Origin of the sequence: Streptomyces apricus, assembly GCF_008369065.1 — a bacterium.
GTDB classification, from domain to species: Bacteria; Actinomycetota; Actinomycetes; order Streptomycetales; family Streptomycetaceae; genus Streptomyces; species Streptomyces apricus.
In genome coordinates this window covers 1-46,282 of record NZ_VDFC01000017.1, presented here as the reverse complement: position 1 = coordinate 46,282, position 46,282 = coordinate 1, and the positions used below count along the sequence as shown (strand labels likewise).

Sequence of the window (46,282 nt, the reverse complement as noted above, 5' to 3'; positions counted from 1 at the left end):
CGGAGGCGTGGGCGGGGGCGTGGACACCGGCGCAGATTATCGGGCGGCGGCCGGACGGCCACGGGGGGACGTCCGCCGCGGGCGCGCATAAAGTGCGCACATGGGGCATTGGTGGACACGGAACATCATCGAGCCGGGGAAGCTGCCGCTGCTGCTGGCGCTGGCCTCCTTCGTCCTGACCTTCGTGATCACCCGGATCGTGGTCCGGCTCATCCGGGTGGGCAAGGGCCCGTTCGGCAACGTCAAGGCGGGCGGTCTGCACATCCACCACGTCGTGCCCGGGGTCGTCCTGACCGTGATCGGCGGGTTCGGCGCGGTGGGCAGCGACCGGCACGGCTTCGGCTCGGCCGTGTTCGCCGTGGTGTTCGGGGCCGGTGCGGGCCTGGTCCTCGACGAGTTCGCGCTGATCGTGCACCTCGACGACGTCTACTGGAGCGAGGAGGGCCGCAAGAGCGTGGAGGTCGTGGTGGTCACGGCGGCGCTGGTCGGCCTGATGATCGGCGGCTTCCTGCCCTTCGGCGTCAACGACCTCACGCAGAGCGAGCTGCGGAACCGGGCGGGCGTCACGCTGAGCATCGGCCTGAACTTCCTGCTCGTCCTGATGGCCCTCGGCAAGGGCAAGGCCCGGATGGCGGTCTTCGGGGTGATCGTCCCGCTGGTCGCCCTCGTCGGCGCGGTCCGCCTCGCCCGCCCCGTGTCACCCTGGGCCCGGCGCTTCTACCGCCGGCGGCCGCGCGCCCGGGCCAGGGCGCGGCTGCGGGCCTACCACCACGACCTCCGCTGGGCCGGACCCCGCCGCCGCTTCCAGGACCTGATCGGCGGCAGGCCCGACCCGGAGCCCGCCCGCGTCCTGCCGGGGCGTCCCTGACCGGTTCGCCGGCCGCGGGTCCAGGCGCCTGCGGTGCGGCCACCGCGGCAGGCCCGGCGCCTCCAGGAAGCCCTCCGCGCGGGCCGCGGCGAGGCCGATGCGCGGCAGGTCGGCGCTCTTCTCGAAGAGCAGGAACCGCGGCTCCCACACGGGCCGGTACTTGGCGTTGGCGCGGTACAGCGACTCGATCTGCCACCAGCGCGAGAAGAAGCTCAGCAGCGAGCGCCACAGCCGCAGCACCGGCCCGGCGCCGAGGCGCGCGCCGCGTTCGAAGACGGAACGGAACATGGCGAAGTTCAGCGAGACCTGTGTGACGCCGAGACCGGGGGCGCGCCGCAGCAGCTCGATCACCATGAACTCCATGAGCCCGTTCTCCGCGTCCCGGTCCCGGCGTATCAGGTCGAGGGAGAGCCCGTGCGGCCCCCAGGGCACGAAGGACAGCACGGCCCGCAACTGTCCGGTGGCCGGGCGCGGCGGGGACGACGGGATCGGGGGCGGAGGACGTCTCACGGTCCGGTGCTGCCCGCGGGGGCGGGCCCGTGGGTGTGACGGTTGGCCGGGACGGGCAGGCCGAGGTTGCCGCGCAGGGTGTCGGCCGCGTACTCGGTGCGGAACAGTCCGCGCTTCTGCAGGATCGGCACGACGCCGTCGACGAAGAGCTCCAGGTCGTCGTCGGTGCGGAAGGCGAGGTTGATGCCGTCGAAGGTGCCGGCGTCGAACCACTTCTCGATGGTGTCGGCGACGGTGTCCGGCGCCCCGACGAACGGCGAGCGGCGGAACTCGCTCACCGACTCGGCCACCTGACGCAGGGTCAGGTTCTCCGCCCTGGCCCGCTCGATCAGCTTGGACGCGCCGGTGCGGCCGCCCTTCTCGGCGAGGTGCGCCACGTCCGGGAAGGGGGCGTCGAGGTCGTGCCCGCTGAAGTCGTACGCGCCGAAGGAGCGGCCGAGGAGCGCGAGGTTGCGGTCGAAGTCGTTGTCCTCGTCGAAGATCTCCCGCTCGCGGCGCCGGGCCGCCTCGTCGGTGGCGGCGACGACCGGGCCGCCGTGGATGAAGATCTTGATGTGCTCGGGGTCGCGTCCGTAGGAGGCGGTGCGCCTCTTGATGTCGGCGTAGTACTCCTGCGCCTGCTCAAGGGAGCCGCCCGGCGCGTAGATGCCCTCGGCGACCTGCGCGGCGAGGTCGCGGCCCTCCTCGGAGACACCGGCCTGGAAGATCACCGGCTGGCCCTGCGGCGAGCGGGAGAGGTTGAGCGGCCCGGCGACCTTGAAGTGCTCGCCCTCGTGGTTGAGTTCGTGCAGCTTGGCCGGGTCGAGGAAGACACCGCGCGCCACGTCGGCCGGGAACGCGTCGTCCTCGTAGGAGTCCCACAGGCCGCGGGCGACCTGGACGAACTCCAGCGCCCGGCCGTAGCGGGTGGCGTAGTCGAGGTGCTCGTCGAGCCCGAAGTTCCTGGAGGTCCCGGTGTCGAAACTGGTCACCACGTTCCAGCCGGCCCGGCCGCCGCTGATGTGGTCGAGGGAGGCGAAGCGGCGGGCGAGGTTGAACGGCGAGTTGTACGTCGAGCTCGCCGTGCCGACCAGGCCGATGTGCCGGGTGTGGGTGGCGACCGCCGACAGCAGGGTCAGGGGTTCGAGGCGGTTGAGGTAGTGCGAGGGGTAGGTGGCGTTGATGAACTGGCTGTCGACGACGAACAGGGCGTCGAACAGGGCGTGTTCGGCCGCCTGGGCCTGCTTGATGTAGTAGCCGATGTCGATGCTGGCGTTCTTCGCGACGCGCGGGTCCTTCCAGAGCCCGTGCTGGCCGGGGCCGCCGACGCCGTAGGGGTGCAGCGCGAGGTGGATCGTGCGGGACATGGGATTCCTCTCGGAGGTGCGGTGACGGTCCGCAGGGACGGGGACGGGGGCGGGTGTAGACGTGCCGGGGGGCGGTGACGACGTCGCGGGCGGCGCCGGTCTCGACGAGTTCGCCCTGGTGGAGCACCGCGATGCGGTCGGCGACCCCGACGACGGACCCCAGGTCGTGCGAGATGAAGACGAGGGCCGTGCCCGCGGCGCGCAGGTCCTTGAGGATCTGCAGGATCTGGACGCGGTTGGCGGAGTCGAGGGCGCTCACCGGCTCGTCGAGGATGATCAGCCGCGGTTCGGTGACCAGGGCCCGGGCCACCGCGACGCGCTGGCGCTGGCCGCCGGAGAGCTCGCCCGGGAGGCGGTCGAGCAGGTCCTCGGAGAGCCGTACGCGCCCGAGGAACGCACGGGCCCGGCCGGTCGCCTCCGATCGCGGGACGCCTTGGACGAGCAGCGGCTCGGTCAGGGACTCCTCGACGGTCAGGTCCGGGTCGAGGCTGCGCAGCGGGTCCTGGAAGACGTACTGGACGACGCCACGGCGGCGCAGCCGGCGCCACTGGCGGCCGGTGTACCCGCCGACGTCCTCGCCGCCGATGACGATGCGGCCGGCCGTGGGCCGCACCAGGCCGAGGACGGTGCGGGCGAAGGTGGACTTGCCGGAGCCCGTCTCGCCGATGATGCCGACGGTTTCGCCGGGCGCGACGCTCAGCGAGACGCCGTGCAGCGCGCGGCGGCGCCGCCGGCGCGGTCCGTGGTGCACGTCGAGGCCGGTGACCTCCAGGACGGGGTCCTCGTCCGGGCGGGCGGCGGCCGGTCCGTCCGGGGCGGCCGGCGTGTGTGCGGTGCTCATGACGTCTCCCGCGGCGTGAGGAACTTCTCCAGGCCGTAGCTCTCGTGCTCGGCGATGAGCAACTTGGTGTAAGGGTGGCGCGGGTGGTGGAGCACCTCGCCGGTCGTGCCCTGTTCCACCACCTCGCCCTCGCGCATGACGAGGACCTCGTCGCACAACTGGGCGACGACCGCGAGGTCGTGGGAGACGACCACCAGGGCCAGCCCGGCGTGTTCGCGCAGTTCGGCGAGGAGGTCGAGGATCTCGGCCTGGACCGTGACGTCGAGCGCGGTCGTCGCCTCGTCGGCGATGAGGATCTGTGGGTCGGCGGCGATCGCGGCCGCGATCAGGACGCGCTGGAGCATGCCGCCGGACAGCTCGTGGGTGTACTGGCTGTAGACCAGTTCAGGGTCGCGCAGCTGGACGGCCCGGAGCAACTCCATTGCCCGCCCGCGTGATTGACGGCGTTTCAGGCCCTTCTTGACCCGGACGACCTCGGCGATCTGCGCGCCCACCCGGATCGAGGGGTTGAGGTAGGACGACGGGTCCTGGAAGACCGCGCTGATCGTGGCTCCGCGCAGCTCCGTCCACCGCTGGGGGGTGAGGGTCGCGATGTCGGTGCCGCCGATCTCGATCGAGCCGGCCGAGACCTCGAAGTGCGGGGGCAGGATGCCCAGGGTGGCGCGGCAGGTGAGGGTCTTGCCGCTGCCGGACTCGCCGACGATGCCGACCGTCCTGCCGGGGGTGAGGTCGAAGCTCACCCCGTGGACGATCTCGCGGTCGGTGACCCGGTCGCTGATGCGCACGTCGCGCACGGCGAGGACCGGGGCCGCCGTCGCGGCCGGCGCGGAGCGCTCCGCAGCACCCGCGGCACCCGCGGTACCCGCGGCACTCGGGCCGGCGCCGGGGGCGGCGTCCTCCGACAGTTCCGACAGCTCGGACAGGGGCGCCATCACGCACCTCCGGTGGTTGCGGGTTCGGGCCCGGACCCGGTCGTGTCCGGGCGGTCGGCGCGCGCCCTGCGCTGGTTGACGAAGGCGCGCCCCGCCTCGCCGGAGACGTCGCGGATCGCGTCGGCGAGCAGGTTGGCGGCCCAGACGGTGACCATGATCAGCAGGGCGGGGGCCAGCGGCGCCCACGGCTGGTAGCTGAGGTAGCCGAGGTCGGAGGCGAGCAGGCCGCCCCAGGTGGGCGCGGGCGGCTGCACGCCGATGCCCAGGAAGGTGAGGCTGGAGACGATGATGAAGCCGACGCCGATGGTCTGGGCGAGGGCGACGGCGATCGGCGGCAGCACCTTGACCCACACGTGGCGGCGTACGATCCAGCCGACGGAGGCGCCCGCGATGATCGCGGCCTCCACGTACGGGGAGCGGGCGACGGCCAGGGTGGCGGCGCGGGCCACCCGGTAGAAGAGCGGTGAGACCAGGGCGCCCGTGACGAGCATGGCCTGGGTGATGCCGTTGCCCAGGAGGGCGATGACGGCGACCGCGAAGAGCAGGAACGGCAGGGCGACCAGGGTGTCGGCCAGCCGCAGGGTGATCCATTCGAAGGTCCGGCCGAGGTAGACCGACAGGATGCCCGGGACCACGCCGACCACCAGGGCCGTCAGGGCCACTTCGAGCGAGCCGAGCACGCTGACGCGGGAGCCGTCCAGGAGCCGGCTGAAGGTGTCGCGGCCGAGGTGGTCGGTGCCCAGCCAGTGCGAGCCCGAGACGGCGGCGAGGGTGTTGTCGCTGGTCGCCAGGGGGTCCTGCGGGGCGAGCAGCGGGCCGAGGACCGCGAGCAGGGCGATCACGGCGAGGACGGTCACGGCGATCCGGCCGGACGTCAGGGTGAGGACGCGGCGCACCATGGTCATACCCCCCGCTGGGATGCCGGCGTGACACGTGCCAGCACCAGGTTGACGATCAGGTTGAAGAGGACGACCAGCACGATCGACACCACCAGGACGCCCTGCACGGCCGGTACGTCGCCGGCCTGGGCCGAGTCGTTGGCGAAGCGGCCGAAGCCCTGCAGGCCGAAGATCCACTCGGTGACGACGGAGGCGCCGACCAGCGCGGGGAACTTGAGCCCCAGGGTGGCCAGGGCCGGTCCGATGCCGTTGCGCAGCACGTGGCCGAGGAAGATCCGGCGGGGGCTCAGTCCCCGGACGACCGCGCCCGTCACGTAGTTCTCCCGGTAGGCCGCGACAAGGCTGCCGCGGAGCTGGCGGGCGACGTCCGCCACGACGTCGAAGCTGAGCGCGAGCGCCGGGAGCGTGATGTGCGCGAGCCACGGGCCCAAGCCCTGCTCCACCGGGACGTACCCGGCGGAGGGGAACACGCCCAGTCCCACGGCGAGGACGGCGACCAGCACGATGCCGACGACGAACGCCGGCATCACCGAGATCAGGGTGACGAAGCCCGTGACGGACCGGTCGATCCAGGTGGTGCGCTTCAGGGCGGCGACCGTGCCGAGGGCGAACCCCAGGACGACGCCGATGACCAGGGCGAGCGTCGCGACGGACAGGCTCACCCCCAGGCCCAGGCCGATGAGCGTGGAGATGTCGGCGCCGTTGGTCCAGCTGGTGCCGAGCTGTCCGTGCAGGACGCCGGTGAACCAGTCCCAGTACTGGGCCAGGAAGGGCCGGTCGAGACCCCACTGGGCCTCGACCCGTGCGATCGCCTCGGGTGTCGCCTCCTCCCCCAGCTGGATCCGTGCCGGGCTGAGGCCGCTCATGGACCGCAGCGCGAAGGTCACGAACGTGGCGAGCAGGAAGACCGGCACGAAGATCACGACCGACCGGGCCAGGGTCGCCAGGAGGCGGCCGAGCGTGTGCCGCACCCTGGTCGCGGCGACGGCGCGACGGCGGGCGGGCGGGGCCTGTTCCGCGGTCGTCGTCATGGGGTGCCCCTCTCTGTGACGGGCTTGTGGTGCATGGGCGGTGGACGGGGTCAGCGGGAGCCGGAGATGGTCACTCCGGTCCAGTCGATGTGGGCCGGGTTCTTCGGCAGGTCGGAGATCGCCTTGCTCTTGGCGATGAGGTTCGGCTGGGAGTAGGTGAAGACGAGCGCCTTGCTCTCCAGCCCCGCCCGGGTGGCGGCCTGCAGGGTCTTCGCGTAGTCCGGCGACTCCAGCGGCGTCCTGCGCACCTCGGCGACGGCGGCCTCGAAGCCGTCGGGCTCGTACGGCGTGCTGAGGTTCAGCGGACCGTCGGGGCCGAAGTGGGCGGTGAGGGTCTGTACGGCGGAGTCACGGCCGGTGGTCGCGTACAGCGAGAAGGTCAGGTCCTTGGCGAAGAAGGGGGTGGCCCAGTTCTTGTCGATCTTGATGGTGACCTTGATGCCGACCTTCGCCAGCTGCGACTGGACGATCTCCGCCTGGGGGTCCTCCGCCGGGATGACCAGGTCCAGCTTGATGTCACCCGCCTTGTGCCCCGCCTCGGCGAGGAGCTTCTTCGACTTCGCCGGGTCGTAGGGGTAGGCGTTCTCGGACTCCGGGTCGTAGGCCACGTATCCCTTGGGGAACGGCTGGTCGGTCACCTCGCCGTAGCCGAAGGTCAGTTTGTCGACGAACTCCTGGCGGTTGACCGCGTGCCGTACGGCGTCGACGACCCGGTCGTCGTCGAACGGCGCCTTGTTGACGTTGAGGCTGAGGTTGGAGGCGTTGAAGCCCGGCTGCACGAAGACGTCGAGGCCGGCCTTCTTGGCGGCGGACGCCTGACTCGGGTCCAGGTCGGCGAAGTTGTAGACGCCGGTCTGCAGGCCGGAGACGACGGTGGAGGCGTCGGGGGCGGAGGTCAGCTCGACGTTGTCGATGTGGATGTTCTTCGCGTCCCAGTAGTCCGGGTTCTTCTTCAGCACCGCCTTGGTGCCCGGGACCAGCTGGGTGACGACGAACGGGCCCGCGCCGACCGGGTTCTGGTCCAGCTTCTCCGGGTTCCGCGCCGCCTTGGGGCTGGCCACCTGCAGGACGCGCTGGCCGAGCAACTGCGGTATCTGGTAGTCGACCTGGCTCAGGTGCAGGACGACGTCCAGGCCGTCGGCGTCCACCGACTCGATGGAGGTCAGGTCGCCGAAGAGCGCGGAGTTCTTCTGCTTCTGCGCCCGCTCGACGGCCGCCTTGACCGCGGCGCCGTCGACCGGCTCGCCGTCGCTGAACGTGAGGCCGGGGCGCAGGTGGAAGGTGATCTCGTCGCCCCGATCGTTGTACTCCCAGCTCTTCGCCAGGTCGGGGACGGCCTTGCCGGTCTCGTCGGTGCGCGTCAACGAGGCATAGGTGAGGGCGAGTTCACGGAACTGCGCGCCGCTGCCGCCGACGACCGGGTCCCAGTGGGTCGGGAAGTACGAGGAGGTCCACTTCAGGGTGGAGCCGCCGCTCGCGGCGGCGGTGTCCCCGCCGCAGGCGCTCAGGACGGGGGTGAGCACGGCCGCGAGGGCGCCGGCCAGGGCGGTGGCCCGCAGGCGGCGCGCCCGTCGGGACGCACGGGGGCCGGGCCCGGGGCTGCGGGTGATGAGGTGAGCGGGCATCTCGTTCTTCCTGAGGCGGGCCCCGGCCGTGGCCGGGGCGGAAGGAGCGGGGCGAGGMGTCCGGCTTCGCCCGTACGGGAACGGCGGTCCGCTCCCTGCACGGGCAGCACGGACACCCCGGCGGGAGCACCGGCGCGCGCTCGGGGCGCGCGGCACTCGGGACAGGAGTACGCGGAACTGCCGAACCACAGGGATGCGGGGCCGCGGGAGTCGGCGGGCTCGCGGGAACGGTCCGGGGGACGAGGAGGGCGTGCGACAGGACGTCGGACACGGGAAGGAGGGCGAGGGCGCAGGAGCCGGCGCGGCGCGGTCGGGCACCGGGGGGCCGGTGCCGGGAATCGCTGCCGGGTGCCGGGAATCGGCGCTTGGTACCGGAATCGGTGCCGGGGCAGCGGTCAGGCGGCTGCGGGCCGGGAACGGCGGAGGGTCAGCGACAGAGTGCGCTGCTGGTGCGCCGCAGGTCCACGTAGCGGCACACCACACCGGGGTGCGTCGTGAGCATGGTGTCATCCTGGGGGCTGCCGCAACCGGCTGTCAATGGACACCAATTGGTGTCTCATTGGTCGGGACGGGAAGGGACCGCAGCTCACAGGCGTGTCGCGCGCGGACGGGCCCGGGTGACCGCCCGGGGGACCGGCACACGGACGGACACGAGTGACCGCCCCGGGACCCGGCGCACGGGCGGTCGTCCGGCGGAGGGTCAACGGGTGGCCGGGTGCGTGCGCGCCTCGTCCGGGTGCAGCCACAGCGGGCCGCCGGCGGTGTCCAGCCGGACCGCGGACGGGGGCGGCCACGGGCCCGGCGCGAGCACCTGCCGCTCCGGGTCGGTCAAGCTGCGGTGGCGCTCCAGCGCGTCCGCCGGGGAGAGCCGCCCGGAGACCTTCGACAGCCCGGGGCCCAGGGCCTCGACGGCGGCGGCGTACTCCTCGAAGGGGCGCCACCCGGGGACGACGCGGTACTCCGCCGGGGTCCGGACGAGCAGGGTGGGCAGCGCGTACCGGTGGCCGCCCCCGTCGGTCTCCTTGGCCGCGCCGGGATGCGGCGAGCCGTCCCACCGCGCCAGCACCTCGGGCACCGGGCGGCGCGCCTCCAGCCGGTCGGCGCGCACCTGTTCCAGCACCGGCCCGGACGCGGCGTCGGCGGCGAGGCGCCGCAGGTCGAGCCCCGGCACGCCCCGTACCGCGGACAGCGCCGCCCCGGTGGTGTCTGCGGGCTCGCCGAGCACGAAGACACTCTCCCGCAGCCGCCGCAGCACCCGCTCGGCCACCGCCTCGCCCTGCGCGACGGCTGCCTCGGCGACGAGCGAGGCGGGCCAGGAGTCGGCCGGCATCCGGCTGAGCCGCGCGGGGCGGGGGGCCAGGGTGTGCGCGCCGACCTCCTCGACGTACCGCGCGTACCAGGCGGTCTCCGCCGCGGGGTCGGGCGGCGCGTCGTCCTCGTCGTCGAAGAGGATCGCGTACACCCGCCGCCAGCGGACCCGGCCGGCCAGCGCCGCCCGCAACGCGCGGAAGACCGGCTCCGATCCCCAGGCCCAGGGGCACAACGGATCGGTGTACTCGACCACTTCGACCGCTTGGGCCGCTTCGACGGCTTCGACCGCTTCGGCCACGGACGCCGGCTCCGGCGCTCCCGTCACGCGGCGCCCCTGCGGGTCAGCCCCTGCTCAACTCCCTTGCCCAGCAGGGAGGTCAGGGTCACCCCGCCCAGGACCGCCGCCGCACCGGCCTCGACCTCCCGCCACACGTCGGGCAACCCGGCCGCGGGCCCCGGGTAGTCGAGGCCGGCCAGGGACTCGCCCCGCAGGGTGATGAGTTCGCCGTCGACGGCGCGGGTCACGTCGAGCAGGGTGATCTCCCCGGCGGGTCTGCCGAGCCAGTAACCGCCCTCGCACCCGCGCTGGCTGCGCACCAGCCCCGCTCTGCGCAACTCGCCCACCACGGACTTCAGGAAGCGGAACGGAATCTCCTGCGAGGAGGCCATGGCTTCACAGGTGAGCGGACGGGAAGGTTCGCGGGCGAGTTCCAGCAGCGCCCTCATGGCGTAGTCCGCCTTCGCGGAAATATGCATGCGCACATCATGCCGCAGGAGCGGCTCCGCGCGCGGCTCCCCGGCCCGCTGTTTCCTACATTGCGGGAACATTGCCGCAGGTGAAAGCCAATGGACACCTCTTGACATCCTTTTCGGGCCGGATCTAGCGTCGCCGCCATGAGCGAGCTGCTGACGACCCCCGGTGAAGGGTTCCACCCGCACCTCCACGACGCCCCGGACCCCCCGGCCGCACCCCTGCGCGGCCGTCTGCACCACATCCGCGCCGACGCCCTGGACGGGGACACCGCGCAGAGCGGCGGGATGCGCAGGTTCGCGGCCGTCAGCGGACGGACCGTCGGCTCCGAGAAGCTGTGGATGGGCCAGACCCATGTGGCTCCCTCGACCGCCTCCTCCGACCACCACCACGGCGAGTCCGAGACCGCCATCTACGTGGTGAGCGGGCACCCCGAGTTCGTCTTCGTCGACGCTCCGGGCGAGGACGGCCGGGTCCAGGAGGTGCGGCTGCGCACGGCGCCCGGCGACTACGTCTTCGTCCCGCCGTTCGTGCCGCACCGCGAGGAGAACCCGGACCCGGACGACGAGGCCGTGGTCGTCATCGCGCGCAGCACGCAGGAGGCGATCGTGGTCAACCTGCCCCAGTTGTACGCGCTGTCGCCGGACGAGGCCTGACGGCCGGACCGTACCGGCGTCCGTCCCACGAGCCCACGAGCCCGCGGGTCCGCAGCTCTCAGCCGTCGGTCCTCGGTCCTCAGGCCCGTGACGGATCGTGCGGCCGACCAAGCCGGCCAGGGCCGCCAGGGCGGTCGGTAGGCCGGTCGGCCGGCTCCCGCTGCCGGGCGCCCGCGGCGATCAGCAGGGCGACCGTCTCCGGGTACGGCCCGGTCATCGCCCAGTCGAGCGGGGAACGGCCCGTTCCGTGGTCCTCGCGCAGCTCCGGGTCGGCCCCGTGCGCGAGCAGCGCGCCCACCGTCTCGGTGTGGCCCCAGCAGGCGGCCGCGCACAGGGGCGTGCCCTCGGTGCCGCGTCCGCTCTCGGCGTCGGGCGGGGCCCCGGCCGCCAGCAGGCACCGGACCGTGTCGACGGCGCCGTGCACGGACGCGGCGTACAGGGGCGTGGTGCCGTCGGAGTCGGCCGCCCCGGGGTGGGCCCCCGACCGCAGCAGGGCCTCGACCCGCGCGCGGTCCCCGAGGGCCGCCGCGTCGACGAGCCTCCTCGAAAGCTTCTTCCGGCGCCGCTCGTTCATCGGGTCCCGGCCCGTCCGGTGGGTGAACACGGTTGCGGGAGTGGGGAGTTCGAGGTCACGGGACGGTTCTCCTGGACGTGCGGCCACCGGCGCGGCCGGCCGGGAGCCCGACGGTAGCGGCGGCCCCGGGACGGCTGCCKCCCGATTTCGGCCCGGGAGGCACCGGCTGCGCGGGACCCGGCGCCCTTGGTGCGCCCGCCTCCGTGCGGAGGGGCGCGGCCGTCGGTGCGAGGACCCGCGCCGTCCCTCGGCGCGGGTCCTCGCGTGCAGTCGTCCTCGCGGCGCCCGGGGCGTGCGGGAGTACGCCCCGACTCGAAAGGCCGCGAGGACGGCGGACCGGGACCCGCACAGAGGATCGCGGGATGCGGGTACCGGCGGTCCTGGTGATTCCGGTGGTCCTGGTGGCATGGCGGTTCTGCGGCCCAGGGGCAGGGGGCCGGAAGGGGGCCCGCCGCGGCGGGCCGGCCGGTCGCCCGTGGAGCGGCCGGTCGTCCTGCCGGAGATCCTAGGGCGTGACCGGGGCGAGGCAAGGACGTCTTTCGGCCCCGGCGGACGGACCCGGCCGGATCGCGCGGGGCGGCTGCGCGCACCCGGCGTATCACCGGGTCCCGCTGACCGGATCGGTCCGCCGCGGGACCCGATACGGCATGTCGCGGCCCGGTCCGCGTGGCGCAGACTCGGGGCATGACCCGAGCACTGATCGTCATCGATGTCCAGGAGTCCTTCCGCGCCCGTCCGCTGTGGGCGACGATCTCCGACCCGAAGATCGCCGACCAGGTGAACCGGCTGGTCCGGATCGCCCGCCGGGCGGGCGACCTCGTGGTGTGGGTGCTGCACAGCGAACCCGGCAGCGGCGACGTCTTCGACCCGGCCCTGGGCCACGTCCGCCTGATGGAGGAACTGGAGCGGGTGGAGGGCGAGCCGCTGATCCACAAGACCTCGCACAACGCCTTCACCACCACCAACCTGCAGCAGCTGCTCACCGAGCGCGGCATCCGCGAGCTCACCGTCTGCGGCATCCGCACCGAGCAGTGCGTGGAGACGACGACCCGTGTCGCGAGCGACCTCGGCCACCGGGTCACGTTCGTCACCGACGCGACCGCGACCAACCCCATCCCGCACCGCGACGCCCCCGCCGGGCAGAGCGTCGCCGAGCTGCTGGCCGACCCCCGTACGCTGTCCGCCGACGAGGTGGTCAGGCGCACCGAGTACGCCCTGGCCGGACGCTTCGCCACCATCGCGACGGTCGACGAGCTGGAGGCCGCGGCCGGGCATCGGGGATGATGACCGGATCGTGAGCCGCATCGTCTTCTTCCTGGTACCCGGAGTCCATCTGCTGGACCTGGCCGGCCCCGCGCAGGTCTTCTCCACGGCGGCCGACTTCGGGTACCCCTACACGCTCTCCTACGTCGCCGAGCGGACACCGGTGCCCACCGTGCAGGGCGTGCCGCTGGTGGCCGGGCTGGACTGGCCCGAGCTCGGTCCCGGGGACCTGATCGTGGTCCCCGGCTGGCGGGCGGGCACCCTGGCCGGCGGCCCCGCCGTCGGTGCGGAGCCCCTGCGGATCATCCGGGAGCACCACGCGGCGGGCGGGACGGTGGCCAGTGTCTGCGCCGGGGCCGAGGCGCTGGGCACGGCGGGCCTGCTGGACGGGCGCCGCTGCACCACCCACCACGACGTGCAGGAGGAGCTGGCCCTGCGTCACCCGCGGGCGGTGGTGGTCCGGGACGTGCTGTTCACGACCGACGACCGGGTGATCACCTCGGCCGGCATCGCCAGCGGCATCGACCTGGCCCTGCACCTGGTCGCGGTCCGGCACGGCCCGGCCGTCGCCGCCCGGGTGGCCAGGGAGATGGTCGTGTACGCCCGCCGCAACGGCCACGAACCGCAGTCCAGCGCGATGCTCCGGCACCGCTCGCACCTCGACGACACGGTGCACCGGGCCCAGGACCTCATCGACGCCCGCTTCGACCGGCCGCTCCCCCTCCCCGTCCTGGCGTCGGCGGTCGGTGTCAGCGAACGCACCCTCACACGGCTCTTCAGCCGTGCCACCGGGCTCACTCCCCTGCGCTACCAGCAGACGCTGCGCCTCGAACGGGCCCAGCACCTCATGAGCCACGGCGCGACGATGGACGCCGCGGCGCGCTCCGTGGGCTTCGAGGACCCCCGCATGCTGCGCCGCCTGCGGGCCCGCGCGACCTGAGGGCGCCGGCGCGGTGACATGCGCCGTCGCCGCGCGAGGCGGGGTGCGGCGTCCGAATATGCCCTGGTGGGACGGGTCTGGGCGGCGGGTAGGGTGAGGCCGTGCTTGGGCCGTAGGCACGCGTCCTCGCCGTGCCCACGGGTGATCCGTGCGGCTCGCGCGAGTGCTCCGACGCGTCCGTTCCCCCAGGAAGACCGAGCCGTGAGCCAAGAGGCCCGCATTCGGGGCAGGACCGTGCCCCCGGCGGACGTGCGCCGCGGAACGGAGCGGGCGGGACCCCCGCCGCGGCGGTCAGCCGTTCAGGGCCTGCTCGACCGTCGGATGGCAGGGGATGAGGGCGTCGACGCCGACCAACTGCAGCACCCGTAGGACGGACTCCTGGGCGGCGGCTATGCGCAGCCACCCCTGGGCGCCGTCGGCGGCCTGGTGGGCCAGGATGAACGCGTTGATGCCGCTGGAGTCCATGAAGGTCACACCGCTGAGGTCCACCACGATCCGCGGCGGCTCACGGTCCTCGACCAGCAGGGCCTTGCCGAGCACGCCGCTGACGGCGTGATCGATCTCGCCCCGTACCGTCACGACACGGACGCCGTCGGTGTCGGAGTGTTCGATGGAGAGCCGGCCGGGCCGGCTCCCGTTCTGTATGTCGGTCACAGTCTCCTCGACTGATTAGGCTTACCCCGGGTCAGAACCTGCACGGACGATTCTGCCCCACCGCCCGGGCCGAATACACCCGGGTGGTTGTGCCGAAAAACACCCCCTGTGACACGGGGGTACGCAGGACCGTCAGTGGTGCGCACGTGAACGGGGAATGAGGGCGAGGCCAGTGGGATCCCATGCCGACGACGACGGCTGTATAGCCTCAGGCGGGTACCTGATGCGCGCGGGGTACGCACTGGGCGGAGACCACGGTTGCATCGCGGAGGCCCGCCACCACGCGGTCGACTTCCTCACCCGGGCCCGCACCGACCGCCAACTGCCGGTCTCCCAGAGGGCGATGGACCTCACGCAGCTGGTCGTCAGCGAGCTGGTCACCAACGCCCGTAAGTACGCCCCCGGCCCCGTCCTGATGGAACTGCGCGTCACCGCCGACACCGTGGACGTCACCGTGTGGGACAGCGACCCCACCGTCCCCACGGCCCGCACCGCCGACCCGGGCCGCATCGGGCAGCACGGCCTGGAGATCGTCGCCGCCGTGACCGAGGAGCTCTCCATCGAGCCGGAGTCCGTCGGCAAGCGCATCACGGCCCGTATCGCCCTGCCCGACCGGCCCGACGACGTCCCCCGGACCTGAGTGCACCGGTTCGGTCGGCTTTGCGCGGTTCCACGCCGCATACGCGGAGTATGCGTATGAGGGCATGCAGGTGGAATATGACGGCACACGTCTCGATTTGATTGCGTCGCGCACCCCGCGGTGACAAGCGCAGGGCGCCTGCTTAGCATGGGGCTCCCCCCTCACCCCCCCCGAAGTCCACATGTGACCATCCGTCATGTGTCCCGGCGCCGGTGCGCCCCGGATCGGATCCCAGGGGACGCTCCTCCCTCTCCCCCCCCGCGCAGGTCTGTGTGACCGGGGCGCCTTCGGCGACCCCGCAGAAAGGTTTCTTCAACGCGGGACCCCGAACGGGGCCCGCGGTCCGAAAGGCGTTCGGTGAACAGCACGGTCAGTCAGTTCAACTACGGAATGGTCACTCCCGTCGTCGCGTTCCTGATGGCCTGTGCCGGTTCGGCACTGGGTCTGCGCTGCACGACACGGTCGGTACGCATGGGCAGCCGGGGCCGCAGGGCCCCGTGGCTCGCGCTGGGCGCCGTCTGCATCGGGTCCGGCATCTGGACGATGCACTTCATCGCCATGATCGGATTCACCGTCCGCGGCGCGTCCATCAGGTACGACCCCGCCCTCACCTTCCTCAGCCTCGGCGTCGCGGTGGCCGTGGTGTTCCTCGGCGTGTTCGTCGTGGGGTACCGCGGCGTGTCGCCGCTCACCCTGGGGACCGCCGGGGTGGTCACCGGCGCGGGCGTCGCGGCGATGCACTACATCGGGATGTACGGGATGGAGTTCGCCGGGCACCTGACGTTCGATCCCCTGACGGTCGGCCTGTCGGTGCTGACCGCCGTGACGGCGGCGACCGCCGCGCTGTGGGCGGCCGTCTCCCTGCACACCCTGGCCTCGGCCACGGCGGCGAGCGTCATCATGGGGGTCGCGGTGACGGGCATGCACTACATCGGCATGGCCGCCATGAGCGTCCACGTGGATGCAGACTCCGCGGTGCTCGGCCAGTCGTCGCTGGACCTGCTCGTCTCGCTGCTCCCCATGGTGGGCGGACCGGTCCTGGTGCTGGTCCTGGCCGCCGTGATCGTCATGTTCGACCCGGACATGCTCATCGGCAACGAGTCCCCCGACGGCCGGGGCGCCCGCGCGGCGCAGGCCGCGCCCGCCGGGGAGGAACGGCCGACGGCGTCCTGGCCCGCCCTCTGACCGAGCAGGTCCGGGTCCGGTGCGCCGGTCTCGCGGCGCCGCGGTCAGGCCGCGGAGGTGGTGCCGCGCCCGCGATCGGCGGCGTCGCCGTCGGCAGTGTCGCGCCCGGTGGTCCCGGTCGCGGTGAGCCTGCTGTGCAGCCCCGCGAGTCCCACGGCCAGTGCGTGCCGTTCGCCGTGCGGCATGGCGTCGATGGCCTGGTGCAGCATCGTCTCGCGCTGCTCGCGGATGCGTCGCAGGTGCGTTCTGCCCGCGCTCGTCAGCCGCAGGACGACCTCGCGCCCGCTGTCCGGGCACGGGCGGCGCTCCAGGAACCCGACGGCCTGCAGGCGGTCGCACAGCCGGCTGACGGACGGGGGCGCGGCGCCGAGTTGTTCGCACACGGCCCGCATCCGTATCCCCTCCTCGGCGCCGGCGCGGTCGACGAGGTACATCAGGCGCAGTTGCGAGGTGGAGGCGGGCGCGGTGGCCGCGGCGGTCGCTTGCCTGGCTTTCTCCCACATCACGTCGAGGAGTTCGGCGATCTCCCCGGCGGACCGGGTGGCCTCGTGGGAGAGGTCCCGTGAAGTGAAGTCTGGTACTGGCATGAGCTCCCCGTCGGTGTGACTGGCGTGCCCCGTGGCCGCTCGGCCGGACGGCTGTTCGGCATGAAGTATGGCGTCAGCTGGTCCCGTCCGGTCCGGTGGGGCGGGCCGCCCTCGCCTCGTCGCCCGCGCCCGGAGCCTCGCCCACGTCCAGGGAGGCGGAGTTGCCGCCGCCCGGGGAGGACCCCGTGAGGTAGTTCAGGCTGCCCGTGATGGTCAGGAGCCGGTCCAGCACCGCCGGGCGGTCGTCCAGGTGGAGGCGTACGCCGGCCTGACCGGTCCGGCGGCGGACCATCAGGAGTATGGACAGCCCCATGGAGTCGACCGTGCCGAGCCCGGCGCAGTGCAGGTGCAGGTCGTCCAGGTGCGGACGGGCGCCCAGGACGGCGGTGACCTCGGCCAGGAGGTCGTCGGCCGTGTCGTAGTCGAGGTCTCCGTGGAGCTCGATACGGACCGTGTCCTCGCTGTCGACCGTGGTCAGACGCAGGTGGGCGGGGGGCATCGTGGTCATGAGGCGCTCTCGGCGGTGCTGCGGTCGACGGGTGCGTACGGGCGGGAGCCGTGGTCGGGGCGGGTGAGGGCGGCGGTGCCGTGTTCGAGGATGCAGACGGCCCGCGGGAAGTCCTTGAGCTCGGCGGCCAGGATGGACAGGGTCGGTGGGAGGCTGCGCGCGGGCACCCCGCGGGCGGTGAGGATCTGCGCGGTCCAGGTGATGAAGGACGCGAAGAGGTCCTCGTCCCCGAGGTACAGGGCCGTGCCGAGGAACTCCACGATGTGGGCGAGGTCCTCGGCCGTGTGCTCACGCTGCAGTTCGCTGTACGTGCGCAGGGCGGGGAACGCTGCTTCGAGGGCGGTGAAGACGGTGCGCACCAGCGCGGCGCTGTTGCGGGTGATCAGGGTGTACTCCTGATCGGCCAGGTGCGGCAGGTCGTCGAGCTGCTGGTGGTCGCGGCGCGGGCGGGGCAGTGGGCCCGCGGCGAGGCGGTCGGCCGCGGCGCGTGCGTCGGGCGCCCAGGCGTCGGCGTCCAGCAGGAAGGCGTAACGGCCGTCGGGACCGAAGGCGGCGCCCCCGACGAGGACCGGGACGCCGATGGCCTGGCAGGCGGTGATCGCGGCGTGCGCGGTGGGCAGCCTGGTCGCGATCGAGCTGGAGAGGGCGACCGCGTCGGAGTTGGTGCGGTGCAGGTGGGCGATGAGGTGCGGGCCGGGCACCTGGGCTCCGAGGTAGTCCACCCGCCAGCCGCGCAGGGTCAGCACCTCGGCGAGCAGCCGGGCGGGCAGCGCGTGCCACTCGCCGTCGACGCACGCCACCGTGATCCTGCCCCGGGTGGGGGCGGTGCGGGCGGCGGGGTGCAGGGAGAGCGCGGCGACGGCCCGTTCGTTGATGGCGGTCGCGGCGTGCTCCTGGGCCACGCTGAGACGGTTGGCGGCCCATTCCTCGCCCACCTTGCCCTGCACCCGGGCGATCACGTCCAGCAGCACGGACTCCGGGTCGACTCCGCGCTCCAGCGCGCCGAGGACCACCTCGGTGGCCGTGCGCTCGTCGCCCGCGGAGACGGCGGTCCACAGGTCGTCGGCCAGCTGCCCGACGGTGTCACCGGTGGCGGCCCGGTGCGGGGTGTGGATGCTCATGCGGTGAACCTGCCCCGGGTGTGGCCGTCCACCGCGCTGAGGTGGTGGGTGCGGGGCGCGGAGATCACGACGACGGCCATGTCGTCGTGGCGTCCCGTCCCGATCCACTGCGCGGCGAGCATCTGGACCCGCTCCACGATGCTCTCGGACGGCATGCCCGCGCACTCCGCCAGGATGCGCTTGAGCCGTGCCTCGCCGAACTGGACGCCGCCCATCGGCCCGCCCTCGGCCTCCGTGATCCCGTCCGTGTAGAGCACGCAGGACTCGCCGGGCGCGAGGGTGAGGGTGGTGGTGTGGGCGGGTGCTTGGGGCATGGCCCCGACCAGGGTGCCGCGCGTCTCGGCCTCCTCCACGGTGCCGTTCGCGCGCACGACGAGCGGGGTCGGGTGGCCGGCGCTGGTCAGGCGCAGCTGCACCTCGTTGCCCGCCCGTACGGCGGAGGCCAGGACCAGGGTCGCGAACCGGGTGTGGTGGGAGTTGAGCAGCGCGGTGTTGAGCAGGGTGATCATCCGCTGGTGGTCGTCGGCCAGCGGCAGCAGGGCGTGCAGGGTGTTGCGGATCTTCCCGGTCAGTACGGCGGCTTCCAGCCCCTTGCCGCACACGTCGCCCAGGGTGACCAGCGACGCCTCGCCGTCGACGGCGGCGGGGTGCACGTCGTAGAAGTCGCCGCCGATCCGTTCGTGGTCGGCGGACGGCCGGTAGCCGCCGGCGTAGTCCACCCCCGAGATCTGGTGCAGCGACGGGGGCAGCAGCTCCCGCATGAGCACGTCGGTGATCGAGGTCTGCTCGGCGTACAGGCGGGCGGCCGACATCGCGGCCCCGGCGCGCGCGGCGAACAGCCGGGCGAACACCTCCTCGCTGTCGGTGAACGCCGCACTGTCCGCGCGGCGCAGCAGGACGAGGGCGCCGGCGGGGACGCCGTGCCCGGGCAGCGGGGTGATCACTATCGAGCCGACCTCGCCGAATTCCCCGGGCACCATCCAGTCCGGCGCGGCGGAGGGGTCGATCCACCGCGAGGGCACCGGCGGGAACCCGCGCAGCGCCTCGCCGAGACCGGGTACGTCGTCGGGGTCCACCGACTCGTGGGACAGCGAGGGAGTGCCGTCGCGCAGGCAGGTCACCACCGGGAGCCGGCGTCCGTGCGTCGGCGCGATCACCAGGGCCGCGTCGCAGAGGTGCTCCGCGGCCAGGCTCGCGGTCACGTCCATGCAGCGCCCCAGGTTGAGGGAGGCCAGCAGCGTGCTGGACGCCTCGGTCAGGAAGGCGGTGCGCGTGCGCTCCAGCCGCAGCGCCTCGCGCGCCAGCAGGTGATCGGTGTCGTCCACCAGCCACCAGGCGACCGTGCCGTCCTCCCGCGCACTGGGGTGCGCCTCGAAACTGCGGTCACCGATCACGCCGGACAGCGGTGCGTCCGCCTCCTGAGCCGCCTTCGCCCCGGAGGTCCGGACCGCCTGGTCGGCCGCCGACAGCCAGGCCGGTACCACGTCGTGGAAACGGGTACCCGGACCGGCGGCGGGCAGCAGTGCCCCGGCCGCGGCGTTGCGCAGCACGACCGCGCCCTGCGCGTCAGCGACCAGGACGGGATAGGGGGCTTCGCCCCAGGCGGAGCCGTGCTCCGTGCCGGCACCGGACTGCGGTTTGGTGGAGACCAAAAATTGAGGACCCGCTGGGCGAATCCCTCACCTCATCCACTCGAAGAAACGTTGCCTTGAGGCAACAATCCCCCATACCGCACCGTCCTGGCAACCTCGCCCGCGAAGACGGCGATCCGGTCGACGAGGCTGCACGGTCTGCTCCCGCATGCACCAGTCATACCAGTCACCGCGGGAGCGGGATCATTCCCCGGTCCACGGCGATCCGTACGTGCGGGCCAGTGAGGCGATCTCTGCGGGTGCCAGGAGCCGGGGCGCCCGCGCGCCGAGGCTGAGGAGGAGCGCGCAGACCTCCTCCAGCTCCACCGCCGCCTCCACGGCCCGGGCCAGGGAGGCACCCGCGACGACCGGGCCGTGGTTCTGCAGCAGGGCGGCGCGGAAGGGGAACGGCAGGGCTTCCATCGCGTCGGCCTGCGCGCGGTCGCCCGGCGCCGCGTAGGGCAGCAGGGGCGTCTGGCCGACCCGCATGACGAAGTACGGCGTCAGCGGCGGCACGGCGCTGTGCCCGCTCCAGGCGGGCAGGCAGGAGACGGCCGCCGCGTGCCGGGAGTGCAGGTGGACGACGGCCCGCGCGGCCGGGTCGCGCCGGTAGAACGCGGTGTGCAGCGGGAACTCCTTGGACGGCTTCGGCCCGTCGAGGTGCGCCCCGGTCAGGTCCAGGACGCTGAGCGCCGCGGGGTCGATGCGGGCCAGGTCCGTGCCGGTGGGGGTGAGGTGGATCCGGTCGCCCTCACGGATGCTGAGGTTTCCGGAGGAGCCGGGGCTCAGGCCCAGGCCGGCGAGGTGGGCGCCGGCCGCGGCGAGTTCGGATCGCGCGTCGTTCATACGAGGACGCTCCAGGCCTCGGTGAAGATGTCCGGGGCGCCGAAGTTGCCCGACTTCAGGGCCACGTCGACGCTCCGCCCGCCGTTCTCGTCGCCGCAGACGGCCCGGGCCCAGGTGACGCCCGGGGCGATGGGGGAGCCGATGGTGAGCGTGCGCACGCCGAGCGCGGTGATCACCGCGCCGGACGTCTCCCCGCCCGCCACGAGCAGCCGCCGCGCGCCGGCCGCGACCAGGCGGGTGGCGCAGGCCGCCAGCGCCCGCTCCACCAGGGCCGACGCCGCGGGGGAGTCGTCCAGGTCGCCCAGGTCGCCGACGGCGTACAGGAGCGGGGGCCGCAGTGGGTCCCGCTGCCAGCAGGCGCGGGCGAAGGCGACCAGGTCGCCGACCGCCGCGTCGAAGTCGGCGCGCAGCGCGGCGAGATCGAGTCTGCGGTGCGGAAGGTGGGCGCGGCCGTGCGCCACCTGGGCGCGGGTGGCCGAGGAGGCGCTGCCGGACAGGACGACGCCCGGCTCGCCGGGACCCGACGCGGCCGCCGCGCGTGCGGCGTCGGGGCGGGGCCCGGTCAGCCCGAGCGCGAGTCCCGCGGCGCCGGTGACGAGCGGGTGCTCCCGCGTGGCCGTGGCGATGGTGCGCAGGTCCTCGTCCTCGGTGGCGTCCACGACGACGAGCGCGTCCGCGAGGGCGGGATCGTCCAGCGCCGACGCCAGGGCCGCCGCCCCGGCCCGTACGGTGTCCAGGCCCACCAGCCGCACCGGGCGCGTGGTCTGCGGGGCCAGCAGGCGTCCCACGTGGGAGTCGCGCATCGGGGTGAGCGGGTGGTGGCGCATCGGGCTCTCGTCGAGCAGCTCGTCGTGGACGAAGAGCCTGCCGCGGTAGACGGTGCGGCCGGTGACCGGGAACGACGGGACGACGACGGCGCGCCGTTCCCCGAGCGCGTCCAGCAGCGCGTCGGCGACCGGGCCGATGTTGCCCCGGTCCGTGGAGTCGAAGGTCGAGCAGAACTTGAAGTAGAAGCGCCGGCAGCCCGCCGCCCGCAGGGCGCGCAGGGCGGCGAGCGAGGAGTCCACGGCCTCGGCGACCGGCGCCGTACGCGATTTGAGCGCAATGACGACCGCGTCCGCGGCGTCCGCCGCGGCGCGCCCCGGTCCGTCGGTGATGCTGTCGGGGCCGACGGCCACCACGGTGCGGTGGCCGCGGGCGACCAGCGTCGTGGCGAGGTCCGTTGCCCCGGTGAAGTCGTCGGCGATGGCCCCGAGGGTCGGCATCAGGCCTCCTTGCGATGGGTGGGTGTGGCGCCCCGCCCGGTGCGCCGGGTGAATCCCGTGACCAGGCCGTGTGAAAAAATGTTAACAGACTTTACGTAGATGGGATCTGCTGATACATCTTGTTAACGAGCTCCTCCGTGGCTGTCGCTCCGCCGACGAGTCCGCCCGTGCCGGGAGCACATCGCCGGGAGCACCTCACGGCATCACGCATCACGCATCGCGCTCGTCATCGAGGAGGAGCCATGAACCTGCACCACCTGTTCGCCGACACCGGCGACCGGATCGTGCGCTACGCACTGTCCGGCGCCGGAGGCGGCTTCGCCCGGACCCTGCTGGCCCAGACGCCCCGCATCCCCGCGCTGGCCCCCGCCGTCCTGTGCGACCGTGACCTGCCCCGCCTCGAAGCGATGCTCGTCGAGCTCGGGTACGGCGCCGCCGGGCTCGACGTCTGCGCCACGGCCGACGAGGTGGCCGCCGCCGCGCGCGCCGGGCACATCGCCCTCGTCCCGGACGCCGCCCTGCTGTCCGCCGCCCCCTGGGACATCCTGGTCGAGGCCACCGGCAGCCCCACCGACGGCTACGCGATGGCGCGCGAGGCCCTCACCGCCGGCCGCCACGTGGCCATGGTCAGCAAGGAGGTCGACTCCGTCGCCGGGCTGCACCTCGCGGACCTCGCCCGCGACAACGGTGTCGTCTACACGACGGCGGACGGCGACCAGCCCGCCAACCTCATCGCCCTCGTGACCTGGGCCGAGCTGCTCGGCCTCGACGTCGTCGCGATCGGCAAGTCCAGTGAGTACGACCTCGTCCTCGACCCGGACCGGGGCACCGTCACCCAGCTCGACACCACCGTCCCCGCCCCGGAGCTCGCCGCCCTGCTCACCCTCGGCGACGACGTCCCGGCCACCCTCGCCGCCCGCGCGCAGGCGGTGTCGGCCCTGCCGGTCGGCGCCACCGCCGACTACTGCGAGATGGCCGTCGTCGCCACGAACACGGGCTTCCGCCCCGACGTCGAGCGCCTGCACTACCCGGTCGCCCGCATCGCCGAACTCGCCGACGTCTACGCGCTGCGCGAGGACGGCGGACTGCTGCACCGCACCGGAGCCGTCGACGTGTTCAGCGCCCTGCGCCTGCCCGACGAGGCGTCCTTCGCCGGCGGCGTGTTCGTCGTCGTGCGCACCGGCGACCCCGTCACCTGGGAGACCCTGCGCGGCAAGGGCCACGTCGTCAGCCGCGACGGCCGCTACGCCGCGGTCTACCTGCCCTACCACCTGATGGGCGTCGAGACCCCGGTCTCCCTGCTCTCCGCGGTGCTGCACGGCAGGCCCTCCGGCGGGACCGACCCGCGCGCCCACGCCGCGCTCGCCGGCCGCGCCCGGCAGGACCTGCCCGCCGGGACCGCCCTGGCCATGGGCGGGCACCACCACGACGTCACCGGAGTGCAGGCCGTACTGCTGCGCGACGAGGACACGCCCGACGACGTCGCGCCGCTCTACCTCGCCGCCCACTGCACGCTCGCCCGCCCGGTCGCCGCCGGCGAACTCATCAGGCTCGCCGACCTCGCCGACGCCGACGAGGACCTGCTGCGCGCCTGGACCCTGGGCCGCGCCTCCCGCGCCTCCCGCGCCTCCACCGGCACCGGCACCGGCGCCACCGCCGCCGGGAAGGACCACTGATGGACACCGACATCCAGCACCTGCTCCTCGGGGCGGCGGCCGTCGTCGTCCTGATCCTGCTGATCACCAAGGCGAAGATCCACCCCTTCCTGGCGCTGAGCATCTCCGCGCTCGGCCTGGGGCTCGCCGCCGGGATCGGCCCGGGCAAGACCGTCGAGTTCTTCCAGAACGGCTTCGGCGACGCGCTCAAGAGCACCGGACCCACCATCGGGCTCGGCACGATCCTCGGCGGCATCCTGCTCGGCTCCGGCGGCGCCGACCGCATCGCCACCGTCTTCATCGGGGCACGGCCGGTCAAGTGGATCCCCACCGCGATCACCGCGGCGGCGCTCCTCATCGGCATGCCGCACCTGTTCGACGTCAGCTTCGTGATGCTCGTCCCGCTCGTGTACGCGGTCGCCAAGCGCACCAACACCCATCTGCTGTACGTCGGACTGCCGATGGCGGCCGGCCTGTACATCTCGCACGGCCTGCTGCCCCCGCACCCCTCACCGACGCTCGCCGTCTCCGCCTACGGCGCCAACACCGGCCTGACCATCCTGTACGGCCTGATCATCGGCATCCCGATCGCGATCATCAGCGGCCCGCTGCTCACCAAGGTCGCCAGCCGCTGGTTCGGACCCGCCCCCGATCTCGACAAGGGGCCCGTCCCCGAGACCGAGGTACAGCCCGACAACCAGCGCAAGCCCGCGTCCTTCGCGCTCGCGCTGATCACCGTGCTGCTGCCGCCGGTCCTCATGCTGATCGGCACGGTCGGCACGTCCCACACGGCCGAGGGCACCCTCCCGTACGCCTTCTTCGAGGCCTGCGACTCCTCCGTGCTGTCGCTGCTCGCGGCCGTCGTGTTCGCCTTCTTCGCCCTGGGCGTCCGCTCCGGGTTCGGCCTCGGCCAGCTCCAGAAGATGGCGGGCAAGGGCCTGGGACCCGTCGGCGGCATCGTCCTGATCCTCGGCGCGGGCGGCGGCCTCAAGGCGATGCTGACCGCCACCGGCATCGACAAGCTGATCTCCGACTACGCCGTCGACTGGTCGATACCGCCGCTGCTCCTCGCCTGGCTCGTCGCCGCGCTGCTCCGGATCTGCCTGGGCTCGGCGACGGTCGCGACCGCGGCGGCCACCGGCATCGTCGCGCCCCTGCTCGGCGCCTACCCGGGACTGTCACCGGAACTGATGGTGCTGGCCTCCGCCTCCGGCGCCGTCATGCTCTCCCACGTCAACGACTCCGGCTTCTGGCTCTTCAAGGAGTACTTCCAGCTCTCGGTGTCCCAGACGTTCCGCACCTGGACCCTGATGCTGTCCCTGCAGTCGCTGCTCAGCCTCGGCGGGGTGCTGCTGCTCAGCACGTTCGTCGGCGGCTGACCGGCCCGGGCCGAGCGGGGAACGGCCCGGCAGGGGCACAATCGCCAGCGACGGCATGGTGAGAGAACAGGAAGGACCACCGACGATGGCCGAGGAACGCTCCGTCCCGCTGATCCCCGACCAGCGGCGCGAGCAGTTGCTGAAGCACCTGCGCCGCGACGGAGTGCTGAGCGTCCAGCAGATCACCCAGCTCCTCGGCGTCTCGCACATGACCGTGCGCCGCGACATCGCCGAACTGGAGCGCCAGGGGCAGGTGTTCTCGGTGCCGGGCGGCGCCCGGATCGCCAGCCACCTGCAGAGTGAGCCCAGCCACCAGGCCAAGACGCTCATCGAGCAGCCCGAGAAACAGGCCATGGCCGCCAGGGCCGCGCAGCTGGTCGAGAACGGCATGACCGTCTACCTCGACGCGGGCACCACCCTGTCGGCCATGGTGCCGTTCCTCGTGCACCACACGGCGCTGACCGTCGTCACCAACGACTTCACGACCGTGGACCGGCTGATGAGCGCCCCCCACCTCGACGTCATCCACGTCGGCGGGAAGGTGGAGCCCGCCAACCGCTCCAGCGTCGGCCGGCTGGCCGCCACCGTCCTGCGGCAGCTCGCCCTGGACGTGGCCTTCATCAGCACCAGCTCCTGGGACCTCCTGCGCGGTGTGACCACCCCTTCCGAACTCAAGGTGGAGGTCAAGCAGGCGGCCATGGAGTGCACGGGCACGTCGGTGCTCGTCGCGGGATCCTCCAAGTACGGCACCTTCGGCAAGTACCGGGTGGCCCCGCTCGGCGCGTTCGACACGGTCGTCACCGACAGCGCGCTGGCCGGGGCGGCGGCCGAGGGCGTACGCGCCTGTGGCACCGAACTGCTCCTGGCGGACCCGAAGGAGGACGGCGGGTCCCCGGCCCCGTGAGACCGGGACCGGGGACCCGCCGTCCGGCGGTCCGGGTGGTCAGCGGTTCATCCGGGCCGCCGACGCCCCCACGGGTGCGCCGCTGATGGTGAACTGCGACCCCGGCTCGATCAGTACGTTCCCTTCGGCCGAATCGGTGATCGTCACGTTGGTCAGGGTGGCGCTGCCGCGCGCCCCGCTCATCGCGAGGATCCCGGAGCCGTTCCTGGACCCGTCGATCCGGACGTCGGTGATCTTCACGCCCGGCATCGCGCCGCCTCCCGTCTTGAACTGGATGCCGTCGTACGTCGAGTCGAGGATCTCGGTGTCCCGGATGGTCACGCCGGGGATGTCCTGGCCCTGCGCGAAGAGCGTGACGGCGCCGAACTCCTGGTCCTCGTTCCAGAACGCGCCGCCCGTGCGGTGCAGGGCGTTGCCCGCGATGAGCGTCTGCCCGGAGAACGGCAGCGGGTCGTGGTCGGTGGCCAGCATGATGCCCGGGTAGTTCATCGTGTCCGCGACGACGTTGTTCTCGATGGTGTTGCCGTAACCGCCGTACACCGCGATGCCGTTGGCCCGCCACGGCAGCTGGATCGTGTTGTTGCGGAAGTGGTTGTCGTGGCCGACGTCCACCGAGGTGTCCTTCACGTACTTGCTCGACCACACGGCGAGCGCGTCGTCGCCGGTGTTGCGGAAGGACGAGTTGTACACGGTGGAGTTGCGGGTGCCGTTGGCGAAGTTGATGCCGTCCGCGTAGGTGTTGCGGATGCGGACGCCGGAGAACTCCAGCCCGTCGCCGGGGCCCCACAGCTCGGGGATGTTGGAGTAGTCGCGGCCGGCCCACACGCCGACGTTGGCGTGCTCGATCCACACGTTGGTGATCTTCGTGCCCTTGCCGAAGCGGCCGTTGAGGCCCACTCCGCCCTCGGCGTTGCCGTCACCGCCGCGGATGGTGCCCGAGCCGAAGATGGCGATGTCGGAGATCTGGGTGTTGTGGTCGATGTCGAAGCCGAAGTTGCCCTCGTGCGGGTGGTTGATGCCGCCCGCCTGGTGGGGCGGGGTGAGCGTGTAGAGCTGGGAGTGCCACATGCCCGCACCCCTGATGGTGACGTCCCGGATGCCGACCTGGTTGTACTGGCCGCGATTCAGCGGGTCGTCGGTGAGGATCTTCTGCTCCTGGCGCCACTGGCCGGACGGGATCCACACGCAGGAGATCTGGCCGTTCTGGTCGGCGGTGACCGCCCGCTGGAGGGCGTCGGTGTCGTCGAGCCCGTCGTTGGGGACGGCCCCGTACTCGGTGATGGACGTGCAGTTTGCCGGCTTGGTGGCCGCCGGTGCGACCTGTTCCAGGTCGACGAGGTCGATGACGTAGAACGCGGCCGTGTCGCCCGCGTCCCGCTGCAGCCGGAACCTGGTCCCCGCCGGGTAGGTCTGCGTCAGCAGCGCGTGCGACTCGTCGAAGAGGCGCCTGGCGTCGCTGCCCGGGGTGTTGGTGAGTCCCTCGGGGTCGTCGGTGGTCCCGTACAGCCAGCTGTGCTTCGACGACAGGTCGAGCTTGCGCACGAAGGTGTCGTTCGCGTACAGGCTGATGGTGGCCTGCGCCCCGCCGCCGCCCGCCGCGTCCGGGATCGAGTTGCGCACCACGATCGAGTTGGAGGGGGCGCTGGAGGTGAACTCGACGAACTGACCGGTGGAGTTGAGCCGGACCGACTTGCGGCCCGAGGACTCGGTGGCGAAGTTGGTGTGCCCGAAGGTCCGCTTGGCGTCGGCGGTCAGGAGGGTGCCCTGGTAGCGGCCGTCCTCCGCCTCCAGCTCGGTGTACGGGACGGCGGCGCCCCGGCCCACCACGAGGGACTTGGTGAGGACGTTGTTGTTCTCGTCGGTCTCGTCCACGACCCCGGTGGCGTCGGCGGTCGCGGTCAGGGTGGCCCCGCCCGCGGTCGCCGTCCACGTCCCGCTGATCGCCACGTTCACGGTGGCTCCGGCCGCCACCTGGCCGGTGGTGCCGTTGAGCGTGGTGGAGCCGGCCTGGAGCCTGGTCACGGAACCGGCCGCGACGGCGCTGGTGCCGCGGTTGCGCACGGCCACCGTGAAGGAGACGGACGAGCCGACGGCCGGGTTGGCCGGGCTGGTCGTGATGGAGCCGACCTCCAGGTCGGGGCCGGGAGCCCGGCCGACGACCAGCCGGGTCGCGGCGGTGCGGCTGTTGTTGCCGTCGTCGAGTTCGGCGACCGTGCCGCGCGGGTCGACCACGGCGGAGACCGCGTAGTCACCGGCCGGACGGGTGCCGGCGGCGACGGCCACGGTGGCGGAGGCGCCCGGGTCGAGCGCGGGGACGTTCCCGCTGCCCGCGACCGTGCCCTCCAGACTGGCTTCGAGGATCGTGGCGGCCGAGCGTGCCGTGCCGGCGTTGCGGACGGTGGCGTTCACGGTCACCGCGTCCCGCTCCGACGGCGAGGCAGGCGTCCAGTCCAGACCCGTGACGGTCAGGTCGGGGGCGGGCGCCGCGGTCCCCACGACCTGGAGCTCGGCGACCTGGCCGCCGGGCGCCCCGGTGTTGGAGAAGAACCGCAGCCGTACGTCGGACACGCGGCCGGTGACCGGCACGGTCACCGAGTTGCCGTCCCTGGACGGGCTGAAGGCGTAGTCGGCGCGGTCGCGCAGCGAGGTGAAGCCGCTGGCCCCGCTCGCCCGGCCGAGCACCTGGAAGGCCTGGGTGCGGGCTCCCCACACCTGGTCCGGGTTGAGCTTGACCACCACGGCGTCGATGTCGGCGTCGGCGCCGAGCTTGACGGTGAGGTCGGCGGGGTGGCCGGCCGCCTCCCAGTAGGTGGAGGTGGAGTCGTCGGTGGCGTTGGCGGCGACGAAGTTCTGGACCGACGAGGTCGCCTCGGCCGGCTTGTTGCGGGCCAGGTTGGTGCCGGGGGGCGGAGTCGTGGTGCCGCCGTCGTCACCGTGCACCTCCAGCTCGGAGAGCTGGGCTGCGTTCCAGCCGGTGTTCCCGGTGACGTTCACCCGGACGTAGCGCGTCTCGGCGGGCGAGGTGAGGTCGATCGTGACGGTGTTGGCCCGCGCGGGGTCGAAGGCCCGGCCGGCCGACGCGGCGAGCGTGCTGAAGCTGCTGCCGTCGGTGCTCTTCTGCAGGGAGAGCGTCTGCTGCCGGCTCTCCCAGGACGAGGGCAGCTTCAGCACCACCCGGTCGACGGTGCGGGTGGCACCGAGGTCGACCTGGACCCACTGCGGGAACGATCCGGCCGGACCCTCCCAGTAGGACGCCTGGGCGCCGTCGGTGACGTTTCCGGCGGTGTACGCGCCGTTCGCGCCGCCCGCGGTGGCCGGGCGCCCGAGCGCGAGGTTGACGTCGGCGGCCTTCGTCCGCTCGACCGCGGCCGGGACGGCGGCCTGGGCGTTCGAGGTGAGGGCCAGCGGTATCAGCCCGGTCGTCATGAGCGCGGCTGTGACGGCGCCGATCAGTGACCGGCGGCCAAGGGGTCTCCATCTCATGGGGATCCTCTGTTCGGTTGTCCCGTGGGGGAGAGGGGGTGGGGGCCGTCCAGGACCACGCGCCCGTGGTCAGTCGGCAGCGGTCCGGGCCGAGTTCCTCGACGACACCGTCCTGCGCGTAGGGGGCGACGGCGGCGGCCGGCAGGCCGAGGACCACCTGACCGCGACAGGGCCAGTCGGCGGGGCCGGGTCCGGTGCCGTTGCCGGCTCCGGCACCGGCACCGCCCGAGCCGTCCGCGCCGCGGAACCTGGCCGCCACGAACGCCGCCACGTCGCCACCGGGCACCTCGCGCGGTGTGAAACGGGGCCCCGTGGGGACGCGCGGGGTCATCCGGTCGGCGCGGAAGGTCCGCCAGTCCTCCCGGTCCAGGTCCCAGGCCACGAGGTACCAGCGCCCGCCCCAGGTGACCAGGTGATGGGGCTGGACCCGGCGGGGCGGCGGCGCGGCGGGACCGCCGGCGCCCGCTCCGGGCGGAAAGGCCGGGGCGTAGTCGAAGCGCAGCTCCTCCCGGGCGTGGACGGCGGCGCCGAGCGCCATGAGCACCTCGCTGTCGGCCTGCGGCTGCGCCGCCGGCCGCTCGACGACGGTCACCCGCAGGGTCTCCGTCCGGTGGCGCAGCCGGGCGGGCATGACCTGGCGCACGGTGGTCAGCGCGCGCGCCGCCGCCTCCCCGATACCGGCCCCGCTGGCGGCGGCGGTCTGCAGGGCGACGGCGAGGGCGACGGCCTGCTCGTCGTCGAACAGCAGCGGCGGCAGCCGCGTACCGGCGTCGAGGCGGTACCCGCCGTCGGGTCCCTTGAACGCCACGACCGGATAGCCGAGCTCGCGCAGGCGGTCGACGTCGCGGCGCACGGTGCGCGCACTGACGTCGAGGCGCTCGGCCAGCAGCGCCCCGGGCCAGTCCCGGCGCGCCTGGAGCAGCGAGAGCAGCGACAGCAGTCGTGCGGATGTCTTCGGCATGAACCCATCGTGCCCCGAGAAGAGGACACGACCTGACCGCATCCCCTGAGACGGTCGTCCTGTGTCCGACAGCAGCACCGGCGGCACCGGCACCACTGGTACCCGCAGCAAGAGCAGCAACGACCGGAAGGACCCGATCACCATGAACGTCCCGACCACGCCGCCCCGGCCCGCCCCGGACGCCGAGCGGACCGAGCTCCTCGCCGCGCTCGCGGCCGCCCGCTCCGCCCTGACCGCCACCACCCGCGGACTCGACGACGAGCAGGCCGGCACGGCCCCGACGGTCAGCGCGCTGAGCCCGGGCGGACTGGTCAAGCACGTCGCGGCCGTCGAGGAGGGCCGGCTGCGCTTCGTGCTCGACGGCCCGTCGGCGATGTCGTACGACCTGCCCGACGGTGTCACCTGGGCCGACTTCGAGGCCGGCACCGCCCGCGAGATCCCGCAGTGGATGATCGACCACCAGGAGAACTTCCGCATGCTGCCCGGCGAGACCCTGGCCGGCGTCCTGAAGCGGTACGAGCAGGTCGCGGCGCGGACCGAGGAGATCGTCGCCGCCCTCCCCGACCTGTCGGTCACGCACCCGCTCCCGCAGGCACCCTGGCACGAACCGGGCGCGGAGCGCAGCGCGCGCCGGGTGCTCCTGCACGTCATCGCCGAGACCGCGCAGCACGCCGGGCACGCGGACATCCTGCGCGAGACGCTCGACGGCCACAAGGCGACCTGAGCGCCATGACCGTGCTCGGAACGAGGGCCCTCAACCGCGCGACACTGGCCCGGCAGCTGCTGCTCGACCGCGCCGACCTGCCGGCGGCCGACGCCGTCGCGCACCTCGGCGGCCTGCAGGCGCAGGAACCGCAGGAACCGTTCACCGGCCTGTGGTCCCGGCTGCGCGCGTTCGACCCGGGGGAACTGTCGGACCTGCTCACCGGACGGCGGGTGGTGCGGACCCATCTCATGCGCCGCACCGTCCACCTGGTCACCGCCGAGGACGCGCTGGCGTGGCGGGCCCGTCACGCACCCATGCTGCGCCAGCGGGTCCTGGGGACCTACCGCCGCGAGCTCGCCGGGGTGGACCTGGAGGAGCTCGCGGCGGCGGGGCGGGCGGTCATGGCCGACGGCGAGCCGCGCTCCATGGGCGAACTGGCGCGGGCGGTCGCCGATCGCTGGCCGGACGCGGGACCGCGGCCGCTCGGCGAGATGCTGGTCGCCGCACTCGTGCCGATGGTGCAGCTGCCCCCGCGCGGGCTGTGGCGCACGAAAGCGGGCGTGCGCAACGCCCTGTTCTCCTCGTGGCTGGGGCGCGAGGCCGATCCGCCGGCTCCGGACGGCGCCGATCCGGTCGGCCGGGCGCTGGTCCGGCGCTATCTGGCCGCGTTCGGGCCCGCCGCCTCGGCCGACCTGCGCGCCTGGTGTGGTCTCGCGGGCCTGCCCGCCGCGGTCGCGGCCGTACGGGAGGAGCTCGTCTCCTTCCGCGACGAGCGGGGGCGGGAACTGCTCGACCTGCCCGACGCGCCGCGGCCGGATCCCGGCACACCGGCACCGGTACGGTTCCTGCCGGCGTTCGACAACGCGATCCTCGGCTACCAGGACCGCGGCCGGATCGTCGACGACGCGCACCGCGGGCTGTCGGTCGCCGGTGAGCGGGTCGTCCTCGTCGACGGCAGGGTCGCCGCGACCTGGACCGTCGAGGACGGCACGGTGACGGTCGCCCCGCTGCGGGACCTCTCCCGGACCGACCGCACCGCCGTCGCCGAGGAGGGGCGGGAACTGGCCCTGTTCCTCTCCGACACGTCCGACGCGTCGGACGAGGGCGGCGGCCGCGTCCGGATCGCCGCGCCCCTCTGAGCGGGGCGGCCGGTCTCCCACGACGGGAGGGCGGGCCCGGCGCCGTCAGCACCGGGCCCGCCCTCCCGTCGTCGCCCCACCGCCCCGCGGGGCGGTGTCAGTCCGTGCCGAACTCCATCGCGGCGCGGTCCAGCAGCTCGTCGTCCTCGGAGACCTCACCGCGGGAGGCGATGGCCTCGGCGCCGCCCTGCGGCATCTCCGGCATGCTGGCGATCAGCCCGGTCGAGGCCGCCTGCGCGGCGCCCACGGCGGGGCTGCCGGTGCCGATCAGGCCCAGGCCGGCGTACTGCTCCAGCTTGGCGCGCGAGTCGGCGATGTCGAGGTTGCGCATGGTGAGCTGGCCGATCCGGTCCACCGGGCCGAACGCCGAGTCCTCGGTGCGCTCCATGGACAGCTTGTCCGGGTGGTAGCTGAACGCGGGGCCGCGGGTGTCGAGGATCGAGTAGTCCTCGCCGCGCCGCAGCCGCAGCGTCACCTCGCCGGTGACGGCCGCGCCGACCCAGCGCTGGAGCGACTCGCGCACCATCAGGGCCTGCGGATCCAGCCAGCGGCCCTCGTACATCAGCCGGCCCAGGCGCCGTCCCTCGTTGTAGTACTGGGCGAGGGTGTCCTCGTTGTGGATCGCGTTCACCAGGCGCTCGTACGCGGCGTGCAGCAGCGCCATGCCGGGCGCCTCGTAGATGCCGCGGCTCTTCGCCTCGATGATCCGGTTCTCGATCTGGTCCGACATGCCCATGCCGTGGCGGCCGCCGATGGCGTTGGCCTCCATCACCAGGTCGACGGGGGAGGCGAACTCCTTGCCGTTCACCGTGACCGGGCGGCCCTGGTCGAAGCCGATCGTCACGTCCTCGGTGGCGATCTCGACCGCGGGGTCCCAGAACCGGACGCCCATGATCGGCTCGACCGTCTCGACGCCCGTGTCCAAGTGCTCCAGGGTCTTCGCCTCGTGGGTGGCGCCCCAGATGTTGGCGTCGGTGGAGTACGCCTTCTCCGTGCTGTCGCGGTAGGGCAGGTCGTGGGCGACCAGCCACTCCGACATCTCCTTACGGCCGCCGAGCTCGGTCACGAAGTCCGCGTCGAGCCACGGCTTGTAGATCCGCAGGTGCGGGTTGGCCAGCAGGCCGTAGCGGTAGAACCGCTCGATGTCGTTGCCCTTGAAGGTCGAGCCGTCGCCCCAGATCTGGACGTCGTCCTCCAGCATCGCCCGGACCAGGAGCGTGCCGGTGACGGCGCGGCCCAGCGGCGTGGTGTTGAAGTAGGCGCGCCCGCCCGAGCGGATGTGGAACGCCCCGCAGGTGAGCGCGGCCAGGCCCTCCTCCACCAGCGCGGCACGGCAGTCCACCAGGCGCGCCAGCTCGGCACCGTAGGCCTTCGCGCGGCCCGGCACCGAGGCGATGTCGGGCTCGTCGTACTGGCCGATGTCGGCGGTGTAGGTGCACGGGACGGCGCCCTTGTCGCGCATCCACGCGACCGCGACCGAGGTGTCGAGTCCGCCGGAGAAGGCGATACCGACGCGCTCGCCGGCGGGAAGGGAGGTGAGGACCTTAGACATAGGAAGAGTATGCATGACATCGCATGGTCATGCAAAGAGGCATCCCGGACGGGATGACTCAGTCCAGGACCGCGGTCGCCTCGACCTCGACCAGGTGCTCGGGCACGTCGAGCGCCGCCACCCCGATCAGCGACGCCGGCGCCACCGGTGTGATCCCGAGTTCCGCGGCCGCCCGCGCGATGCCCTCCAGGACCAGCGGCATCTTGTCCGGGGTCCAGTCGACGACGTACGCGGTCAGCTTGACCACGTCCGCGAACGACCCGCCGGCCGCGGCCAGGGCGGTGCCCACGTTCAGGTAGGCCCGCTCGACCTGTGCGGCGAGGTCGCCCTCGCCGACCGTGGCCCCGTCCGCGTCCCAGGAGACCTGGCCGGCCACGAACACGAGCCGCGACCCGGTCGCGACGGACACCTGGCGGTAGACGTCGATCTTCGGCAGTCCCTCGGGGTCCAGCAGGGTGATGGCCATGGCGCGCCTCCTCCTCGGGCGGGTCCGACCCGGACCCGCTCTCTTGTGGTTACTGGAGAACCGTAGGAGAGTGTGCGCTGACATGGAAGAACGCACTTTTCGGTGACGGAGGAACCTCATGGTGACCAAGCAGTACAGCGGCTCGCCCGAGGACGCCGACCTGACCCGCGCGGACTCGCTCGCCCGTGAGCTCTTCTCGGACATCGCCAACAAGTGGGCGCTGCTGATCATCGAGACCCTGGGGGAGCGCACCCTGCGCTTCAGCGAGCTGCGCAACGAGATCGAGGGCATCAGCCACAAGATGCTCACCCAGAACCTGCGCATGCTGGAGCGCAACGCCCTGGTCGAGCGGGAGGTGCACCCCACCGTGCCGCCGCGGGTCGAGTACACCCTCACCGAGCCGGGGCAGGCGCTGAAGAGGACGGTCGACGGGATGTGCGACTGGACGCACCGCTACCTCGGGCACATCGAGGCCTCCCGCCGCCGCTTCGGCACCTGAGCGCCCGCGGTCCGGCCGCCGGGGTTCGGCCGCCGGGGTTCGGTCGCCGGTGTTCAACTGGGGTTCAGCCAGGGCAGCGGGTCCGTGTAGTGGCCGTCGAGGATCACCTCGAAGTGCAGGTGCGGGCCGGTGGACAGGCCGGTGGAGCCGACCAGCCCGATCGGCGTCCCGGCCGCCACCTCCTGGCCGGCGGAGGCCTGCAGGGACAGCAGGTGGCTGTACGTCGTCTCCAGGCGCTTGCCGTCGATCGTGCCGTGGTCGATCACCACGCGGTTGCCGTACGCGCTGGTCATCGCCGCGAACACGACCCGCCCCTTGGACGCGGCGGACACCTGCGACCCCTGCGGCGAGGCGAAGTCGATCCCGGTGTGCAGCTTGGTCACCCCGGTCAGGGGGTGCTGGCGCGATCCGAAGGGCGAGGTGACGGTCAGGTTCGCCACGGGCGCCGCCAGCACGGCGCCGGGCACCTGGTTCACGGCGCCCCCGGAACTCTCCCGGTCGACCGCACCGTAGCGCGCCGCCAGCGACGTGACCTCGCTGATGTACGTCTCGGCCCCGGCGGGGACGCGCCCCGCCTTCCGCACCGCGTCCGTGCCCGACGCGTACGCGGCGAGGGTGAGCTCGGCCAGGTTCCCGTTGACGATGCCCTCGGTCCTGAGGTCGGTCACCTCCTCGGCGAGGGAGCAGTCCTGCCGGCCGAGCGCCATGATGGCGTCGGCCGGATCGCGCGGCGACGAGCGCCCGTTGCCGTCGTCGTCCTTGCCCCAGGTCCGCCACCGGGCGTCCGTGAACGCGGCGATGCCCTTCTCGCCGGACAGTGTCCCGGCGTCGTCGTCCCAGCCGGAGAGCCGGTCGATCTGGGCCGCCAGCACCGAGGGCTTGACGACGGTGCAGTCCGCGACCGCCTTGCGGAGCCAGGGCACGTACGAGGCGTCGATCCGCACCCCGGGGGTCTCCGGGGCGTCCGACCCCTGGGACCAGGCGTCGGACAGACCGCCCGTCGCCGCCAGGAAGCCGGCCACCCCCATCAGGGCGAGGAGCCCCGGCAGGACCAGCAGCGTGAACGGCCCGGGACGGCGGCGGACGCGCTTCGGAGCGGGTTCCGTCTCCGGCTCTGGCCCTGACGTCGGTGGTTCTCCTGGTGCGGTGGTCTGCGTGCCGGCCGTACGCGCCTCACCCGTAAGGGGATCGCTCGGCCCTGGCCCGTCCGGCCGGTCGTCGATCACGGGCGGACTTCCCGGAGGCCGGCGCGGGTCGTGGTGCTCACGCGCCCGACGTTAGCGGGGCGCCGCCCGCGTGACAGCGGGCACGGAGGCACGGCTGTCTGCCCGAACGGGCAGGACCGGCGTCCGCCGGACGGGACGCCGCGGGGCCGGTCAGTCCTGCGGCGGCCCGATCAGGTCGTCCAGCTCGGCGGCGAAGAACAGGGCGGGGTCGAAGCCCATCCCGGTGAAGTGGCCCGCGAGTTCGAGGGAGAGCAGACCGTGCAGCCGGGTCCAGAACGTGAGGGCGCGGTGCAGGGTCGCGGGGCCGGCGGGATGGCCGTCCGCCCACTTCCCGTGCTCCGCGAGGTGCGTGTCGAAGGGCCTCGCGGGGCCCCCCGGGGGCAGGGCGGCGCAGGCGTCGAGCAGGGTCGCCATGATCTCGCGGGCGATCGCGGTGATGTCGTCGGGCGCGTGGTAGCCGGGCACGGGCGTGCCGTAGACGAGGAAGTAGCGCTGCGGGTCCTGCAGGGCCCACCCGCGCAGGGCGTGCGCCAGTGCGGGCAGGTCAGGGCCCGCGGCTCCGGCGGCGCGCAGGGTGTCGGCGAGGCTGCGGTACGCGTCCCGGACGAGCTCGGTGATCAGCTCGTCGCGGCCGGCGAAGTACCGGTACAGCGCGGGTCCGCTCAGTCCCATCTGCCGGGCGATCGCGTTGAGGGAGAGCGCGGAGGCCCCCGCCGTGGCGAGCTGCTCCCAGGCGTGCGCCTTGATCTCCGAGCGCACCTGGGCGCGGTAGCGCTCGCGGGGCGTCCCGCCACCCGTGTCCCCCATGGCCTGCCGCCTCTCCGCGCTCTCTGCGTTCTCGGTGCCGCAATTTAGTTAGAGGCTATCACGGTCGCTATTGACTCCTCTCTTCGCGATGCGTTACAACTTCTAACGAACGCAAGCAGCCATAAGGCGCGACGCGAACGATCCACACAACCAAGGCACTGGAGGCCGTCATGAACGCCGGAGAACTCGACAACGCCGCAGAACTCGTCGAGGTCGTACTGCCGGGCAAGGTGGAGCCGGAAGGCCTCCAGGTCCGTCACGGCGAGATCCCCGTGGCGGGGCCGGGCCAGGTCCTGGTCCGGATGGAGGCGACCGGGGTCTCCTTCGCCGAGCAGCAGATGCGCCGGGGGCGCTACTACGACCAGCCGCCCTTCCCCTTCGTCCCCGGGTACGACCTGGTCGGGACGGTGCTGGCGGTCGGCGCGGGCGTCGAGCCGGGCCTGGCCGGCACCCGGGTGGCGGCCCTGCTCAAGGTCGGCGGCTGGGCCAGCCACGTGCTGGTCGACGCGGCGGACGTCGTGGAGGTGCCGGCCGGGATCGGTGCGGCGGAGGCGGAGACCCTGGTGGTCAACGGCATCACCGCCTGGCAGATGCTCCACCGCACGGCGCGGGTCCGCCCGGGCGGGACCGTCCTGGTGCACGGCGCCAACGGCGGGGTCGGCTCGGTCCTCGTCCAGCTCGCCCGCGCCGCGGGCGTGCGGGTGATCGGCACGGCGTCCGCGCGCCACCACGAGGCGCTGCGCGAACAGGGCGTCCTGCCCGTCGACTACCGCGACCAGGACATGGCGGCGCGGGTGCGCGAACTCGCCCCCGACGGGGTGGACGCCGTCTTCGACCACGTCGGCGGCCGGGGCATCGTCGACTCCTGGAGGCTCCTCGCGCCCGGCGGCACGCTCGTCTCCTACGGCAGTGCCGCCACCCGGGACGACACGGGGTCCAAGCAGTGGCCCGTGCTCAAGCTGCTCGCCCGGACCTGGCTGTGGAACACCCTGCCCAACGGCCGCCGCGCCTCCTTCTTCAACGTCTGGGCCGGCCGGGCGCTGTCGAAGAACAGGTTCCGGGCCCGGCTGCGCGCCGACCTCACCCAGGTCTTCGCGGCGTACGGGCGCGGCGAGGTCACGGCCCTGATCGCCGCCCGGCTCCCGCTCGCCCGGGCCGCCGAGGCGATGCGCCTGGCCGAGTCCGGCACGGTCGCCGGCAAGGTCGTGCTGAACCCGTAGCGCCCCGGCCGGAGGCGTGGTGCCCCGGTCGCGGCCGCGCCGCCCCGGTGCGGGACGATCCCGTTCGCGGTCTCCAAGTGGGTTGGCCGCAAAGGCCGTTCGGGTATGGAAGGCTTCCGCCGTGACCATCGATCATCTGACGACACTGCACGGTCTGCCCGTCCACGACTTCCCGTCCCCGGACGAGGAGAGCGGCCCCGTACCCGCGGCCGACACGGTCGCCTGGAGGCTGTCCCGCAACCAGGGCTACGGCGGCGAGTCCTTCGAGGAGTGCTGGGACCGCTTCCTCGACACCGTGGACACCGCACGGGTGCGGGCCCTGGTCCTGGGAGCGGGCGCCTACGGCTCCGAGTTCGACGCGGACGACCCCGCCGAGACGGCCACGCGGCTCGTGGCCGCCGCGGACCGCCTCACCGGGCTCGAAGCCCTCTACCTGGCCGACCTCACGTTCGAGGAGTCCGAGCTGTCCTGGATCGTGCAGGGCGACGTGACCCCCATTCTGGCCGCCTACCCCCGCCTCCTGGAGTTCGGCGTACGCGGTTCGGGCAACGGCTTCGAGGACGGCCCCGGGCTGCAGCTGACGCCCCTGCGCCACGAGCACCTGCGCGTCCTGCGCCTGGAGAACGGCGGTCTGCCCGGCGAGGTGGCCCGCGCGGTGGCCGCCTGCGACCTGCCCGCCCTGCGCCGTCTCGACCTGTGGCTGGGCGCGGAGTACTACGGCTGCACGACCACCCTGGCGGACCTGGCCCCCGTCCTCGACGGCGACCGCCTGCCCGCCCTGCGCCACCTGGGCCTGCGCAACAGCGAGATACAGGACGAGATCGCCGCCGCCGTGGCCGGTGCCCCCGTCGTGGCCCGGCTGGCCTCCCTGCACCTGGGCCTGGGCACCCTGAGCGACACCGGCGCCGCGGCGCTCCTGAGCGGCCAGCCCCTCACGCACCTGGAGGAGCTGGACCTGCGCCACCACTTCCTCTCGGAACCGATGATGCAGCGGCTGCGCGAGGCCCTGGAGCCCGCCGGGGTGAAGCTCGACCTCGAAGAGCGGGAGCAGACCGAGGAGGACGAGGACCGGTACGTGGCGGCGGGGGAGTGACCCACCGCCACGACCGGTACGACCGCCACCACCGCCACGACCGGTACGACCGCCCCTGCCGGTACGGACGCCACGACGGGTCCTAGGACGGAACGGCCGCGTCCGCCTGCGGCTCGCCGCCGCCCGGTTCGCCGGGCGGCTCGGCGAGCTGCTCGCGCAGGTAGTTCCAGAACACCGCGAACACCGCGGCGACCGGGACGGCGAGGAGACTGCCCACCACTCCCGCCAGGTTGCCGCCCAGGGTCACCGCCAGCAGGATCACCGCCGCGTGCAGTCCCAGCCCGCGGCTCTGGATGATGGGCTGGAAGACGTTGCCCTCCAGCTGCTGCACGGCGACGATGATCGCCAGCACGATCAGCGCGTCCGTCAGCCCGTTGGAGACCAGGGCGATGAGCACCGCGACGAAGCCGGCGAACAGCGCGCCCACGATCGGCACGAACGCCGACACGAAGGTCAGCACCGCCAGCGGGAGCACCAGGGGCACGTCCACGATCCACAGGCCGATGCCGATGAAGACGGCGTCGAGCAGACCGACCGCGGCCTGCGACCGCACGAAGGACCCGAGGGTGTCCCAGCTGCGCGAGGCCACCGCCGGGACGTGGACGGCGAGGCGGCCCGGCAGCTGACGGGTGAGCCAGGGCAGGAACCGCGGTCCGTCCTTGAGGAAGAAGAACATCAGGAAGAGCGCGAGGACGGCCGTCACCAGCCCGTTGACCACGGTGTTCACGCCCGTGACGACCGTGGTGGTGATGCTTCCCGCGCTCTTCTGGATGCGTTCGACCGCGTTGTCCAGAGCGCTGGAGATCTGGTCCTCGCCGACGTTCAGCGGGGGACCGGCGGCCCAGTCGCGGACCTTGTGGAGACCGGCCACCACCCCGTCGGACAGGTCGCCCGACTGGGAGGCCACCGGGACGGCGATGAGCGCAACGACGGCCGCGGCGACCACCAGGAACAGCACGGTCACGAGGGAGGCCGCCGGTGCCGGGCGCCAGCCGCGCCTGAGCAGGAACCGGGTCGGCGGCCACGTCAGCGTGGTCAGGAGCAGCCCCAGGACGAGGGGCCAGACCACGGACCACATCTGGCCGAGGAGCCAGAGGACCACCGCGGTCATCACCAGGACCAGCAGCAGCTCGACGGATATGCGCGCCGACACGCGCAGCGCGGCGCGGGATCTGGCGGAACTCAACGAGGCAGACATGTGATCACCCTAGGGCGCCACCGGCGCACTTCCGTGGAGCCCCGCCAACCCGGCGGCGCCCGTGCCGCGTTGGGCGCCGCCGGACCGGTCGCCGGGGACCGGGCTCCGCTACCCGCCGTCGGCCGTCCGCCGGGCGGTGAAGCGGTGGGTGCCGGAGCCGACCCGGTACACCGCGCAGCCGTCCTCGCCGCGCAGGAACGCCGCCTCGGTGTGGGTGACCGCGTCGGGGCCGTCGGCCGGGACCCACACCTCGGCCGTCGTGCCGGGGGGCACCGAGCAGGTCAGGGCGAAGGTGCCGGAGCGCTGCCGCCAGCGGGTGGAGACGGGGCCGCGCACCGAGGCGAACGTGGCGCGGGCCGAGGTCACCCCGCCGCCCGGCCGGGGCCGGACCACGATCTCCCGGTAGCCGGGCCGGCCCGGTGCGATGCCGGCGACGTTGGCGTACATCCACTCGCCCACCGACCCGTAGGCGTAGTGGTTGAACGAGTTCATGTCCGGTGTCTGGAAGCCGCCGTCGGGGGTGACGGAGTCCCAGCGCTCCCACATGGTGGTGGCGCCCCGGTCGATCTGGTAGCCCCAGCTGGGGAACGAGCGCTGCAGGAGCAGCCGGTAGGCGACGTCGGTGTGCCCCGTGGCGGTCAGGACGGGCAGCAGCCGCGGCGTGCCGAGGAAGCCCGTGGACAGGTGCCAGTCCTTGGCCTCGATCAGCGCGACCAGCCGGTCGGCGGCCGCCGCGCGCAGGCCGTCCGGCAGCAGGTCCATGGACAGCGCGAGGACGTATGCGGTCTGCGTGTCGCCCTTCACCCGGCCCCCGGAGGTGACGTACGCGGTCCGGAACGCCGTGCGGATCCGCTCGAAGAGCCCGGCGTACGGGGCGGGGTCCTCGCCGAGTTCACCGGCGATGCGGGCGGCGAGGTCGGCGCTGTGGGCGAAGTACGCGGTGGCGACGACGTCCTTAGGCGTCTCGTCCGACACGTTCAGCCAGTCCCCGTACCCGCTCGCCGGCCGCAGCAGGCCATCGCTGTGCCGCTCCAGGTACGTGAGCCAGGCCCGGACCGACCCCCAGGCGTCCCGCAGCACCTGCAGGTCGCCGTACGCCTGGTACAGGGCCCAGGGGACGGTGACCCCCGCGTCGCCCCAGCCGGCCACCCCGTTGCCGACCGTGCCGACCATGGGCGCCACATCGGTGAAGGCGCCCTCCGCGGTCTGCCCGTCGCGCAGGTCCACGAGCCACTTGGTGAGGAAGCGCGCGGACTCCATCGTGTACGCGGCGGTCGGCGCGAAGACGTTGATGTCACCGGTCCACCCCAGCCGCTCGTCGCGTGCGGGCGTGTCCGTCGGAACGGAGAGGAAGTTGCCGCGCTGCCCCCAGGTGATGTTGCGGTGCAGCTGGTCGAGCATCGGCACGTCGGTCTCGAAGTCGAGGGTGGACGGGGCGGAGGTGTGCATGACGCGACCGGTCAGCGCCTTCGCGGACGGGGTGCCGGGGAACCCGGTCAGCTCGACGTAGCGGAACCCGTGGAAGGTGAAGCGCGGCTCGTACGTCTCCTCGCCACCGCCCTTGAGGGTGTACGTGTCGGTCGCCGCGGCGGTCCGCAGGTTCGCCGTGTAGAGGGTGCCGTCCGGGTTCAGCACCTCCGCGTGCCGCAGCCGGACGGTCGTGCCGGCCGCACCCGAGACGCGCAGCCGTACCGCACCCACCATGTTCTGGCCCAGGTCGAGGACGAAGACGCCGGGCTTCGGCTCGGTCACCTCCCTGACCGGCAGCTCCTCGGTCACCCGGACCGGACCGTCCACCTGGGCCACGACCAGCGGGGGAGCCGCGTCGGCGGCGGCGCGCACCACGTCCTGCCAGGCCGAGTCGTCGAAGCCCGGCGAGGTCCAGCCGGGGGTCTCCTTGCGCGCGTCGTAGGTCTCGCCGCCCAGCAGGTCGGCGGAGACGACCGGTCCGGCGGCGGCCCGCCAGCCGGTCCCCGAGGTGACCCGCTCGCGCGTCCCGTCGGCGTACTCCACCTCCAACTGGGCGCGCAGCGCCGGACGTTCGCCGTACTGGTGCGGCCCGAACATGCCGACGTTGCCCGCGTACCAGCCCGGGGCCAGGTACGCGCCGAGGGCGTTGTCGCCGGGGCGCACGAGCGCGGTGACGTCGTAGGTCTGGTACTGGACGCGCTCGCGGTAGTCGGTCCAGCCCGGGGCGAGCTGGTCGCGGCCCACGCGGCGGCCGTTCAGGTGCGCCTCGTACACGCCGAGGGCGGTGGCGTACAGGCGGGCGCGGACCACCTTCTTGCGCGGCAGCCGGAACGCGTGCCGCAGCTGGTGGGCGGCGTACGACGCGGCGACGACCCTGCCCCAGGGGCCGGCGCCCCAGGCGGCGGCCTCCTTCGCCGCGGGCCAGCCGCCGTCGTCGAAGTCCGCTCCGCGCCAGTCGCCCGCGGGCTCCCGGTCCGCCGCTCTCCAGGAGCCGTCGGTGCGGACCCGCCGCTCGCCGGAGGCGGTCCGCAGCGTGAGGGAGGCGATCAGGCCGGCGGGTCCCTCGGACGCGTTGGCGGCGGAGACCGCGAGGACGTTCCGGCCCGTCCGCAGCCGGCCGAGGACCTCGACGACGGCGGGCCGGCGCCAGCCCTCGTGGTCCGTCTCCAGGTCGGTGCGGGCCACCTCGGTGCCGTTCACGGAGACGGAGTACACGTTGTCCGCGGTGATGGCCAGGGTCGCCGCCGTGACCGCGTCCGGCAGGTCGAAGGTGTGCCGGAACCAGCGGGTGCCCGCCGGCGCGGTGGTGGCCGGATCGCCCTCGGGGAACCAGATCCAGGAGCTGCCTTCGAGGGAGGGCGCGTCGGTGAGGGCGGGCGGCGCGCAGATCCAGTCCGCGGACCACTGCGCGGCCTCCATGAGCCCGGTCTCCCACCACGACGGCTCGCTCCAGGGGGAGATGCCGCCGTCGGCGTCCCACACGCGCACGGACCAGAAGTAGCGGGTGCGGGGCGTGAGGCGCGGGCCCGCGTACGGGACGAGGACGCAGTCGCCGGACGCGACCTTCCCGCTGTCCCAGACGTCGGGGTCGCCGAGGCGCGCGGCGCGGGAGGCGACGCGGAGCTGGTAGGCGCTCTGGCGCGCGCCCGGCTCGGCGGAGACCGACGGCCAGCTGAACCGGGGGTGCGGTGCGTCGGTGCCGAGGGGGTTGCGGACGTACTCGACGGTCGGCGCGGTGACGCGCAGGGCGCCGCGCCGGGCGCCCGCCCCGGCCGGTGCGGAGGCGGGCGCGGCCACCGCGGATCCGCTGCCGGCGGCCGTCGCCGTGACCGCCACCGCGGCTGCCGTACCCGCGAGGATGTTCCTCCTGCTGATCACTGCGGCTCCTCGGGTAGGAAGTGTGAATCGATTCACTCCCGGTGAACGTAGGGGCGCGAGGGGTGAGGGTCAATGAGCGTGCAGCACATTCTTGACGGGCTGCCAGATGCGGTGGTTACTGTGAAGTGGCCTGAAGTGCCAGGGGACTTCGTCGATTGAACGGTTTCAATCGACGATGACCTCAAGGTCTCTCGGACGGCCCGGGCGCGCGGACCGCCCCGGTCACACGGAGGCCAGCCAGGCCGCGGTGGTGCGGGGGTGGGGGAAGCGGGTGGTGGCCAGGGGAGCGAAGCGGGGATCGCGTGTGCGGCGCTCGATCTCGCGGCGGCGGCCCGCGTACTGGGACCAGGCCCACCAGGCCGGGTGCTCCCTGCTCAGCCAGCCCGCCCAGGTCTCCCGGTTGCCGCCGAAGATGCTCTCGCGGGTGACGGTGCGCCGCACGGAGCGGCGCAGGACGCGGGGCATGATCACGCGCCTGCCGTAGTCGAGCCAGAGCACGGTGTCGGCGCGCTCCCAGAGCAGGTCGCGCACATCGGGGTGACCGATCGAGTCGATGATCCAGCGGGGGCCGTCGGTGAGGTGCGAGACGGTCTCCACGAGCCGGTCGTCGGTGGCCCAGCCCGGGCCGGTGAAGTGCAGCGCGTCCATCTCGTGGTAGGGCAGATCCAGCCGCTCGCCCACCGCCCGGGCGAGCGTGGACTTACCGGCACCCGTGACACCCACCACCAAGATCCGCTGCACGCAGGCACCTTACGGCGGGATCGCGCGGCCGGGCGGGTCCCCCCGGGAACCCCGTACCGGACGATCCGGTCACACGGGGACGGATCGGTCCCGGTGCGGGGTCCCGGCGGGCCGCGCGGGGGCGTCCGCGGGGGCGGATCCGTCATCCGGAGCGCGTCGCGCACCGCGCCCTTTCGTCCTCGCGCCGCAGATAGGATCTAATGGGCAGTCGCGCGCGAGGCGCACGGGTACCGGTCGTCACCGGTCGACCGCTCCGCCTCCGATCCGCGCGACTCCCGACTCCGGATGGTTTTGGATGCCTGCCTCTTCGCATCGCGACCCTGCACGTCCCGTGCAGGACACGGCGCCCGCCGCGGCCGCGCCGCAGCACCACGGTCTGTTCCTGCAGCCGCAGTACACGGTGGAGCTGCCGCCCCTGGACGACGAGGAGGACACCTTCTCGCCGCCCACGCCTCCGCCGGCCCAGCGGCGACGGGGGGCACCCCGAGGCCGCTGATCCCCGGCCCCGGCCTGGCCGCGGTGGGCGAAGCGGCCGGTGCGGCGGTCCCGGCGGCCCGGTGGGCGCGGGCGAGTGCCACAGCCCGACGTCCCGGGCGCGAGCGGTGCTGCACGACCGGTGTCCCGGCTGCGGGCGGTGCTACAGGCCGACGTCCCGGCGGATTGTGTCGTCCAGCGACTCGCGCCGTACCAGGACGCGTGCGGTACCGCCCGACACGGCGACCACCGGGGGCCGGCCGACCAGGTTGTACCCCGAGGCCATGGACAGGTGGTAGGCCCCGGCGGCCGGGACCGCCAGCAGGTCGCCGGGGCGCACGTCACCGGGGAGCGCCACCCGGTCCGCGAGGACGTCACCCGCTTCGCAGTGCCGGCCCACGACCGTGACGGTGCGGGGCGGCGCCGACGACGGGCGCCCGACCAGCCGGGGCGCGTACCGCACTCCGTACAGCGCGGGCCTCGGGTTGTCGCTCATACCGCCGTCCACGGCGACGAAGGTGTGCTTCCCGGTGCGTTTGACCGCCAGCACGTGGTACACCGCCACCCCGGCGGGTCCCACGATCGCCCGCCCCGGTTCCAGGGTGAGCCGGGGCACGGGCAGGCGGTGCGCGGCGCAGCCCTCCTGGAGCGTGGCGCGGACGCGCACGGCCAGCTCGCCCACGTCGAGGCCCGTCTCGCCGGACCGGTGGGCGATGGCGTGCCCGCCGCCGATGTCCAGCTGCGGCAGGGCGACACCGTGCCGGTCGCGGACCGCGGCCAGCAGGGCGACCATGCGCCGGACCGCGGCCTCGTAGGGGTCCACCGACGCGATCTGCGAGCCCAGGTGGCAGTGCAGGCCGACGAGTTCCAGGTGCGGCTGTTCGAGGATCCCGGCCACGGCCTCCTGCGCCGACCCGTCCGTCACGGACAGGCCGAACTTCTGGTCGTCCGTGCCCGTGCGCACCTTGGCGTGCGCGCCCGCGGCGATGCCCGGCACCACCCGCACCAGGACCTGCCGGCGACCGCCGGCGGGCGTGAGCGCGGCCAGCCGGGCGATCTCCGAGGCGCTGTCCACGGCGATGCGCCCGACGCCGAGCCGCACGGCGGCCCGTAGGTCCTCGGGGCTCTTGGCGTTGCCGTGCAGCACGATCCGCTCCGGCGGGAATCCCGTGCCGACGGCGAGCTCCAGCTCCCCGGCGGAGCAGACGTCGAGGCCGAGGCCCTCCTCGCGCACCCAGTGGGCGACCGCGCGGCACAGGAACGCCTTGGCCGCGTAGACGACGTCGGCCCCGGGGAAGGCCGCACGGTAGGCCCGGCAGCGCTCCCGGACCTCCTGCTCGTCCAGGACGTACACGGGGGTGCCGAAGCGGGCCGCGACCTCCCTGAGCGGGACTCCGCCGACGAGGACGTCCCCGTCGGCCCCGGTGCGCGCGGAGCGGGGCCAGAC

The 46,282-nt window shown here is 73.3% G+C and carries 39 protein-coding genes and 3 pseudogenes; 15 read left to right on the top strand and 27 right to left on the bottom strand.

Annotated features, from left to right (window positions below; all coding sequences use genetic code 11):
• Nucleotides 1-100: 100 nt before the first annotated feature.
• Nucleotides 101-868: a hypothetical protein gene (locus FGF04_RS06595; RefSeq protein WP_149510289.1), complete on the top strand. Its 768-nt coding sequence runs from the start codon at nucleotides 101-103 to the stop codon at nucleotides 866-868.
• Between the two features lie 21 nt (nucleotides 869-889).
• On the opposite strand, the pseudogene FGF04_RS06590 reads toward FGF04_RS06595, so the two are convergent.
• The 9 genes and pseudogenes from FGF04_RS06590 to FGF04_RS06550 all read right to left on the bottom strand — a co-directional run.
• Nucleotides 890-1,333, bottom strand: a pseudogene (locus FGF04_RS06590) (phosphatidylglycerol lysyltransferase domain-containing protein); the annotation flags it as partial.
• Between the two features lie 41 nt (nucleotides 1,334-1,374).
• Nucleotides 1,375-2,724: an LLM class flavin-dependent oxidoreductase gene (locus FGF04_RS06585; protein ID WP_149510288.1), complete on the bottom strand. Its 1,350-nt coding sequence runs from the start codon at nucleotides 2,722-2,724 to the stop codon at nucleotides 1,375-1,377.
• A gap of 49 nt (nucleotides 2,725-2,773) precedes the next feature.
• A pseudogene (locus tag FGF04_RS06580) lies at nucleotides 2,774-3,565 on the bottom strand (ABC transporter ATP-binding protein); the annotation flags it as partial.
• Entirely contained in the window at nucleotides 3,562-4,497 is a 936-nt protein-coding gene (locus tag FGF04_RS06575; RefSeq protein ID WP_149510287.1) for an ABC transporter ATP-binding protein, read from the bottom strand. The pseudogene FGF04_RS06580 and the gene FGF04_RS06575, both read right to left, overlap by 4 nt.
• The gene (locus FGF04_RS06570) at nucleotides 4,497-5,396 is read right to left on the bottom strand and encodes an ABC transporter permease (RefSeq protein WP_149510295.1); all 900 of its coding nucleotides are present in this window, start codon (nucleotides 5,394-5,396) and stop codon (nucleotides 4,497-4,499) included. The genes FGF04_RS06575 and FGF04_RS06570 overlap by 1 nt, the downstream gene beginning before the upstream one ends.
• A gap of 2 nt (nucleotides 5,397-5,398) precedes the next feature.
• Nucleotides 5,399-6,427, bottom strand: coding sequence for an ABC transporter permease (locus FGF04_RS06565; RefSeq protein WP_149510286.1), 1,029 nt, complete (start codon nucleotides 6,425-6,427; stop codon nucleotides 5,399-5,401).
• 50 nt (nucleotides 6,428-6,477) lie between these two features.
• The gene (locus FGF04_RS06560) at nucleotides 6,478-8,052 is read right to left on the bottom strand and encodes an ABC transporter substrate-binding protein (RefSeq protein WP_149510285.1); all 1,575 of its coding nucleotides are present in this window, start codon (nucleotides 8,050-8,052) and stop codon (nucleotides 6,478-6,480) included.
• A gap of 700 nt (nucleotides 8,053-8,752) precedes the next feature.
• The gene (locus FGF04_RS06555) at nucleotides 8,753-9,688 is read right to left on the bottom strand and encodes a DsbA family oxidoreductase (protein WP_408055590.1); all 936 of its coding nucleotides are present in this window, start codon (nucleotides 9,686-9,688) and stop codon (nucleotides 8,753-8,755) included.
• Complete coding sequence (locus FGF04_RS06550) at nucleotides 9,685-10,119, bottom strand: RrF2 family transcriptional regulator (RefSeq protein WP_149510284.1); 435 nt, start codon at nucleotides 10,117-10,119, stop codon at nucleotides 9,685-9,687. Before FGF04_RS06550 ends, FGF04_RS06555 begins: the two co-directional genes overlap by 4 nt.
• A gap of 138 nt (nucleotides 10,120-10,257) precedes the next feature.
• On the opposite strand from FGF04_RS06550, the gene FGF04_RS06545 reads away from it, so the two are divergent.
• Nucleotides 10,258-10,770: a cupin domain-containing protein gene (locus FGF04_RS06545; RefSeq protein ID WP_149510283.1), complete on the top strand. Its 513-nt coding sequence runs from the start codon at nucleotides 10,258-10,260 to the stop codon at nucleotides 10,768-10,770.
• Between the two features lie 79 nt (nucleotides 10,771-10,849).
• Here the strand turns inward: FGF04_RS06545 and FGF04_RS06540 are convergent, their stop codons facing one another.
• A complete protein-coding gene (locus FGF04_RS06540) occupies nucleotides 10,850-11,344 on the bottom strand; it encodes an ankyrin repeat domain-containing protein (RefSeq protein ID WP_149510293.1) in 495 nt (164 codons plus the stop codon).
• A gap of 684 nt (nucleotides 11,345-12,028) precedes the next feature.
• On the opposite strand from FGF04_RS06540, the gene FGF04_RS06535 reads away from it, so the two are divergent.
• Entirely contained in the window at nucleotides 12,029-12,628 is a 600-nt protein-coding gene (locus FGF04_RS06535) for a cysteine hydrolase family protein (protein ID WP_149510282.1), read from the top strand.
• A gap of 10 nt (nucleotides 12,629-12,638) precedes the next feature.
• On the top strand, nucleotides 12,639-13,547 hold the full coding sequence (locus tag FGF04_RS06530) for a GlxA family transcriptional regulator (protein WP_149510281.1): 909 nt from the start codon (nucleotides 12,639-12,641) through the stop codon (nucleotides 13,545-13,547).
• A 291-nt stretch (nucleotides 13,548-13,838) separates the two neighbouring features.
• Here FGF04_RS06530 and FGF04_RS06525 read toward each other — a convergent pair whose 3' ends face one another.
• Nucleotides 13,839-14,201, bottom strand: a complete 363-nt coding sequence (locus FGF04_RS06525) for an STAS domain-containing protein (protein WP_149510280.1) — start codon at nucleotides 14,199-14,201, stop codon at nucleotides 13,839-13,841.
• A 223-nt stretch (nucleotides 14,202-14,424) separates the two neighbouring features.
• On the opposite strand from FGF04_RS06525, the gene FGF04_RS06520 reads away from it, so the two are divergent.
• On the top strand, nucleotides 14,425-14,841 hold the full coding sequence (locus FGF04_RS06520; protein WP_149510279.1) for an ATP-binding protein: 417 nt from the start codon (nucleotides 14,425-14,427) through the stop codon (nucleotides 14,839-14,841).
• Between the two features lie 357 nt (nucleotides 14,842-15,198).
• Nucleotides 15,199-16,026, top strand: coding sequence for an MHYT domain-containing protein (locus FGF04_RS06515; RefSeq protein ID WP_149510278.1), 828 nt, complete (start codon nucleotides 15,199-15,201; stop codon nucleotides 16,024-16,026).
• Nucleotides 16,027-16,070: 44 nt separating this feature from the next.
• Here FGF04_RS06515 and FGF04_RS06510 read toward each other — a convergent pair whose 3' ends face one another.
• The 6 genes from FGF04_RS06510 to otnK all read right to left on the bottom strand — a co-directional run bounded on the left by FGF04_RS06510 (nucleotide 16,071) and on the right by otnK (nucleotide 21,984).
• On the bottom strand, nucleotides 16,071-16,613 hold the full coding sequence (locus tag FGF04_RS06510; RefSeq protein ID WP_149510277.1) for a MarR family winged helix-turn-helix transcriptional regulator: 543 nt from the start codon (nucleotides 16,611-16,613) through the stop codon (nucleotides 16,071-16,073).
• Nucleotides 16,614-16,686: 73 nt separating this feature from the next.
• Complete coding sequence (locus tag FGF04_RS06505; protein ID WP_149510276.1) at nucleotides 16,687-17,121, bottom strand: STAS domain-containing protein; 435 nt, start codon at nucleotides 17,119-17,121, stop codon at nucleotides 16,687-16,689.
• Nucleotides 17,118-18,242 carry a cobalamin B12-binding domain-containing protein gene (locus FGF04_RS06500; RefSeq protein ID WP_149510275.1) on the bottom strand — a complete coding sequence of 375 codons (1,125 nt, stop codon included), beginning with the start codon at nucleotides 18,240-18,242 and terminating at the stop codon, nucleotides 17,118-17,120. The genes FGF04_RS06505 and FGF04_RS06500 overlap by 4 nt, the downstream gene beginning before the upstream one ends.
• Entirely contained in the window at nucleotides 18,239-19,894 is a 1,656-nt protein-coding gene (locus FGF04_RS06495; protein WP_408055589.1) for a PP2C family protein-serine/threonine phosphatase, read from the bottom strand. The genes FGF04_RS06500 and FGF04_RS06495 overlap by 4 nt, the downstream gene beginning before the upstream one ends.
• Nucleotides 19,895-20,077: 183 nt before the next feature.
• A complete protein-coding gene (locus tag FGF04_RS06490) occupies nucleotides 20,078-20,719 on the bottom strand; it encodes a class II aldolase/adducin family protein (protein ID WP_149510274.1) in 642 nt (213 codons plus the stop codon).
• On the bottom strand, nucleotides 20,716-21,984 hold the full coding sequence (otnK, locus tag FGF04_RS06485; RefSeq protein WP_149510273.1) for a 3-oxo-tetronate kinase: 1,269 nt from the start codon (nucleotides 21,982-21,984) through the stop codon (nucleotides 20,716-20,718). Before otnK ends, FGF04_RS06490 begins: the two co-directional genes overlap by 4 nt.
• Before the next feature lie 242 nt (nucleotides 21,985-22,226).
• Between otnK and FGF04_RS06480 the strand changes: the two genes are divergently transcribed.
• From FGF04_RS06480 to FGF04_RS06470, 3 genes are all read left to right on the top strand, one after another.
• Nucleotides 22,227-23,660: a homoserine dehydrogenase gene (locus FGF04_RS06480; protein WP_149510272.1), complete on the top strand. Its 1,434-nt coding sequence runs from the start codon at nucleotides 22,227-22,229 to the stop codon at nucleotides 23,658-23,660.
• A complete protein-coding gene (locus tag FGF04_RS06475) occupies nucleotides 23,660-25,018 on the top strand; it encodes a GntT/GntP/DsdX family permease (protein ID WP_149510271.1) in 1,359 nt (452 codons plus the stop codon). Before FGF04_RS06480 ends, FGF04_RS06475 begins: the two co-directional genes overlap by 1 nt.
• Nucleotides 25,019-25,103: 85 nt before the next feature.
• Nucleotides 25,104-25,922, top strand: a complete 819-nt coding sequence (locus FGF04_RS06470) for a DeoR/GlpR family DNA-binding transcription regulator (protein WP_149510270.1) — start codon at nucleotides 25,104-25,106, stop codon at nucleotides 25,920-25,922.
• A 39-nt stretch (nucleotides 25,923-25,961) separates the two neighbouring features.
• Here the strand turns inward: FGF04_RS06470 and FGF04_RS06465 are convergent, their stop codons facing one another.
• Both FGF04_RS06465 and FGF04_RS06460 read right to left on the bottom strand, forming a co-directional pair.
• A complete protein-coding gene (locus FGF04_RS06465) occupies nucleotides 25,962-29,405 on the bottom strand; it encodes a CARDB domain-containing protein (protein WP_149510269.1) in 3,444 nt (1,147 codons plus the stop codon).
• Nucleotides 29,406-29,454: 49 nt separating this feature from the next.
• Nucleotides 29,455-30,366 (bottom strand): annotated as a pseudogene (locus FGF04_RS06460) (helix-turn-helix transcriptional regulator); the annotation flags it as partial.
• A 142-nt stretch (nucleotides 30,367-30,508) separates the two neighbouring features.
• Here FGF04_RS06460 and FGF04_RS06455 point away from each other — a divergent pair.
• Nucleotides 30,509-31,090: a DinB family protein gene (locus FGF04_RS06455; RefSeq protein WP_149510291.1), complete on the top strand. Its 582-nt coding sequence runs from the start codon at nucleotides 30,509-30,511 to the stop codon at nucleotides 31,088-31,090.
• A 5-nt stretch (nucleotides 31,091-31,095) separates the two neighbouring features.
• Nucleotides 31,096-32,211 (top strand): winged helix DNA-binding domain-containing protein, encoded by a 1,116-nt coding sequence (locus FGF04_RS06450; protein WP_149510268.1) that lies wholly within the window; start codon nucleotides 31,096-31,098, stop codon nucleotides 32,209-32,211.
• Between the two features lie 97 nt (nucleotides 32,212-32,308).
• On the opposite strand, the gene argG is transcribed toward FGF04_RS06450, so the two are convergent.
• Nucleotides 32,309-33,763, bottom strand: coding sequence for an argininosuccinate synthase (gene argG, locus FGF04_RS06445; protein WP_149510267.1), 1,455 nt, complete (start codon nucleotides 33,761-33,763; stop codon nucleotides 32,309-32,311).
• Between the two features lie 58 nt (nucleotides 33,764-33,821).
• Nucleotides 33,822-34,229: a RidA family protein gene (locus tag FGF04_RS06440; protein ID WP_149510266.1), complete on the bottom strand. Its 408-nt coding sequence runs from the start codon at nucleotides 34,227-34,229 to the stop codon at nucleotides 33,822-33,824.
• Between the two features lie 118 nt (nucleotides 34,230-34,347).
• Here FGF04_RS06440 and FGF04_RS06435 point away from each other — a divergent pair, with 118 nt between their 5' ends.
• Nucleotides 34,348-34,728, top strand: coding sequence for a winged helix-turn-helix transcriptional regulator (locus FGF04_RS06435; protein WP_149510265.1), 381 nt, complete (start codon nucleotides 34,348-34,350; stop codon nucleotides 34,726-34,728).
• Between the two features lie 53 nt (nucleotides 34,729-34,781).
• Here the strand turns inward: FGF04_RS06435 and FGF04_RS06430 are convergent, their stop codons facing one another.
• Complete coding sequence (locus FGF04_RS06430) at nucleotides 34,782-35,954, bottom strand: M23 family metallopeptidase (protein ID WP_235882218.1); 1,173 nt, start codon at nucleotides 35,952-35,954, stop codon at nucleotides 34,782-34,784.
• Nucleotides 35,955-36,104: 150 nt separating this feature from the next.
• Nucleotides 36,105-36,761, bottom strand: a complete 657-nt coding sequence (locus tag FGF04_RS06425; protein ID WP_149510264.1) for a TetR/AcrR family transcriptional regulator — start codon at nucleotides 36,759-36,761, stop codon at nucleotides 36,105-36,107.
• A 170-nt stretch (nucleotides 36,762-36,931) separates the two neighbouring features.
• On the opposite strand from FGF04_RS06425, the gene FGF04_RS06420 reads away from it, so the two are divergent.
• Together FGF04_RS06420 and FGF04_RS06415 are read left to right on the top strand one after the other, a co-directional pair.
• The gene (locus tag FGF04_RS06420) at nucleotides 36,932-37,981 is read left to right on the top strand and encodes a medium chain dehydrogenase/reductase family protein (protein ID WP_149510263.1); all 1,050 of its coding nucleotides are present in this window, start codon (nucleotides 36,932-36,934) and stop codon (nucleotides 37,979-37,981) included.
• Between the two features lie 121 nt (nucleotides 37,982-38,102).
• Entirely contained in the window at nucleotides 38,103-39,074 is a 972-nt protein-coding gene (locus FGF04_RS06415) for an STM4015 family protein (protein WP_149510262.1), read from the top strand.
• An 82-nt stretch (nucleotides 39,075-39,156) separates the two neighbouring features.
• Here the strand turns inward: FGF04_RS06415 and FGF04_RS06410 are convergent, their stop codons facing one another.
• The 3 genes from FGF04_RS06410 to FGF04_RS06400 all read right to left on the bottom strand — a co-directional run bounded on the left by FGF04_RS06410 (nucleotide 39,157) and on the right by FGF04_RS06400 (nucleotide 44,361).
• Nucleotides 39,157-40,272 (bottom strand): AI-2E family transporter, encoded by a 1,116-nt coding sequence (locus tag FGF04_RS06410; RefSeq protein WP_149510261.1) that lies wholly within the window; start codon nucleotides 40,270-40,272, stop codon nucleotides 39,157-39,159.
• Between the two features lie 108 nt (nucleotides 40,273-40,380).
• Nucleotides 40,381-43,620 carry an alpha-L-rhamnosidase gene (locus FGF04_RS06405; protein WP_149510260.1) on the bottom strand — a complete coding sequence of 1,080 codons (3,240 nt, stop codon included), beginning with the start codon at nucleotides 43,618-43,620 and terminating at the stop codon, nucleotides 40,381-40,383.
• 222 nt (nucleotides 43,621-43,842) lie between these two features.
• Nucleotides 43,843-44,361 (bottom strand): AAA family ATPase, encoded by a 519-nt coding sequence (locus FGF04_RS06400; RefSeq protein WP_149510259.1) that lies wholly within the window; start codon nucleotides 44,359-44,361, stop codon nucleotides 43,843-43,845.
• Nucleotides 44,362-44,692: 331 nt separating this feature from the next.
• Between FGF04_RS06400 and FGF04_RS39935 the strand changes: the two genes are divergently transcribed.
• A complete protein-coding gene (locus tag FGF04_RS39935) occupies nucleotides 44,693-44,857 on the top strand; it encodes a hypothetical protein (protein WP_188113983.1) in 165 nt (54 codons plus the stop codon).
• Between the two features lie 141 nt (nucleotides 44,858-44,998).
• On the opposite strand, the gene lysA is transcribed toward FGF04_RS39935, so the two are convergent.
• Nucleotides 44,999-46,282 (bottom strand): diaminopimelate decarboxylase (gene lysA / locus FGF04_RS06395; protein ID WP_149510258.1); only part of this gene is annotated, 1,284 nt, incomplete at its 5' end.

Coding starts and splice junctions, on each gene's coding strand:
- FGF04_RS06595 (WP_149510289.1), top strand. CDS start 101: ATGGGGCATTGGTGGACACGGAACATCATCGAGCCGGGGAAGCTGCCG.
- FGF04_RS06585 (WP_149510288.1), bottom strand. CDS start 2,724: ATGTCCCGCACGATCCACCTCGCGCTGCACCCCTACGGCGTCGGCGGC.
- FGF04_RS06575 (WP_149510287.1), bottom strand. CDS start 4,497: ATGGCGCCCCTGTCCGAGCTGTCGGAACTGTCGGAGGACGCCGCCCCC.
- FGF04_RS06570 (WP_149510295.1), bottom strand. CDS start 5,396: ATGGTGCGCCGCGTCCTCACCCTGACGTCCGGCCGGATCGCCGTGACC.
- FGF04_RS06565 (WP_149510286.1), bottom strand. CDS start 6,427: ATGACGACGACCGCGGAACAGGCCCCGCCCGCCCGCCGTCGCGCCGTC.
- FGF04_RS06560 (WP_149510285.1), bottom strand. CDS start 8,052: ATGCCCGCTCACCTCATCACCCGCAGCCCCGGGCCCGGCCCCCGTGCG.
- FGF04_RS06550 (WP_149510284.1), bottom strand. CDS start 10,119: ATGCATATTTCCGCGAAGGCGGACTACGCCATGAGGGCGCTGCTGGAA.
- FGF04_RS06545 (WP_149510283.1), top strand. CDS start 10,258: ATGAGCGAGCTGCTGACGACCCCCGGTGAAGGGTTCCACCCGCACCTC.
- FGF04_RS06540 (WP_149510293.1), bottom strand. CDS start 11,344: ATGAACGAGCGGCGCCGGAAGAAGCTTTCGAGGAGGCTCGTCGACGCG.
- FGF04_RS06535 (WP_149510282.1), top strand. CDS start 12,029: ATGACCCGAGCACTGATCGTCATCGATGTCCAGGAGTCCTTCCGCGCC.
- FGF04_RS06520 (WP_149510279.1), top strand. CDS start 14,425: ATGCGCGCGGGGTACGCACTGGGCGGAGACCACGGTTGCATCGCGGAG.
- FGF04_RS06510 (WP_149510277.1), bottom strand. CDS start 16,613: ATGCCAGTACCAGACTTCACTTCACGGGACCTCTCCCACGAGGCCACC.
- FGF04_RS06505 (WP_149510276.1), bottom strand. CDS start 17,121: ATGACCACGATGCCCCCCGCCCACCTGCGTCTGACCACGGTCGACAGC.
- FGF04_RS06500 (WP_149510275.1), bottom strand. CDS start 18,242: ATGAGCATCCACACCCCGCACCGGGCCGCCACCGGTGACACCGTCGGG.
- FGF04_RS06490 (WP_149510274.1), bottom strand. CDS start 20,719: ATGAACGACGCGCGATCCGAACTCGCCGCGGCCGGCGCCCACCTCGCC.
- otnK (WP_149510273.1), bottom strand. CDS start 21,984: ATGCCGACCCTCGGGGCCATCGCCGACGACTTCACCGGGGCAACGGAC.
- FGF04_RS06480 (WP_149510272.1), top strand. CDS start 22,227: ATGAACCTGCACCACCTGTTCGCCGACACCGGCGACCGGATCGTGCGC.
- FGF04_RS06475 (WP_149510271.1), top strand. CDS start 23,660: ATGGACACCGACATCCAGCACCTGCTCCTCGGGGCGGCGGCCGTCGTC.
- FGF04_RS06470 (WP_149510270.1), top strand. CDS start 25,104: ATGGCCGAGGAACGCTCCGTCCCGCTGATCCCCGACCAGCGGCGCGAG.
- FGF04_RS06465 (WP_149510269.1), bottom strand. CDS start 29,405: ATGAGATGGAGACCCCTTGGCCGCCGGTCACTGATCGGCGCCGTCACA.
- FGF04_RS06455 (WP_149510291.1), top strand. CDS start 30,509: ATGAACGTCCCGACCACGCCGCCCCGGCCCGCCCCGGACGCCGAGCGG.
- FGF04_RS06450 (WP_149510268.1), top strand. CDS start 31,096: ATGACCGTGCTCGGAACGAGGGCCCTCAACCGCGCGACACTGGCCCGG.
- argG (WP_149510267.1), bottom strand. CDS start 33,763: ATGTCTAAGGTCCTCACCTCCCTTCCCGCCGGCGAGCGCGTCGGTATC.
- FGF04_RS06440 (WP_149510266.1), bottom strand. CDS start 34,229: ATGGCCATCACCCTGCTGGACCCCGAGGGACTGCCGAAGATCGACGTC.
- FGF04_RS06435 (WP_149510265.1), top strand. CDS start 34,348: ATGGTGACCAAGCAGTACAGCGGCTCGCCCGAGGACGCCGACCTGACC.
- FGF04_RS06425 (WP_149510264.1), bottom strand. CDS start 36,761: ATGGGGGACACGGGTGGCGGGACGCCCCGCGAGCGCTACCGCGCCCAG.
- FGF04_RS06420 (WP_149510263.1), top strand. CDS start 36,932: ATGAACGCCGGAGAACTCGACAACGCCGCAGAACTCGTCGAGGTCGTA.
- FGF04_RS06410 (WP_149510261.1), bottom strand. CDS start 40,272: ATGTCTGCCTCGTTGAGTTCCGCCAGATCCCGCGCCGCGCTGCGCGTG.